Source organism: Nonomuraea sp. NPDC049684 (genome assembly GCF_044465345.1).
GTDB lineage: Bacteria > Actinomycetota > Actinomycetes > Streptosporangiales > Streptosporangiaceae > Nonomuraea.
Genome location: NZ_JBITLO010000014.1, coordinates 221,296 through 274,189, shown reverse-complemented (window position 1 = coordinate 274,189; position 52,894 = coordinate 221,296). Strand labels below are relative to the sequence as shown.

Annotated in this window: 61 protein-coding genes and 2 tRNA genes (2 of these 63 running past the window's edge); 42 read left to right on the top strand and 21 right to left on the bottom strand. The window is 72.7% G+C overall.

The features are described from left to right. Positions 1-395, bottom strand: the beginning of a protein-coding gene (locus ACIBST_RS36690; protein WP_397178160.1) for a helix-turn-helix transcriptional regulator. It extends 577 nt beyond the left edge of the window; the window shows 395 of its 972 coding nt (coding positions 1-395); its start codon is at positions 393-395; its stop codon lies off the left edge, out of view. A gap of 46 nt (positions 396-441) precedes the next feature. Here ACIBST_RS36690 and ACIBST_RS36685 point away from each other — a divergent pair, with 46 nt between their 5' ends. Beyond that, complete coding sequence (locus ACIBST_RS36685; RefSeq protein WP_397178159.1) at positions 442-897, top strand: hypothetical protein; 456 nt, start codon at positions 442-444, stop codon at positions 895-897. Positions 898-918: 21 nt separating this feature from the next. On the opposite strand, the gene ACIBST_RS36680 is transcribed toward ACIBST_RS36685, so the two are convergent. The 4 genes from ACIBST_RS36680 to ACIBST_RS36665 form a co-directional block, all read right to left on the bottom strand. After that, positions 919-1,188, bottom strand: coding sequence for a hypothetical protein (locus ACIBST_RS36680; protein ID WP_397178158.1), 270 nt, complete (start codon positions 1,186-1,188; stop codon positions 919-921). 84 nt (positions 1,189-1,272) lie between these two features. Beyond that, positions 1,273-1,761 (bottom strand): hypothetical protein, encoded by a 489-nt coding sequence (locus ACIBST_RS36675; RefSeq protein WP_397178157.1) that lies wholly within the window; start codon positions 1,759-1,761, stop codon positions 1,273-1,275. Between the two features lie 35 nt (positions 1,762-1,796). Further along, positions 1,797-3,593 carry a Na+/H+ antiporter NhaA gene (gene nhaA, locus ACIBST_RS36670; protein WP_397178156.1) on the bottom strand — a complete coding sequence of 599 codons (1,797 nt, stop codon included), beginning with the start codon at positions 3,591-3,593 and terminating at the stop codon, positions 1,797-1,799. Between the two features lie 87 nt (positions 3,594-3,680). Continuing rightward, a complete protein-coding gene (locus ACIBST_RS36665; protein ID WP_397178155.1) occupies positions 3,681-5,051 on the bottom strand; it encodes a Dyp-type peroxidase in 1,371 nt (456 codons plus the stop codon). Between the two features lie 140 nt (positions 5,052-5,191). Here ACIBST_RS36665 and ACIBST_RS36660 point away from each other — a divergent pair, with 140 nt between their 5' ends. Then, positions 5,192-5,791 carry a TetR/AcrR family transcriptional regulator gene (locus ACIBST_RS36660; protein ID WP_397178154.1) on the top strand — a complete coding sequence of 200 codons (600 nt, stop codon included), beginning with the start codon at positions 5,192-5,194 and terminating at the stop codon, positions 5,789-5,791. Between the two features lie 41 nt (positions 5,792-5,832). Further along, entirely contained in the window at positions 5,833-6,213 is a 381-nt protein-coding gene (locus ACIBST_RS36655; protein WP_397178153.1) for a hypothetical protein, read from the top strand. On the opposite strand, the gene ACIBST_RS36650 is transcribed toward ACIBST_RS36655, so the two are convergent. Continuing rightward, positions 6,189-6,683 carry a DUF523 domain-containing protein gene (locus ACIBST_RS36650; protein WP_397178152.1) on the bottom strand — a complete coding sequence of 165 codons (495 nt, stop codon included), beginning with the start codon at positions 6,681-6,683 and terminating at the stop codon, positions 6,189-6,191. The two genes, ACIBST_RS36655 and ACIBST_RS36650, sit on opposite strands and share 25 nt — an antisense overlap. 79 nt (positions 6,684-6,762) lie before the next feature. On the opposite strand from ACIBST_RS36650, the gene ACIBST_RS36645 reads away from it, so the two are divergent. The 5 genes from ACIBST_RS36645 (at position 6,763) to ACIBST_RS36625 (ending at position 10,329) form a co-directional block, all read left to right on the top strand. After that, positions 6,763-7,125, top strand: a complete 363-nt coding sequence (locus ACIBST_RS36645) for a hypothetical protein (RefSeq protein WP_397178151.1) — start codon at positions 6,763-6,765, stop codon at positions 7,123-7,125. Beyond that, complete coding sequence (locus tag ACIBST_RS36640; RefSeq protein WP_397178150.1) at positions 7,122-7,499, top strand: hypothetical protein; 378 nt, start codon at positions 7,122-7,124, stop codon at positions 7,497-7,499. Before ACIBST_RS36645 ends, ACIBST_RS36640 begins: the two co-directional genes overlap by 4 nt. A 31-nt stretch (positions 7,500-7,530) precedes the next feature. Further along, positions 7,531-8,148, top strand: a complete 618-nt coding sequence (locus tag ACIBST_RS36635; RefSeq protein ID WP_357984730.1) for an SRPBCC family protein — start codon at positions 7,531-7,533, stop codon at positions 8,146-8,148. A gap of 196 nt (positions 8,149-8,344) precedes the next feature. Next, positions 8,345-9,511, top strand: coding sequence for a CynX/NimT family MFS transporter (locus ACIBST_RS36630; protein ID WP_397178149.1), 1,167 nt, complete (start codon positions 8,345-8,347; stop codon positions 9,509-9,511). Then, the gene (locus ACIBST_RS36625) at positions 9,508-10,329 is read left to right on the top strand and encodes a metal-dependent hydrolase (protein WP_397178148.1); all 822 of its coding nucleotides are present in this window, start codon (positions 9,508-9,510) and stop codon (positions 10,327-10,329) included. The genes ACIBST_RS36630 and ACIBST_RS36625 overlap by 4 nt, the downstream gene beginning before the upstream one ends. On the opposite strand, the gene ACIBST_RS36620 is transcribed toward ACIBST_RS36625, so the two are convergent. Continuing rightward, positions 10,326-11,018, bottom strand: a complete 693-nt coding sequence (locus tag ACIBST_RS36620; RefSeq protein ID WP_397178189.1) for a dienelactone hydrolase family protein — start codon at positions 11,016-11,018, stop codon at positions 10,326-10,328. The two genes, ACIBST_RS36625 and ACIBST_RS36620, sit on opposite strands and share 4 nt — an antisense overlap. 41 nt (positions 11,019-11,059) lie before the next feature. Here ACIBST_RS36620 and ACIBST_RS36615 point away from each other — a divergent pair, with 41 nt between their 5' ends. The 8 genes from ACIBST_RS36615 to ACIBST_RS36580 all read left to right on the top strand — a co-directional run bounded on the left by ACIBST_RS36615 (position 11,060) and on the right by ACIBST_RS36580 (position 15,594). Next, entirely contained in the window at positions 11,060-11,422 is a 363-nt protein-coding gene (locus ACIBST_RS36615) for a MarR family winged helix-turn-helix transcriptional regulator (protein ID WP_397178147.1), read from the top strand. 4 nt (positions 11,423-11,426) lie between these two features. Beyond that, positions 11,427-11,642, top strand: coding sequence for a hypothetical protein (locus tag ACIBST_RS36610; protein ID WP_357984745.1), 216 nt, complete (start codon positions 11,427-11,429; stop codon positions 11,640-11,642). Between the two features lie 3 nt (positions 11,643-11,645). Beyond that, positions 11,646-12,176, top strand: coding sequence for a Clp protease N-terminal domain-containing protein (locus tag ACIBST_RS36605; protein ID WP_397178146.1), 531 nt, complete (start codon positions 11,646-11,648; stop codon positions 12,174-12,176). A gap of 142 nt (positions 12,177-12,318) precedes the next feature. Continuing rightward, positions 12,319-12,391, top strand: a tRNA-Ala gene (locus ACIBST_RS36600). 137 nt (positions 12,392-12,528) lie between these two features. Beyond that, entirely contained in the window at positions 12,529-13,326 is a 798-nt protein-coding gene (locus tag ACIBST_RS36595) for a hypothetical protein (protein ID WP_397178145.1), read from the top strand. Continuing rightward, entirely contained in the window at positions 13,323-14,441 is a 1,119-nt protein-coding gene (locus tag ACIBST_RS36590) for a sensor histidine kinase (protein WP_397178144.1), read from the top strand. Before ACIBST_RS36595 ends, ACIBST_RS36590 begins: the two co-directional genes overlap by 4 nt. Further along, positions 14,438-15,079 (top strand): response regulator, encoded by a 642-nt coding sequence (locus tag ACIBST_RS36585; protein WP_397178143.1) that lies wholly within the window; start codon positions 14,438-14,440, stop codon positions 15,077-15,079. The genes ACIBST_RS36590 and ACIBST_RS36585 overlap by 4 nt, the downstream gene beginning before the upstream one ends. A gap of 68 nt (positions 15,080-15,147) precedes the next feature. Further along, the gene (locus ACIBST_RS36580; protein ID WP_397178142.1) at positions 15,148-15,594 is read left to right on the top strand and encodes a MarR family winged helix-turn-helix transcriptional regulator; all 447 of its coding nucleotides are present in this window, start codon (positions 15,148-15,150) and stop codon (positions 15,592-15,594) included. Here ACIBST_RS36580 and ACIBST_RS36575 read toward each other — a convergent pair. The 3 genes from ACIBST_RS36575 to ACIBST_RS36565 all read right to left on the bottom strand — a co-directional run bounded on the left by ACIBST_RS36575 (position 15,591) and on the right by ACIBST_RS36565 (position 18,846). Next, positions 15,591-17,057 (bottom strand): pyridoxal-dependent decarboxylase, encoded by a 1,467-nt coding sequence (locus ACIBST_RS36575; RefSeq protein WP_397178141.1) that lies wholly within the window; start codon positions 17,055-17,057, stop codon positions 15,591-15,593. The two genes, ACIBST_RS36580 and ACIBST_RS36575, sit on opposite strands and share 4 nt — an antisense overlap. 88 nt (positions 17,058-17,145) lie before the next feature. Continuing rightward, positions 17,146-17,331 (bottom strand): DUF4236 domain-containing protein, encoded by a 186-nt coding sequence (locus tag ACIBST_RS36570; protein WP_352326433.1) that lies wholly within the window; start codon positions 17,329-17,331, stop codon positions 17,146-17,148. A gap of 36 nt (positions 17,332-17,367) precedes the next feature. After that, positions 17,368-18,846 carry a PLP-dependent aminotransferase family protein gene (locus ACIBST_RS36565; protein WP_397178140.1) on the bottom strand — a complete coding sequence of 493 codons (1,479 nt, stop codon included), beginning with the start codon at positions 18,844-18,846 and terminating at the stop codon, positions 17,368-17,370. A gap of 71 nt (positions 18,847-18,917) precedes the next feature. Between ACIBST_RS36565 and ACIBST_RS36560 the strand changes: the two genes are divergently transcribed. The 12 genes from ACIBST_RS36560 (at position 18,918) to araA (ending at position 33,680) form a co-directional block, all read left to right on the top strand. Continuing rightward, the gene (locus ACIBST_RS36560; protein ID WP_397178139.1) at positions 18,918-19,667 is read left to right on the top strand and encodes a metallophosphoesterase; all 750 of its coding nucleotides are present in this window, start codon (positions 18,918-18,920) and stop codon (positions 19,665-19,667) included. Between the two features lie 452 nt (positions 19,668-20,119). Further along, entirely contained in the window at positions 20,120-21,106 is a 987-nt protein-coding gene (locus ACIBST_RS36555; RefSeq protein ID WP_397178138.1) for an ABC transporter substrate-binding protein, read from the top strand. A gap of 52 nt (positions 21,107-21,158) precedes the next feature. Then, positions 21,159-22,667, top strand: a complete 1,509-nt coding sequence (locus ACIBST_RS36550) for a sugar ABC transporter ATP-binding protein (protein ID WP_397178137.1) — start codon at positions 21,159-21,161, stop codon at positions 22,665-22,667. Beyond that, positions 22,667-23,680 (top strand): ABC transporter permease, encoded by a 1,014-nt coding sequence (locus ACIBST_RS36545; RefSeq protein ID WP_397178136.1) that lies wholly within the window; start codon positions 22,667-22,669, stop codon positions 23,678-23,680. The genes ACIBST_RS36550 and ACIBST_RS36545 overlap by 1 nt, the downstream gene beginning before the upstream one ends. 5 nt (positions 23,681-23,685) lie before the next feature. Next, positions 23,686-24,660: a galactofuranose ABC transporter, permease protein YjfF gene (gene yjfF / locus ACIBST_RS36540; RefSeq protein WP_397178188.1), complete on the top strand. Its 975-nt coding sequence runs from the start codon at positions 23,686-23,688 to the stop codon at positions 24,658-24,660. A 207-nt stretch (positions 24,661-24,867) separates the two neighbouring features. Continuing rightward, entirely contained in the window at positions 24,868-25,986 is a 1,119-nt protein-coding gene (gene chvE, locus ACIBST_RS36535; protein WP_352326442.1) for a multiple monosaccharide ABC transporter substrate-binding protein, read from the top strand. Between the two features lie 61 nt (positions 25,987-26,047). Beyond that, positions 26,048-27,577 (top strand): multiple monosaccharide ABC transporter ATP-binding protein, encoded by a 1,530-nt coding sequence (gene mmsA / locus ACIBST_RS36530; protein ID WP_352326443.1) that lies wholly within the window; start codon positions 26,048-26,050, stop codon positions 27,575-27,577. A 5-nt stretch (positions 27,578-27,582) separates the two neighbouring features. Beyond that, on the top strand, positions 27,583-28,842 hold the full coding sequence (gene mmsB, locus ACIBST_RS36525; protein ID WP_397178135.1) for a multiple monosaccharide ABC transporter permease: 1,260 nt from the start codon (positions 27,583-27,585) through the stop codon (positions 28,840-28,842). A 71-nt stretch (positions 28,843-28,913) separates the two neighbouring features. Further along, complete coding sequence (locus ACIBST_RS36520; RefSeq protein ID WP_397178187.1) at positions 28,914-29,897, top strand: LacI family DNA-binding transcriptional regulator; 984 nt, start codon at positions 28,914-28,916, stop codon at positions 29,895-29,897. Positions 29,898-29,950: 53 nt separating this feature from the next. After that, on the top strand, positions 29,951-31,570 hold the full coding sequence (gene araB / locus ACIBST_RS36515) for a ribulokinase (protein ID WP_397178186.1): 1,620 nt from the start codon (positions 29,951-29,953) through the stop codon (positions 31,568-31,570). Positions 31,571-31,581: 11 nt separating this feature from the next. After that, complete coding sequence (locus ACIBST_RS36510) at positions 31,582-32,229, top strand: L-ribulose-5-phosphate 4-epimerase (protein WP_397178134.1); 648 nt, start codon at positions 31,582-31,584, stop codon at positions 32,227-32,229. After that, positions 32,226-33,680 carry an L-arabinose isomerase gene (araA, locus tag ACIBST_RS36505; RefSeq protein ID WP_397178133.1) on the top strand — a complete coding sequence of 485 codons (1,455 nt, stop codon included), beginning with the start codon at positions 32,226-32,228 and terminating at the stop codon, positions 33,678-33,680. Before ACIBST_RS36510 ends, araA begins: the two co-directional genes overlap by 4 nt. A gap of 7 nt (positions 33,681-33,687) precedes the next feature. On the opposite strand, the gene ACIBST_RS36500 is transcribed toward araA, so the two are convergent. Continuing rightward, positions 33,688-34,032 carry a PLDc N-terminal domain-containing protein gene (locus ACIBST_RS36500; protein WP_397178132.1) on the bottom strand — a complete coding sequence of 115 codons (345 nt, stop codon included), beginning with the start codon at positions 34,030-34,032 and terminating at the stop codon, positions 33,688-33,690. A 66-nt stretch (positions 34,033-34,098) separates the two neighbouring features. On the opposite strand from ACIBST_RS36500, the gene ACIBST_RS36495 reads away from it, so the two are divergent. From ACIBST_RS36495 to ACIBST_RS36485, 3 genes are all read left to right on the top strand, one after another. Then, a complete protein-coding gene (locus ACIBST_RS36495; protein WP_397178131.1) occupies positions 34,099-35,304 on the top strand; it encodes an FAD-binding protein in 1,206 nt (401 codons plus the stop codon). A gap of 91 nt (positions 35,305-35,395) precedes the next feature. Next, positions 35,396-36,187, top strand: a complete 792-nt coding sequence (locus tag ACIBST_RS36490) for an LLM class flavin-dependent oxidoreductase (RefSeq protein ID WP_397178130.1) — start codon at positions 35,396-35,398, stop codon at positions 36,185-36,187. Positions 36,188-36,223: 36 nt separating this feature from the next. Further along, complete coding sequence (locus tag ACIBST_RS36485) at positions 36,224-36,655, top strand: DUF3224 domain-containing protein (protein ID WP_397178129.1); 432 nt, start codon at positions 36,224-36,226, stop codon at positions 36,653-36,655. A gap of 4 nt (positions 36,656-36,659) precedes the next feature. On the opposite strand, the gene ACIBST_RS36480 is transcribed toward ACIBST_RS36485, so the two are convergent. Then, a tRNA-Ala gene (locus ACIBST_RS36480) sits at positions 36,660-36,732 on the bottom strand. A 94-nt stretch (positions 36,733-36,826) separates the two neighbouring features. Between ACIBST_RS36480 and ACIBST_RS36475 the strand changes: the two genes are divergently transcribed. Beyond that, positions 36,827-37,504, top strand: coding sequence for a tRNA-dependent cyclodipeptide synthase (locus ACIBST_RS36475; RefSeq protein WP_397178128.1), 678 nt, complete (start codon positions 36,827-36,829; stop codon positions 37,502-37,504). A gap of 13 nt (positions 37,505-37,517) precedes the next feature. Here the strand turns inward: ACIBST_RS36475 and ACIBST_RS36470 are convergent, their stop codons facing one another. Next, complete coding sequence (locus ACIBST_RS36470; RefSeq protein ID WP_397178127.1) at positions 37,518-39,008, bottom strand: von Willebrand factor type A domain-containing protein; 1,491 nt, start codon at positions 39,006-39,008, stop codon at positions 37,518-37,520. A gap of 227 nt (positions 39,009-39,235) precedes the next feature. Then, positions 39,236-40,255, bottom strand: coding sequence for a 3-oxoacyl-[acyl-carrier-protein] synthase III C-terminal domain-containing protein (locus tag ACIBST_RS36465; protein WP_352357910.1), 1,020 nt, complete (start codon positions 40,253-40,255; stop codon positions 39,236-39,238). A 196-nt stretch (positions 40,256-40,451) separates the two neighbouring features. Here ACIBST_RS36465 and ACIBST_RS36460 point away from each other — a divergent pair, with 196 nt between their 5' ends. Then, positions 40,452-41,399, top strand: coding sequence for a helix-turn-helix domain-containing protein (locus ACIBST_RS36460; RefSeq protein ID WP_397178185.1), 948 nt, complete (start codon positions 40,452-40,454; stop codon positions 41,397-41,399). Positions 41,400-41,446: 47 nt separating this feature from the next. Here the strand turns inward: ACIBST_RS36460 and ACIBST_RS36455 are convergent, their stop codons facing one another. Further along, positions 41,447-42,115: a TetR/AcrR family transcriptional regulator gene (locus tag ACIBST_RS36455; RefSeq protein WP_397178126.1), complete on the bottom strand. Its 669-nt coding sequence runs from the start codon at positions 42,113-42,115 to the stop codon at positions 41,447-41,449. A gap of 22 nt (positions 42,116-42,137) precedes the next feature. Between ACIBST_RS36455 and ACIBST_RS36450 the strand changes: the two genes are divergently transcribed. Then, positions 42,138-43,469, top strand: coding sequence for an MFS transporter (locus ACIBST_RS36450; protein ID WP_397178125.1), 1,332 nt, complete (start codon positions 42,138-42,140; stop codon positions 43,467-43,469). After that, positions 43,466-43,879: a hemerythrin domain-containing protein gene (locus tag ACIBST_RS36445; RefSeq protein ID WP_397178124.1), complete on the top strand. Its 414-nt coding sequence runs from the start codon at positions 43,466-43,468 to the stop codon at positions 43,877-43,879. The genes ACIBST_RS36450 and ACIBST_RS36445 overlap by 4 nt, the downstream gene beginning before the upstream one ends. A 36-nt stretch (positions 43,880-43,915) precedes the next feature. On the opposite strand, the gene ACIBST_RS36440 is transcribed toward ACIBST_RS36445, so the two are convergent. From ACIBST_RS36440 to ACIBST_RS36430, 3 genes are all read right to left on the bottom strand, one after another. Continuing rightward, entirely contained in the window at positions 43,916-44,779 is an 864-nt protein-coding gene (locus ACIBST_RS36440) for a pyridoxamine 5'-phosphate oxidase family protein (protein ID WP_397178123.1), read from the bottom strand. A 2-nt stretch (positions 44,780-44,781) separates the two neighbouring features. Next, on the bottom strand, positions 44,782-45,225 hold the full coding sequence (locus ACIBST_RS36435) for a VOC family protein (RefSeq protein ID WP_397178122.1): 444 nt from the start codon (positions 45,223-45,225) through the stop codon (positions 44,782-44,784). 89 nt (positions 45,226-45,314) lie between these two features. Continuing rightward, positions 45,315-45,890: a CGNR zinc finger domain-containing protein gene (locus tag ACIBST_RS36430; protein WP_397178121.1), complete on the bottom strand. Its 576-nt coding sequence runs from the start codon at positions 45,888-45,890 to the stop codon at positions 45,315-45,317. Positions 45,891-45,988: 98 nt separating this feature from the next. Between ACIBST_RS36430 and ACIBST_RS36425 the strand changes: the two genes are divergently transcribed. Further along, entirely contained in the window at positions 45,989-46,618 is a 630-nt protein-coding gene (locus ACIBST_RS36425; RefSeq protein ID WP_397178120.1) for a TetR/AcrR family transcriptional regulator, read from the top strand. After that, the gene (locus tag ACIBST_RS36420) at positions 46,615-48,111 is read left to right on the top strand and encodes an FAD-dependent monooxygenase (protein WP_397178119.1); all 1,497 of its coding nucleotides are present in this window, start codon (positions 46,615-46,617) and stop codon (positions 48,109-48,111) included. Before ACIBST_RS36425 ends, ACIBST_RS36420 begins: the two co-directional genes overlap by 4 nt. On the opposite strand, the gene ACIBST_RS36415 is transcribed toward ACIBST_RS36420, so the two are convergent. Then, positions 48,070-48,516: a TetR family transcriptional regulator C-terminal domain-containing protein gene (locus tag ACIBST_RS36415; protein ID WP_397178118.1), complete on the bottom strand. Its 447-nt coding sequence runs from the start codon at positions 48,514-48,516 to the stop codon at positions 48,070-48,072. The two genes, ACIBST_RS36420 and ACIBST_RS36415, sit on opposite strands and share 42 nt — an antisense overlap. Positions 48,517-48,525: 9 nt before the next feature. Here ACIBST_RS36415 and ACIBST_RS36410 point away from each other — a divergent pair, with 9 nt between their 5' ends. From ACIBST_RS36410 to ACIBST_RS36400, 3 genes are read left to right on the top strand one after another with little or no spacing between them, the layout of a single operon-like run. Then, positions 48,526-48,840 carry a hypothetical protein gene (locus ACIBST_RS36410; RefSeq protein ID WP_397178117.1) on the top strand — a complete coding sequence of 105 codons (315 nt, stop codon included), beginning with the start codon at positions 48,526-48,528 and terminating at the stop codon, positions 48,838-48,840. Next, positions 48,792-48,998 (top strand): hypothetical protein, encoded by a 207-nt coding sequence (locus tag ACIBST_RS36405; protein ID WP_397178116.1) that lies wholly within the window; start codon positions 48,792-48,794, stop codon positions 48,996-48,998. Before ACIBST_RS36410 ends, ACIBST_RS36405 begins: the two co-directional genes overlap by 49 nt. A gap of 38 nt (positions 48,999-49,036) precedes the next feature. Next, positions 49,037-49,801, top strand: coding sequence for a class II aldolase/adducin family protein (locus tag ACIBST_RS36400; RefSeq protein ID WP_387652680.1), 765 nt, complete (start codon positions 49,037-49,039; stop codon positions 49,799-49,801). A gap of 5 nt (positions 49,802-49,806) precedes the next feature. On the opposite strand, the gene ACIBST_RS36395 is transcribed toward ACIBST_RS36400, so the two are convergent. Further along, the gene (locus ACIBST_RS36395) at positions 49,807-50,757 is read right to left on the bottom strand and encodes a GlxA family transcriptional regulator (RefSeq protein WP_397178115.1); all 951 of its coding nucleotides are present in this window, start codon (positions 50,755-50,757) and stop codon (positions 49,807-49,809) included. A 71-nt stretch (positions 50,758-50,828) separates the two neighbouring features. On the opposite strand from ACIBST_RS36395, the gene ACIBST_RS36390 reads away from it, so the two are divergent. Together ACIBST_RS36390 and ACIBST_RS36385 are read left to right on the top strand one after the other, a co-directional pair. Beyond that, positions 50,829-52,097 carry an MFS transporter gene (locus ACIBST_RS36390; RefSeq protein WP_397178114.1) on the top strand — a complete coding sequence of 423 codons (1,269 nt, stop codon included), beginning with the start codon at positions 50,829-50,831 and terminating at the stop codon, positions 52,095-52,097. Beyond that, positions 52,097-52,765, top strand: a complete 669-nt coding sequence (locus tag ACIBST_RS36385) for a peptidyl-tRNA hydrolase (protein WP_397178113.1) — start codon at positions 52,097-52,099, stop codon at positions 52,763-52,765. Before ACIBST_RS36390 ends, ACIBST_RS36385 begins: the two co-directional genes overlap by 1 nt. On the opposite strand, the gene ACIBST_RS36380 is transcribed toward ACIBST_RS36385, so the two are convergent. After that, positions 52,755-52,894, bottom strand: partial view of a DUF3616 domain-containing protein gene (locus tag ACIBST_RS36380; protein ID WP_352357880.1) — the 3' end only. The gene runs 826 nt beyond the window's last position; the window shows 140 of its 966 coding nt (coding positions 827-966); its start codon lies beyond the right edge, outside the window — the gene reads right to left on this strand; it ends in the stop codon at positions 52,755-52,757. The two genes, ACIBST_RS36385 and ACIBST_RS36380, sit on opposite strands and share 11 nt — an antisense overlap.

The following is a 52,894-nucleotide window of genomic DNA, read 5'->3' as shown; positions in this document are numbered from 1 at the left end:
TACCAGGAGGGCGCGTCGAGATGGAAACGCTCCTGGATGCGGCCCGCGCGGTCGCGCAGCTCGACGGGCAGCGCGGCCATCAGCTTGAGCTGGGCGGCGGTCACCACCGCGCCCAGGCCCAGCTCGGCCGCCGGCCCCGGCAGCCCGGCCAGGAACAACGACTCGGCCTCGTCGGTGGTCAGCCCGGTCAGCCGGGTGCGGTAGCCGTCGAGGAGCTGGTAGCCGCCGTTGGGCCCGGCGTCGCCGTAGAGCGGGATGCCGGCGGCGTGCAGGGACTCCATGTCGCGGTAGATCGTGCGGACGGAGACCTCCAGGCGCTCGGCGAGGTCGTGGGCCGTCATGCGGCCGCGCGTCTGCAACAGCAGCAGGATCGAGACCAGGCGGGAGGCGCGCACGGACACTGACACTACATGTCAGTGACCCGGCCGTACGTTCGCCCGCATGAACGACTTCGACTTCCTCGCCGGCACCTGGGACGTGGTGAACCGCAAGCTACTCAAGCCGCTGGCCGGCAGCGACGAATGGGACGAGTTCCCCGGCCGCTCGGTCGCGACCCGGCACTTCGACGGCGCCGCCAGCTTCGACGAGATCGCCTTCCCCACCAAGGGCCGGCACGGGCTGACCGTGCGCGTCCACAACCCCGCGACGGGGCAGTGGTCGATCTACTGGGCCAGCAGCGCGACGGGCACGCTGGACACCCGGCCCATGGTGGGCGCGTTCACCGGGGACCGGGGCGAGTTCTACGGCGAGGAGACCCACGAGGGCCGGCCGGTGCGCTGCCGGTTCGTCTGGACCGTCGTCGGCGAGCACCGGGCCAGGTGGGAGCAGGCCTTCTCGGCGGACGACGGCCAGACCTGGGAGACCAACTGGACGATGGACTTCACCCGGGCGTCCTGAGCGAGCGGCTTCGCCCGGCCCTCAGGACGCCTGGCCGCGCACCCACAGGACGGTGGCCACGGCCAGCACCGCGACCAGCAGCAGGAGCCCGCCCACCAGGACCACCCACCGCCAGGCCGACTTCGGTGGCGGCGTGACCTCGTACAGGGGGACGTCGGGAAGCATGTCGGGGGTGTAGGGCAGGCTCTGCGTGTACGGCGCCTCCGGGGGACCCTGCGGGGGGTGTTCCGGGTGCGGGACGCGATGTCGGACGGTCTGGTTCGGGTCCGGCTCCTGTTGCTCTCGCTTCATGATCCCCTCAGACGCGGCTCTGGAGGTGGGTTTCATCGACATTGTCATACTTGCCGGTGAAACGCGGTCCAGACGTCGGAAGGCTCAGTAACCGCTCTGCTCGCCCCCGTACGGCGGCTGCGGCGGCTGCCAGCCGCCCTGAGGACCGGGCTGGGGGCCGCCCTGGGGACCGGGCTGAGGGCCGGGCTGCTGGTAGGGCTGCTGGTAGGGCTGCGCGGGCTGCTGCCAGCCGGGGCCCTGCGGCCGCTCCTGCCGGGGGGCGGCGCGGCGCGCGACGACGGCCCAGATCAGCAGCCCGATGCCGGCCAGGTGGAAGAGCGAGGAGATGAGGTAGGCGAACGGCAGGACGGCCATCATGCTGGAGCCGTACGACTCGATCAGCGTCTGGGTCAGGATGCTCAGCACGAGGTTGATCAGCGTGCCGATCAGCAGCAGGCCGCAGCCCGACATGCCGAGGGTGGCCGCGCGGCCCACGTGCCGTCTGTTCATCCCGATCAGGACGATGCCCACCACCAGCAGCAGGGCGGTGATGAGGGTGGGGAGCAGGTTCGTGAGCATGTTGAGGAAACTCATGGGCGACTCCAGCCAGAAGGGGGACTCGGGCGACGTTACGGGGATCCGCGCAGTTCTTCCACCGCACGGCTGATCGACTGCAGGTCGAGGCCGCCCTTGTGCCGGCGGCCGTTCAGGAACAGGGTGGGGGTGCCGCGCACGCCGCTCTCCTTGCCCGACGCCTCGTCGAGCGCGATGCGGGAGGCGTGCCCGGCCACGTCCGCCCAGGGGTCGACGTCGAGCTCGGCGGCGTAGTGTTCGAGGTCGGCGTCGGTGAGGAAACGCTGGTTGTCGTAGAGGATGTCGTGCATCTCCCAGAACCGGCCCCGGTCGGCGGCGGCCTCGGAGACGATGGCGGCCGAGGCGGCCCGGGGGTGCAGCGTCCGGATCGGATAGTGCCGGAAGACCAGCCGGACGTCGGGGTTCCGGCGCAGGATCTCGTCCAGGACGGGGTGGAGACGGCCGCAGTAGGGGCACTCGAAGTCGCCGTACTCGACGATGGTGACCTTCGCGGTCGCCGGGCCACGTACGTGGTCGTCGGGGCCGACCGGCACGGACAGCACGTCGGGCAGCTCCTCGCCGGGCTCGGCCTCGGGCGGCGCGCAGACACCGCCCCGGTCCCAGGCCAGCCGGAAGACCACCCAGCCCAGCGCGGCGGACAGCAACGACCCGGCCAGAATGCCGATCTTGGCCTGGCTCTGGATCGCCGGGTCGTCGAAGGCCAGGTCGACGATGAACAGCGCCACCGTGAACCCGATGCCGGACACCGCCGCGCCGCCCAGCAACTGCCCCCACACCAGGTTCCCCGGCAGGATGCCCCAGCCGAAGCGCAGCGGCAGCCACGTGCCGAGCGAGATCCCGGCGAACTTCCCGAGCAGCAGCCCCAGCGCGATGCCGAGGGAGATCGGCGAGGTCAGCGCCGCCCGCAGGGTCTCGCCGTCGAGCCGCACCCCGGCGTTGGCCAGGGCGAACACCGGCACGATCACGTAGCTGCTCCAGGGATGCAGGCGGAGCTGGAGCCGTTCGTTGACCGAGACGGCACGCTGCACGCGCCGCGTGGCCTCCCTGGCCGCCCGCGCGCTCGGCTCGCTGGTGAACTCCTGGACGGCCTCGCCCGCCAGCAGCAGCTTCTGGTCGCTCGGGGCGTAGACGAACACGAGGACGCCGAGCGCGATGCCCACGAGCGTCGGATGGATGCCGCTCTCCAGCGTCGCGACCCACAAGCCGAACCCGAGCGCGATGTAGGCCGGCGCCCGCCAGATCTTCAGCCAGCGCAGCAGCACGATGGCCGCCAGCAGCACGACCGCCACGACGAGCGCGGTGAGCTGGAGGCTGGCCGTGTAGAAGATCGCGATGATCATGATGGCCAGCACGTCGTCCACGATGGCCAGCGTCAGCAGGAACGCCCGCAGCGGGTCGGGACAGCGCGCCCCGACGACGGCCAGCACGCCCAGCACGAACGCGGTGTCGGTGGCGATCGGCACACCCCACCCGCCCGCGCCGGGACCGCCGAGGTTGAGCGCGAGGTAGACGGCGGCCGGCACGAGCATCCCGCCGAGCGCGGCCACGGCCGGGACGGCGATCAGCCGCCGGTCCCTGAGCTGCCCGAGCCGCACCTCGTAGGAGACCTCCAGGCCGATCAGGAAGAAGAACACGCTCATCAGGCCGTCGTTGACCCAGTGGCGCAGGTCGAGGGAGAACACCGCGTCGCCGAACGAGATGCCCATGGGCAGGTGCCAGAACGACTCGTAGGTCGCGGCCCACGGCGAGTTGGCCCAGACCATGGCCAGGGCGGTGGCCACGAGCAGCACGCTCGTGCTGCCCGCCTCGGTCTTGAAGAACGCCCGCAACATCGTCAGATCTCCCCCCGGAGATCCGATCTTAGAACCCGCCCCGGCGGCGGCCGGGCCCGGCGGGGGTGTTCCCGCCGGGCCAGGACGTCACAGGTTGCGGAGGTAGGCCAGGGACGGCGCGAAGAAGTACTCGCCGCCCTTCATCGTGATCGTCTGGGCGACCTGGGCCTGCGGGGCCGACGGCTCGGCCCGGCCCCACACCTTCGGCCAGCTCACCTTGACGTCGCGGGCTCCCTGCCCGATGAGCGGGTCGTGGCCGGTCGCCGGGTTCTGGAAGTCCTCGTTGTTCGCCCAGCTCTGCTGGGTGAACTCGAACTGGGCGAGCAGGCTGCTGTTGAACGCCATGAACAGCAGGCCGACCTCGCCGCTCGGGCGGGCGCCGGGCGGGGAGTCGTCCCAGGGGTCGTCGGCGCGGTCGCCGTAGGTCTGGCCCCGGCGGGCCATGAGGACCTCACGGCCGAACGAGCGCGGGTTCGTCTTCCTGATGTGCCCGCTGAAGGGGCACTTCGAGCCCGGGTCGTCGTCGAAGGTGAAGTCGTTGGCCACCGGGCCCCCGCCCGGCTTCTGCCTGAGCGTGACGGGGGTGCCGTCCTTGAAGCGGCCGACGAGCATGGCGCCCGCGCGGTCGCGGTCGGCGCCGAGCAGGCCGAGGGCGTCGGCCAGGTCCTGCTCGATCTCCTTGAACGCCCGGACGTTCTGCTCCAGCTTCCTGAAGACCAGGTAGCTGCCGAAATGCCGCTCCGGGTGCGGCGCGAAGGGGTCGGCGACCAGGATGTTGGAGAGCGGGAAGGCGGGGTCCCAGTGCTCCTTCGGCTCCTTGTCGACCTCGTCCCGCACGAACAGCGGCTGGCTGCGGCCGTCCACGTACCCGAAGTGCTCGATGCCGTCGCCGGCCGGGTTGCGCATGCCCTGGCCGGTCTCCTCGCCGAGCAGTCGCGCGCTCGCCGGCAGCTCGCCGAGGATCTCCTCGCGCAGTTCCTCGACCCGGTCCCGGCGGGCGTCGCCGATGAGGATGACGGCGTGGATCTCCCGCTGGTAGGCGGGCTCCCACTCCGTCACCGGCGGGTCGTCCAGCTCGGCGCCGCGCCGCTTCATGCCGTCGCGGAACGCCTTGTCGCCGAACCTGCGCACGTCCTCGACCGAATGGCCGAGGTCGCGGTAGCCGGCCTTGCTGATGCCGATGCCGACGTACGGCGTGCCGCGCCGGCCGTTCGCGCCGAACTCGCGCACCTCCTCAAGGTGCCGGCGCGCCGACTTCATCTTCGTGACGGCGATGTGCCGCAGGAACGCCTTTCCCGCGGCGACGTCGTTGAACCTGACGAACAGCACGGACAGGTGCTCGCGCACGTGCGCGCGGAGAATGTTGGGCTGGAGATTGTCCAGCATCTCCTTGGTGTCCGCGTCGAGCGTGGCCGAATCCCAGGCCAGGGGTTGTGCGTTGTTCAGGTCGACAGTCATTGTCGCCGAATCCTTTCCCCGTTTCGAAATGAATCGGGCCCCCTGCTTCTGTACGACTCCCGGGAATACGAGAAAGTTTCCGATGATCAGGTCAGTTCGATTTCCTGATCAAACCCCGCGGACCCGTACATAATGTCCGGATGAAGAACCGGGGCTGGGGACGTTCCAGCGGCACCCGCGACACGCTGCTGCGCGCGGCCCGCGAGGTCTTCCTGGCCAAGGGGTACGCCGAGGCCACCGTCGCCGACATCGTCGAGGCGTCGGGCATCAGCGTCGGCAGCCTTTACCACCATTTCGGCGGCAAGCCGGGCCTGTTCCTCGCCCTGTGGGAGCAGTTCATGCGCGAACAGGAGGAACGCACCTCCCGCGCGGCCAAGGCCACCGCCGGCGCCGGCGAGGAACGGTTCCTGGCCGGCGCCCGCGCCTACCTGGAGGGCTCGTGGGAGCAGCGCGACGTGGCCAGGCTGTTCCTGGAGAACGACGGCCCGGCCGAGTTCTCGACCCTGCGCAGGCAGCGCGGCTGGGAGTGGATCGGCGGCAACAAGCGGCTGCTCGGCCTGGCGGACACGCCGGAGAGCAACGTGCTGGTCGTGCTGCTGACCACGGTGATGGGCGAGGCCGGGCGCGAGGTGGCGGCCTGCGAGTCCGACGGGGACGCCCAGGTGACCATCGACGAGGTGATCAGGATCGTCCGCCGCATGCTGGCTACGACGGGCGGCGTACCGCGGCCTTCTCCCTGAGGACGATTTCGCCGCGCCCCCGCGATGCGAGCGTGTAGCCCATGGACGCACTGCGCAAAGCCCTCGGCGCGCTCTCCCTGATCTACGCGCTGATCTTCGCCGGGGCCGCGCTGCTGCACGCGGGCATCACGGTCGGCCCGCTGTCCCAGCCGGTCGTGCCGCCCGCGGTGGTCGTGGAGACGTTGTGCGCCCTGGGCCTGGTCGCCGGCGGCCACGGCGCGCTGACCCGCCGCCGGTGGGCCTGGGACGGCCTGGTCCACACCCACGCGGGGGCCTTGGGCGGCGTGCTGATCGGCATCCTGGCGCTGGCCCTGCACCCGTCGGCGGCCACGGCCCTGAGCACCTGGTTCCACGACACGATGGCGGTGCTGCTGGCCGCCGGGCTGGCCGGGGCCTTCTACGCCTCCAGATCGCGCAGGTGATCGGCGGCCTCGGGCAACTGGTCCTCGGTGAACACGCGGACGCCGTGCGCTTCGAGCAGGGCGGTGGTCACCCCCTGGCCGGGGACCCGCCGTCCGGCGAACGTGCCGTCGTGGATGGCCAGCGCGCCGCACGAGGGGCTGCCCTCCTTGAGCACGGCCAGCCGGACCCCGGCCGAGCGGGCGGCCTCAAGCGCGGCCCGCGCCCCCGCCACGAACTCGGCCGTCACGTCGGAGCCGTCGCTCGCCAGCACGCGGGCCGCGCCGGAGAGCACCGCCGCGCCGCCCGCGCCGCCCTCGATCTCGGCCGCCGGGCGCGGAACGGGCAGCCCGCCCGCCACCTCGGGGCAGAAGACCACCAGCCGGCCCTCCGCCCGCCAGTTCGCGAGCAGGGCGTCGGCGCTGGTCTTCGCGCCGCCGTCGTAGCGGACCCGGCGGCCCATCAGGCACGCGCTGACGAGGATTCTCTGCACGTCCCCGATCCTACGAGCGCGATCGGCACCAGCGGGACGGCGGCGGGGGCGACCTGCACGGGCGCTAACCTGTGTCCCGATGAACACCACCGTCGCCACGATCGTCATCGTCGGCTCACTGCTGCTCATGCTGGCCGCCCTGGTCGTCGCCGTCCGCGACCGGCCGATGGGCATGGTCCTGCTGGTCGGCTTCGCCGTGCTGGAGGTGGCGATCCTGGTGCAGGCCGGGTTCGTGATCGCGGCGGTGAGCGGCGGCGAGGGGCCGCCGGAGAAGGCCACGCTGTTCGGCTACATCGGCGGCCAGGTGCTCATCCCGCCCGCCGGGGTGTTCCTCGCGCTGGCCGAGCGCAGCCGGTGGGGCACGGCGATCCTGGTCGTGGCCGGGTTCGCGATCGCGGTGATGAACGCGCGGCTGCTGCAGATCTGGCAGGGCGTGGCGTGAGCGCCCCGATCGGCACCGGCCCCGGGCGCGCGCTGGTCGCCGTCTACGGGCTGTTCTCGCTGGCGGCCGGGGCGCGGGCGGCGGTGCAGATCGCCACCAGGTTCGGCGAGGCGCCGCTGGCCTACGCGCTGTCGGCGTTCGCCGCGCTGGTCTACCTCGTGCTCACCGTCGCCCTCGTGCGCGGCGCCCGCCGCCTCGCGCTCGGCGCGCTCGTCATCGAGCTGGCCGGCGTGCTGCTGATCGGCACCGCGAGCGTGGCCGACCCGGCGGCCTTCCCCGACGCCACGGTGTGGTCGTCGTACGGCAAGGGTTACCTGTTCATCCCGCTGGTGCTGCCCTTCGTGGGTCTCTACTGGCTGCTGCGCAGGCGTTAACGCCGGGCCTGCGCGGGCAGGGACAGACCCCATGAGCACGATCGAGCACTCAGTAGACGTCAACGTCCCGATCCGCGTGGCCTACAACCAGTGGACCCAGTTCGAGAGCTTCCCCGAGTTCATGGAGGGCGTGGAGTCCGTCAAGCAGATCTCCGACACGCTCACCGAGTGGGTGGTCGAGATCGCCGGGGTCCGCCGCGAGTTCCAGGCCGAGATCACCGAGCAGCACCCCGACGAGCGCGTCGCCTGGCGCGGCACGGACTCGCCGCACCACGCGGGCGTGGTCACCTTCCACCGCATCGACGCCGACACCACCAAGGTCACCCTCCAGATGGAGTACGACCCCGAGGGCGTCGTCGAGACCGTCGGCGACGCGCTGCAGATCGTCCGGCTGCGCATCAGGAACGACATGGAGCGGTTCAAGTCGTTCATCGAGTCGCGTGGCGGCGAGACGGGCGGCTGGCGCGGCGACGTCCCCGGCGCCCACCAGCACCAGCACGAGCACGGCTCCACCTACGGCGACAGCGGCGCGCCGGTCCCGCCCGGCACCGTCGGCGGCGGCGACTACCCGCCGAGCGGCACCCTGCCGCCCCCCGGCCCGGTGCCCCCGCGCAACCAGCCCCCGGAGGGCCCCAGCCCGGTCCTGTAGGACGTGCTTTCCCCTGAGAGTCTCAGCCCCCGCCCCGGGGGCTTTCTCATGTCCAGGAATAAAGGGACATTTCGGTCCTGTTAAGGTGGTGATTCGTCCCATGATTTGATGAGTGGAGGACCTGACCAGCATGAGCGTGCTCGCCCAAGAGGCCCGTGGCAGAACAGGCAGAACCGCCCCCCTGGCCTGGCTTCTCGTGCTGGGCATCGTTCTGGCGGCGCTGAACCTGCGCACGGCCGTCACCAGCGTCGGGCCGCTGCTCGACCAGCTCGCCGGGGCACTCGGCATGAGCAGCGTCGGCACCGGCCTGCTCACCACGCTGCCGGTGCTGGCCTTCGCCGGCGTCGGCGCGGTCACCCCGACCCTGGCCCGGCGGATCGGCGAGCACCGGCTGCTGCTGCTCGCGCTGGTCACCCTCGGCTCGGGCATGCTGGTCAGGTCGCTGGTCGGGTCGGCCCCGGTGTTCCTGCTGAGCAGCGCGGTCGCGCTGTCCGGCGGCGCCGTCGGCAACGTGCTCATCCCGACACTGATCAAGCGCCACTTCCCTGGGCGTACCGGGATCATGACCACCGTCTACACCACGGCCCTGGCGGCGGGCACCATGCTGGCCGCCGCCGCGACCGTGCCGATCGAGCGCGCGTCGGGGGACTGGCACATCGCGCTCGGCGTGTGGGCGGCCCTGGCCGCCGTGGCCGCCATTCCGTGGCTTGCGCTGCTGCGCAGTGAGCCGGAGCGGGACACGGGCAGCCGGGACGCGGGCATCTCGACCCTGCTCAGGAGCAGGCTCGCCTGGATGGTGGCGATCTACTTCGGCACCCAGTCGATGATCGCCTACATCATGTTCGGGTGGCTGGCCACGATCCTGACCGACGGGGGATACACCTCCTCGCAGGCCGGGCTCATGCTCGGCGTGTTCACCGCCCTGAACATCCCGGTCTCGATCCTCGTGCCGACGGTCGCCGCGCGCTTCCGCGACCAGCGGCCGGTCGTCGTGGGGCTGGTCGTGGCCTACACGATCGGCTTCCTCGGGCTGTGGTTCGCGCCCGCCTCGACCGCCATGGTCTGGGTGGTGTTCGTGGCGATCGGCATGGGGTCGTTCCCGCTGGCGCTGGTCATGCTGGGGCTGCGCACCCGTACGCCGGAGAGCACGGCCGCGCTGTCGGCCTTCGGGCAGAGCGCCGGATATCTCATCGCCGGCGCCGGCCCGCTGCTGGTCGGGGTGATCTACCAGATGACCGGCGGCTGGTCGCTGACGTACGTGCTGATCTTCGGTGTGATCGCCGTCCAGCTCCTCACCGGCCTGTACGCCGGCCGCGACCGCTATCTGGAGGACGAGCGCCGCCCTGCCACAATGACCAGGTGAGATCCACTGTCGTCACCTTCCCCAACGGCCGGGTCAGCGGCCGTTCCCCGATTGTCGGGGCCGTGCCGGTGGGGGACCGGCACGGCCTCGTCACCGCCGAGACGCCGTTCCATCCCCTCGACCACACCTGGCCCGACCAGCCCGCAGACCGGGGGACGATCGGCGAGCTGCCGGTCCTCGACTGCGTGACAGGGGCCCAGTCGAACGACGGTGAGATCTTCGTCGGCGAGTCCATCCCGGTCCGGCGGGGCGCAGAGGGCTGGGAGTGGCTGGTCGTCCACGTCACCGACACCCCGCTGCCCGTCGGCGCCGAGGTGGACCTGGAGGTGGACGCCGGATACCGGGCGGCGCTCTCGGCCGGCCACACCGCCTGCCACCTGGCCGCCCTGGCGCTCAACGCGGCGCTGGCGGACAGGTGGCGCAAGGAGGTGCGGCAGGACCGGCTCGGCCACCCCGACTTCGACCAGACGGCGATCACCTCCTCGCGCATCCTGCCGCACGGCAGCGTCGACGAATACCGCCTGGGCAAGTCGCTGCGCAAGAAGGGCTTCTCCGCCGACGACCTGGACCTGACCGAGCTGGCCCGGAAAGTGAACGAGCAGCTCGGGGCCTGGGTGGCGGCCCGGGCGCCGGTCCGGCTCGACGTGCCGGGGCCCGGTCTGACCGCGTTGCGCACCTGGCACTGCTCGCTGCCCGAGGGCGAGGCGTCGATCCCGTGCGGCGGCACGCACGTGCGCGACACGGCGGAGCTGGGCACGGTCGAGGTCGCGTTCACCCTGGAGGAAGCCGCCCTCACCATGCGCACCACCTGCGGCTAGCGGGCCCCTTCCGCCGGGGAGCCCGCGCTCAGGCCGGCCAGGAAGGCCAGCATCCGCCGCCACGCGTCCGCGCAGATCGCCTCGTGCTCGGCGTGGGCCTCGTCGAAGAAGCCGTGCGGGGCGCCCGGGTAGACGACGATCTCGTGCTCCACCCCGGCCCCGGTCAGCGCGGCCCCGAACTCCGCCACCTGGTCGGCCGGGATGCCCTCGTCGGCCCCGCCGAACAGGCCGAGGATCGGCGCGCCCAGCTCGGCGGCGTGCTGGGTGGGGCCGGGGCCGTACGGGCCGGCGATCCCCGGCGCGCCGTAGAACCCGATCACGCCGGCGAACCCGAACCTGGGCGCCGAGGCGAAGAACGCGTTCCGGCCGCCCATGCAGAAGCCGAGCGCCACCGCCGGACGTCCCAGGCGCTCGGTCGCGGCCTGGATGTCGGCCTGGATGTTCTCCCTGGTCAGCTTGGGGATGTGGGCCATGACCTGGAACGACTCGCCCCGGTCGTCGTCGGTGGCGGTCCTGCCGTAGTAGTCGAGGGCGAGCGCCGGATGGCCCTGCTCGGCCAGCCGTACGGCGAGCTGCTTGTAGAAGCCGTGCAGGCCGCGGACGTCGGGGAGGATCACGACGCCGGGCCCGCTCACCCGGTCGGGACGGGACTCGTAGGCGGCGAACGACGCGCCGTCGGCGGAGGTCAGGCGGAGCTCGGCGGAGCGGGTGCCGGTGATCGGCGCTCGCCGTGCTGTCCCGCCTCGACCGGGACGGGCCGCACACCTCGGCCCAGCTCGCGCACCTGGAACGGATCACCGCCCAGGCGATCGGCACCGTCCTGGGCGGCCTCCACCGGCGCGGCATGGTGGCCCGCGAGCCCGACCCGGCCGACCGGCGGCGGGTGATCACCGCCATCACCGGCTCCGGCCGCGCCGCGCTGGACAGCCGGGAACAGGTGATCACCGAACGCCTGGCCGCGGCCGTCGACTCCCTCACCCCCGACGAGCGCGAACGCCTCGCCGCCGCCCTGCCCGTCCTGGTCGACCTGGCCCCGGACGCCTCTGAGGCGTCAGCATGTGTTGACAAACGGCCGTCTGTCAGCACATGCTGACACCATGGACGTCACCGAACTGGCCGGCGCGGCCTCCGACCGCGACCCCGGAACGGGCCTCGCGGCGGTGGCCGCGCTCAGGGCCCTGCTGGAGGAGCTGGAGGCCGTCCACGTCAGCAACGCCCGCGCGGCCGGTTGGTCGTGGGAGCAGATCGCCGGCGCGCTCGGGGTCCGGCGGCAGTCCGCCCATCGCAAGCACGCCCGCAGAACGGGGAGGTAGCAGGTGCTCGACAGGTTGACGAAAGACGCCCGCCGGGCGGTGGTCCGGGCCGGGATCCTCGCGCTCGACGCCCACCGCGCCACGCTCGACGCCGACCTCCTGCTGCTGGGCGTGGCCGAGGTGCGGCCGTTCGCGCTGTCGTCGTTCACCGCCTCCGGCGCCGCCCTGCGCGCCCGCGTCGACCTGGGCGACGCGCGGGCGCTGCTGGCCACCCTCGGCATCGACCTCGACGAGGTCCACCGCCGCACCAGGGCCGGCGCGGACGCGCCCGGCCAGTGGGTGCTGCGCCGGTCCCGGCTGCGCCCGCTGCGCGTGACCCTCGACGGGCCGCTGGGCACGATCCCGCTGGCCATGCACGCCAGGAAGGTGATCGAGGTGGCGATGTGGAAGCCGGGGCCGGTCACCGGCGAACGGCTGCTGTGGGGCCTGCTCGCCGACGGCGCGAACGGCGCAGGCCGCCTGCTGCGCGAGGCCGGGGTCGACGTGGCCGCGCTGGTCAGGGAGGCGGGCATCCCGTCCCGCCGCGCCGCCTGACGCCTCGCCTTCCGGCGGTCTTCCGGCGCGGTCTTCCGGCGCGGCCGTTCGGCGCGGGCCGGAGGGTTCCTCCGGTCCGCCGGGGCGGGGTCCGGAGTGACGCGAGGGGTCCGGAAGTCCGATACACTTTTGGTGATCGCAAGGGGCTATGGCGCAGTTGGTAGCGCGCCTCCATGGCATGGAGGAGGTCTGGGGTTCGAATCCCCATAGCTCCACAGCAGAGAAGGTGGCGTCCGTGAGGGCGCCACCTTTTTTCGTGCCTGCGCCGGGCCGTGTCAATACCTCTCAGGTCACCTCTTGTCCGGACATGGGGGAGACGCGGGCGGCGGGCCGGAGCCGCGATCGTCGGGGCATGCGACTTCAACGACTGCAGATCTCGGCGCTTTCCGTCCTCGCGCTCGTCGTGGCGCTGGCGCTGGCGCCGCTTCCGGGGCTGCCGTACACCATGGGGTTCGCGCCGCACTGGGTGACCGTCCTGGCCGCCGGGCTGGGGGCGGTCTTCGTGGTGCGGCCGCATCCGGCGGGGCTGCTGCCCGTCCTGCTGCTGCTGTGGTCGGCGGGCGGGCTCGTGCTCGACGTCTTCCGCGCCTTCTTCGCGCTCACCGGGATCCCCGCCGGGGAGTTCGCGCAGGTCGACTGGCCCGGGATGGCGCTGCGCGGGCTCAGCCTGGCCGGCTGCGCGCTGCTGGGCGCGCTGCTGCTGCCGCGCGTCAGGGTGCCCGCCGGGCCCTGGCTCGGGTACGCCGCCTTCGCCCTCGGGTTCGTCTACCCCTTGGCCAAGCTCTACTGGTCGGCGGGCGGCGCCCTGCTGCGCCCCGCGGACTACGGCGAGGGCTTCCCGTACGGCGAGACGATCATGCTGGTGGTCGGCGCGGCAGGCTCGCTGGCCCTCGTGCAGCGGTGGGGACGGTCGCTGCCGCGGCGGCTGGTGCTGGCCGGCGGTTGGACGGGCGCCGCCATGTTGACCACTATGGGAGCCATGTCCGTTCTCGGCACGTTCTCCCAGCTCCTCGGTCTCACCCAGGGGCCCGTGCCGCTGTCCGACCCGGCCGCGGTGGCGGCGGTCGCGGTCGTGTACGGGAGCTGGCTGCTGTTCGGGCTGGCGGTCGCCGGAGCCACCCTCTCCTACCAGCGCGCGACGGCACGATGACGCCCCGCCGCGCCGACGTGGTCCTGGCCCTGGTCGCCGGGGTGACGCTGGTCCCGCTCTCGCTGACGGTGGCGGTCCTGTCGGCGCCCGGCGGGCGGGCGGTGCTGCTGGCGGCGGCCTGCCTGGCGGCGCACGCGGCCGTGGCGTACCGGCGGCGGACGTGGGCGTTCCTCGTGGTGGCCGCGGCGTTCGCCGTCCAGGCCGCGGTGACCGGGCTGTTCCTCGTGCTGCCGTCGTCGGCGCTGTTCCCGTTCGCGGTCTATTCCTGCGCCGCCCACGCCCGGCGGCACCCGCCGCTGGTGGTCGGCCTGGCGGGGGCGGGGGCGGCGGCGGCGCGGTTCGCGACCGACTCCAGCGTCGCGGCGGCCGGGCTCGGGCCGGACCCGTGGCTGCTGCTGGCGCTGCTGGCCGCGGTGGTGGTCGCGGCGTGGGGGCTCGGCCTGTACCGGCGGACCCAGCTCGCCCACCTCGACCTGCTGCGGGAGCGGGCCCGCGAGGCCGCGGCGCGGGCCACCGCCGAGGAACGGGCCAGGATCGCCAGGGAGATGCACGACGTGGTCGCCCACGCGCTGGCCGTCATCGTCGCCCAGGCCAGGGGCGGCCGGTTCGCGCCCGCGCGGGCGGCCGAGATCCTGGCCGCGATCGAGGAGACCGGACGCGCGGCTCTCACCGACATGCGGGCCGCCGTCGGCGTGCTGCGCGCCACGCCCGGGGACGGGCCGCCGCCCGGACTGACCGGCCTGCCGGACCTGGTCGCGCGGACCCGGGAGGCCGGGCTGCCCGTCGAGGAGATCGTGCGCGGCACGCCGCGTCCCCTCGGGCCGGGGGCCGATCTCGTCGCCTACCGCGTGGTGCAGGAGGCGCTGACGAACACGCTCAAGCACGCGGGCGCGGGCGCGCGCAGCACCCTCCGGCTGGAGTGGACGGACGACGCCCTGCGCATCACCGCCGGCGACGCGGGCGGCGCCGCCTCCGCCGGAACGCGCGGTGACGGGCCGGGGAACGGGCTGGCGGGCATGCGGGAGCGGGTGACCGCGCTCGGCGGGACCCTGGACGTCCGGACGGAGGAGGAAGGCGGGTTCGTCGTCGAGGCCCGCCTTCCGTACCCGGCATGACCATCGGCGTGTACGTCGTCGACGACCAGCGGCTGGTGCGTACCGGCACGGTGATGGTGATCGACGCCCAGGACGACATGCGCGTGGTGGGGGAGGCCGGCGACGGGGTGGAGGCGCTGGCCGGGCTGCGCGCGGTGACGGCGGACGTGGTGCTCATGGACGTCCGCATGCCGCGCATGGACGGCGTCGAGGCCACCCGGCGGCTGCTGGCGGCCCCCGGCGCGCCCAAGGTGATCGTCCTGACCACCTTCGACCTGGACGAGTACGCCTTCGCCGCGCTGCGGGCCGGCGCGTCGGGATTCCTGCTCAAGGACGCCCCCGCCGAGGAGCTGCTGGCCGCGGTGCGGACCGTCCACCGGGGGGACGCGGTGATCGCCCCCTCGACCACCCGCCGCCTGCTCGACCACGTCGCGCCGCACCTGCCGGACGCCGGGCCCGACCCGCTGACCGAACGGGAGCGGGAGGTGCTGCGGCACATCGCCCGGGGCGAGACGAACGCCGAGATCGCGGGCGCCCTGTTCCTGTCGGAGGGCACCGTCAAGACCCACGTCGGCCGCATCCTGGCCAAGCTCGGGCTGCGCGACCGGGTCCAGGCGGTCATCTGGGCCTACGAGCACGGCCTGCACCGCCGCCCCTGAACGGTCGCGCGCCGCCACGGTCAGCTCGAATCGTTCATGCTCTGAATGGCGTCGGTACCATCGTGCGCGTGGACGAAGTCAAGCCGGTGTCGGTGGCAGGCACGATGGCCTTCAGGATCGGGACGCTCGGGGCGATCGTGACCGAGCGGTTCACGGCCGCGCTCGTCCCGCTCGACCTCAAGCCCAAGCACGTCGGCCTGATGATCCTGCTGGAGGCGCGCGGCGCGGCCTCGCAGCTCGACGTGGCCAGGACCATGGGCGTCGCGCCGAGCCTGGTGGTGACGCTGGCCGACCACCTCGAACGGCTCGGCGCGATCTCCCGGGTGCGCGACCCCGGCGACCGGCGGCGTCAGCTCCTCGACCTCACCGGCGAGGGGCGCGCGCTGCTCGGCCGGTGCCTGGAGGTGACGCTGGAGCTCGACGCCGAGCTCACCGGCGGGCTCGGCCCGCGGGACCGGGCCGTGCTCGCCAGGGTCCTCGGCACGCTGGCCGCCCAGGCGGGGCTGCCGCTCTAGCCGGCGCGGGCGGCCGCCAGGGCGGCGTGTCCCTGGCGGATGTCGGCCCAGGCCCGCTCGACGTGACGGAGTTCGGTCGCCGGGCCGCCGACGGCCATGCGGAGCACGATCCGGCCGCCGATCCCGGTGTGCGTCAGGTAGAGGGAGCCGCCCGCGTTGAGGGTCTCCATCAGGCGCAGCGTGGCGGCGTCGGCGTCGGCGGACGGCAGGCCGGGCCAGCGGGGCCGGAAGCAGACCAGGCCGAGCGGGTGCGGCTCGTGCAGCTCGAAGGCGGGGTCGGCGGCGATCAGGGCGGCCAGGTGCTGGGCCAGGGAGACGCCCTTGCGGATGTGGGCGCGCAGGCCCTCGGCGCCGTACCAGCGGATCACCGACCACAGTTTCAGCGCTCTGAACCGGCGGCCCAGCGGGATCTGCCAGTCGCGGTAGTCGACCACCGAGCCGGCCGTGGTCGCGGCGTTGCGCAGGTACTCCGGCAGGATCGACAGCGCGCCGAGCAAGGGGGCGCGGTCGGCCGTCCACAGGACGGTGCAGTCGAAGTTGGTCAGCAGCCATTTGTGCGGGTTGGTGGAGTAGGTGTCGGCGTACTCCGCCACGCCGTCGTTGAGCCCGCGGAACTCGGGGCAGACGGCGGCGACCCCGGCGTAGGCGGCGTCCACGTGCAGCCACACGTCGTGCTCGCGGCACACCTCGCCGATCTCCGGCACCGGGTCGACGGCGGCCGAGGAGGTGGTGCCGACGGTGGCGCAGACCATCGCCGGAACCGCGCCGGCGGCCTTGTCGGCCGCGATCAGCTCGCGCAGCCGTCCCGGGTCCATGGCCAGCGTACGGGGGTCCACGTCCACCACCCGTACGCCGTCGGAGCCGAGGCCCGCGACGCGGGCGGCCTTCTCCAGCGAGGAGTGCGTCTGCGACGAGACGTAGATCGTGTACCGCTCGGCGACGCCCGTCCGCGTGGACCGGCCGCCGCTCGCCCGGTGCAGGGCGGCCAGCAGCGCGACCAGGCAGGCGCTCGACGCCGAGTCCTGGATCACGCCGCCGCCGCGCGCGTCGGTCCTGAAGTGCGCGGGCAGGCCGAGCAGGCTGGCCAGCCAGTCCACCACCACGGTCTCCAGCTCGGTGCACGCGGGGCTGGTGACCCACAACATGCCCTGCACGCCGAGGCCGCTGGAGAGCAGGTCGCCGAGGATGGCGGGGCCGCTGGCGTTGGAGGGGTAGTAGGCGAAGAAGGCGGGGTGCTGCCAGTGGGTGATGCCGGGCAGCAGGATGGTGTTCAGGTCGTCCAGGACGGCCTCGAACGGCTCGCCGTGCTCGGGCGGCTCGGCGGGCAACGCGCGGCGGACGTCCCCCGGCTCGGCCCGTGACCTCACCGGACGGGACTCGATGTCCGCCATGTAGTCCGCGATCCAGTCGACGACCTGCCTGCCGTGGCGGCGGAACTCCTCCGGGCTCATGTGGGCGTTCATGCCTACAGATCATCATCCGGGCGGCGTCCCGGGAAGACGGGAACGGGCCGGAGGCCGCGCGCCTCCGGCCCGTCGTTCCGTCGGGGGGTCAGCGACCGCTGAGTGTCTTGCGCCAGTGGAAGCCGCCGGGCAGATTGACCGACAGCGTACGGCGGCCGTCGGCGGTACGCGTCACCCTGAACAGCCGGTTGCCCCAGCTGTGTCCAACGCCGCCGCGGGACAGGTTCAGCCGGACCGGGCCCAGCTTGATCGTCTTGCGGTAGCTCCAGCTCATCGGACTCCTCCGTCGAGGTCGGTGAGAGCCCGTCAACTACCCGGGAACGCCGGAATTATCGGGGTTTTCGGCGTTGATCGCGCTTCTCTCGGCGGTTGCCCAGGTCAGGGCGTCGGCGAGGGCGTCGAGAGCGGCGGGGAAGGCGCGTTCGGAGGGGGCGGCGTACCCGATCAGCAGGCCGCCGGGGCCGGGGGTCTGGCGCAGCGGGCTCAGGCCGCGCAGGGCGATGCCGCGCCGTTCGCAGGCCGCGAGCACGGCGGACTCGGCCGGCCCGGACGGCGGGAGCAGCAGCAGGGCGCGCAGCCCGGCGGTCACGCCGGGCAGGCGCGCGCCGGGCAGCGGGGCGGCCGGTCCGGGGCCGAGCCGCGCCAGCAGCAGCTCGCGGCGGCGGCGGTAGCGCAGGCGCGCGGCGCGGACGTGCCGGTCGTAGTCGTGGACGTCGACCAGCCGGGCCAGGACGAGCTGGCCCAGCACCCCGGTGTGGGCGTCGGCGTGCAGCTTGGCCTCGGCGACCGGGCCCACCAGGGCGGGCGGCAGCGCCATCCAGCCCAGGCGCAGCGCAGGGGAGAGTGACTCGGACGTGGTGCCGCAGTAGACGACCTGGTCGGGGGCCATGCCCTGGAGGGCGCCCACGGGACGGCGGTCGTAGCGGAACTCGCCGTCGTAGTCGTCCTCGATGACCGGGCCGCCCCACGCGCGCAGCAGGCGGCGGCGCGCCGGGGCCAGGGGCACGCCGGTCGGGTACTGGTGCGCCGGGGTCAGCACGGCGGCGGCCACCCCGGACGTGAGGTCGCCGGTACGGGCGCCCTGCTCGTCCACCGCGAGGGGGACGATCGCGCGGCCGGCGCGGCGCAGGACCTCGCGGTAGAAGTCGTGCCCCGGGTCCTCCATGGCGAACGGGCCCTCGCCGAGCGCCTCCGCCAGCAGGTTGAGCGACTGGACGAAGCCCGTGGTGACGACGATCCGGTCGGGAGTGGTGCGCACGCCGCGGGTCCTGCCGAGGTAGCCGGCCAGCGCGGTGCGCAGTTCGATCCGGCCCCGGGGGTCGCAGGGGCCGAAGACGTCGGCGGGGGCCGCGGCGAGCACGTGGCGGGTGGCCCGCACCCAGGCCCGCGCGGGGAAGGCCGACACGTCCGGCTGGCCGGGCCGAAGATCGTGCACCGGCTGCGGTCCGGCGGCGGCAGGGGAGCCGATCGGCCGCGGCGGTCCGGCGGCGGCAGGGGAGCCGATCGGCGCGGGGGCGGGCGGAAGGGCGTCGGCGACCTCGGTGCCCGAACCCGGGCGGGTGGTGAGGTAGCCCTCCTCGGCGAGCTGGTCGTAGGCGGCGCTCACCGTGCCGCGCGCGAGGCCGAGCCCGGCCGCGAGCGCCCTGGTCGAGGGCAGGCGGGTGCCGGGCGGCAGCCGTCCGTCGCGGACGGCGGCGCGCAGAGCGTCCTCGACGGCCCGCCGCCGTCCGGGTGCGGGATCGAGCTCCAGATGCAGGTCCACTCCGGAACTGGCCCAATATTTCGCCACAAAACCGGATCTTACGGGTGGGCCGGTGGGCGGCTACCGTCGAGGGCGTACCTCGAAAGGAAGTTCTGCCCATGCTCGTGATCGCCCATCTCAGCGACATCCACGTCGGCGGCTCGGACCGGTCCGTCGAGCGCGCCGACGCCGTCATGCGCTATCTGGACGCTCTCCCGTACGACCTCGACGCGGTGCTCGTCACCGGAGACATCGCCGACCACGGTCTGCCCGAGGAGTACGAGCAGGCGCGCAAGCTGCTGACCTCCCGCCACCCGGTCCTCGTGTGCCCCGGCAACCACGACGTCCGGGAGGAGTTCCGGCGGGTGCTGCTGGGCGAGCCGGCCGCGTCCGGGCCGGTCAACCGGGTCCACCGCACCGGCGGGGCGGTCTACGTGCTGTGCGACTCCTCCATCCCGGGCCGGCCCGAGGGCCACCTGGACGACGAGACGCTGGCCTGGCTCGACGGCGTGCTCGGCGCGGAAGGCGGCCTGCCGGTGTTCGTGGCCTTCCACCACCCGCCCGCGACGCTGCACTCACCGGTCGACACGATCATGCTCCAGACCCCGGACCGCCTCGCCGGCCTGCTGGCCGGGCATCCGCACGTGACGGCTGTGCTGGTCGGCCACGCCCACACCGCGGCGGCCACCGCCTTCGCCGGACGCCCGCTGCTCACCGCCCCCGGCGTGGTCTCCACGCTGCGGCTGCCCTGGGAGGGCGCGACCACGCTGGCCGGCTGCGCCGACTACGAACTCCCGCCGGGGCTCGTCTTCCACGTGCTGGACGACGACGGCCGGATCACCACCCACCACCGCGTCGTGCCGGTCTGAGGGCGGACGGCGGCGGGCCGGGAGGCCGCGGGCTTCCCGGCGCCGGGACGGCTCGTTTCATGGGGGTGCTCCTCGGATCAGCGGACTGTTAGCGCTACCAGTCGAAGCGACCGCTAACAAAGGTGATCGGCGTCACGTTAGGGAGGTAATGCCCCTGGAGTCAAGGGGTGTCCGGCGTGACGTGACCGTGATGCGGAGGGCCCTTGACGGATGGGCTTGTTAACGTTCACAGTCGTGGCCAAGCCAGGAAAGGAGCGGTCGCGGGATCGGTCCGGGGCCGTCTCCCCTCGGTCGCGGCCGGGGAGGCGAGGTGGCGGCCCGCCTCCTGGCACCCCGCGGTCGCCGGTACGCGAGACGGCACGGCCCGACGGGACCGCGCAGGCCCCCGAGGCAGGAAGGCGCCGGCAGCCGACTTCGGTTGTTAGCGCTCACATGAGAAGGGAACCCCCCACGTGTTCAAGAGGATCTCGGCGTTGGTGCTCGCCGGGCTCACCGCGATGTCGGTGGCGAGCTGCGGCGGAGGCAGTGGCGGCAGCGGCGGCAGCGGCGGCAGCGGCGACGGCTCGATCACCATGGGCTTCGCCCAGGTCGGCGCGGAGAGCGGCTGGCGCACCGCGAACACCAAGTCCGTGCAGGACTCGGCCAAGAACGCGGGCGTGACGCTCAAGTTCTCCGACGCCCAGCAGAAGCAGGAGAACCAGATCAAGGCCATCCGCTCCTACATCCAGCAGAAGGTGGACGTCATCGCCTTCTCGCCGGTGGTGGAGTCCGGCTGGGACACGGTGCTCAAGGAGGCCAAGGACGCGAAGATCCCGGTCATCCTGACCGACCGCGCCGTCGACTCCAAGGACACCTCCCTGTACAAGACCTTCCTCGGCTCCGACTTCGTCGAGGAGGGCAAGAAGGCCGGTCAGTGGCTGGTGCAGGAGTACAAGGACGCCAAGGACCCGGTGAACATCGTCGAGCTCCAGGGCACCACCGGCTCGGCCCCCGCCAACGACCGCAAGGCCGGGTTCGCCCAGGTCATCGGCGCCGACCCGAAGTTCAAGGTCATCGCCTCGCAGACCGGCGACTTCACCAGGGCCAAGGGCAAGGAGGTCATGGAGGCCTTCCTGAAGTCCAACCCGGACATCGACGTGCTCTACGCCCACAACGACGACATGGGCCTGGGCGCGATCGAGGCCATCGAGGGCGCGGGCAAGGTGCCCGGCAAGGACATCAAGATCATCACGGTCGACGCGGTCAAGGACGGCATGCAGGCCCTGGCCGACGGGAAGATCAACTACATCGTCGAGTGCTCGCCGCTGCTCGGCCCGCAGCTCATGGACCTGGCCAAGAAGGTCGTCAAGGGCGAGCAGGTGCCGGCCCGCGTGGTGACCGAGGAGGCCACGTTCACGCAGGAGCAGGCCAAGCAGGTCCTGTCCAGCCGTCAGTACTGATCGGGCGGGCCGGGCCCGGTGGCCCGGCCCCTTCAGGCGGAAGGGGAGGCGCATGGCCGCACCCGTGCCGGTCCTGACGATGAACGGGATCGGCAAACAGTTTCCCGGGGTCAAGGCCCTGGACGGCGTGGACCTGCGGCTGCTGCCCGGCGAGGTGCACGCGCTCATGGGCGAGAACGGCGCCGGCAAGTCCACCCTGATCAAGGTGCTCACCGGCGTGCATCCCGCCGACTCGGGCACGATCGAGCTCGGCGGGCGGCCCGTCGCCTTCGCCGGCCCGGCCGAGGCGCAGCGGGGCGGCATCAGCACGGTCTACCAGGAGATCAACCTCTGCACGAACCTGTCGGTGGCCGAGAACATCTTCATCGGCCGCGAGCCGCGCAGGTTCGGGCGCATCGACTGGAAACGCGTGCGGGCCAGGGCCGGCGAGCTGCTGAGCGGGCTGGACCTGAGCATCGACGTCTCGGCGCCGCTGTCGGCGTACTCGCCGGCGGTGCAGCAGATGGTGGCCATCGCGCGGGCGGTCGACATCGAGGCCCGGGTGCTGATCCTGGACGAGCCCACCTCCAGCCTGGACGCCGACGAGGTGCGGCAGCTCTTCCGGGTGATGCGGCGGCTCAAGGAGGAGGGCATCGCCATCCTCTTCGTCTCCCACTTTCTCGACCAGATCTACGAAATTTCGGACCGTATGACGATCCTGCGCAACGGACGGCTCGTCGGCGAGTACCTGACCCGCGAGCTGCCCCAGCTCGACCTGGTCGCCAAGATGATCGGCCAGGAGCTGGCCGCGCTCGAACGCCTGCACGGCGAGGCCAGGGTCTTCGACCGCCCGCTGGTCGAGGCGCGCGGGCTGGGCCGGGCCGGGGCCGTCGAGCCGTTCTCGCTCACCATCCACGAGGGCGAGGTCGTGGGGCTGGCCGGGCTGCTCGGCTCGGGGCGTACCGAGGTCGCGCGGCTGCTGTTCGGCGCCGACCACGCGAGCGGCGGCGAGCTGTCCGTCGGCGGCGCGCCCGCCGCGCTGCGCACGCCCCGCGCGGCGATGAACCACAAGATCGCCTTCTGCTCGGAGAACCGCAAGGAGGACGGCCTGATCCCCGACCTCACCGTGCGCGAGAACATCATCCTGGCCCTCCAGGCCACCCGGGGCTGGACCAGGCCGGTGCCGCGCGAGCAGCAGGACGAGCTCGTCGCCCGGTACGTCAAGGCGCTGCGGATCAGCCCGCCCAACCCCGAGCACCTGGTGCGGAACCTGAGCGGCGGCAACCAGCAGAAGGTGCTGCTGGCGCGCTGGCTCATCCTGGAGCCCCGGCTGCTCATCCTCGACGAGCCCACCCGCGGCATCGACGTCGGGGCCAAGACCGAGATCCAGCGCCTGGTCGCCGAGCTGTCCGACGGCGGCATGGCGGTGCTGTTCATCTCCGCCGAGCTGGAGGAGGTGCTGCGGCTCAGCCACAAGGTCGAGGTGCTGCGCGACCGGCGGCTGGTGGCCGAGCTGCCCAACGACGAAGCCCTCACCACGGACGTGCTGATGGAGACGATCGCGAGCGGAGGGCGGCCCTGATGCGGCGGCTGTTGTGGCCCGTGGCGGTGCTCGCGCTGCTGCTGGCCCTGAACGTGTTCTTCACCCCCAGCTTCCTGTCCGTCCAGGTCAGGGACGGGCACCTGTACGGGAGCCTGATCGACATCCTGCGCTTCGGCGCGCCGCTGATCCTGGTCTCGCTGGGCATGACGCTGGTCATCGCGACCGGCGGCATCGACCTGTCGGTGGGCTCGGTGGTGGCCATCTCGGGCGCGCTGGCCTGCCTGCGGATCAGCGAGGACGCCGGCGTGCTCGCCGCCGTCGCGCTCGCGCTCGGGTTGTGCCTGCTGCTCGGCGCCTGGAACGGGTTCCTGGTCGCGCAGGCGGGCATCCAGCCGATCATCGCCACGCTGATCCTCATGGTGGCCGGGCGCGGCCTGGCCCAGCTCATCACCGACGGGCAGATCATCACGGTCAACAGCCCGTCGTACAAGCTGATCGGCGGCGGGTATCTGCTGGCGGTGCCGTTCGGGGTGCTGCTGGTGCCGGTCGTGCTGGCGGTCACCGCGTTCCTGACCCGGCGGCTGGCGCTGGGCCTGCTGATCGAGTCGGTCGGCGGGAACGCCGAGGCCAGCAGGCTCGCGGGCATCAGGTCGCGCGGGATCGTCGTCATGGTCTACGCCTTCGCCGCCCTGTGCGCGGGCATCGCCGGGATCCTGATCAGCTCGAACGTCTCCAGCGCCGACGGCAACAACGCCGGCCTGTGGATCGAGCTGGACGCGATCCTGGCCGTGGTGATCGGCGGCACCTCGCTGTCGGGCGGCCGGTTCTCGCTGGGCGGGACCGTGGCCGGCGCGCTCGTCATCCAGACGCTCACCACGACGATCTACTCCATCGGCGTGCCGCCCGAGACGACCCTGCTGTTCAAGGCGCTGGTCGTGACCGCGGTCTGCCTCGTGCAGTCGCCGTCGTTCCGCGCCAAGGCGCTGCGCCGGCGCGCCGGCAGCGCGCCGCCCAGCCCGGCCCCCGAGGAGAAAGTGCGGGTGACCCTGTGACGACCATGACCGTGGGCCGGGTCGCGTTGCCGGCCCGCCACCTGCCCGTGCTGGTGACGGCGTGCCTGTTCGTGGCGATGTTCGTCGTGGGCGGCGTGCGGTACGAGGGGTTCGCCAGCGGGCAGGTGGTGCTCAACGTCTTCATCGACAACGCGTTCCTGCTGGTGGTGGCGGTGGGGATGACGTTCGTGATCCTGGCCGGGGGCATCGACCTGTCGGTGGGGTCGGTGGTGGCGCTGTCCACGATGATCTCGGCGTCGCTGATGTCGGGGCCGGGGTGGCCGCCGTACGTGGTGGTGCCGCTGGTGCTGGCCGTCGGGTCCGGGCTCGGGCTGGTGATGGGGTACATCGTGCACGCCTTCGACATCCAGCCGTTCATCGTGACGCTGGCCGGGATGTTCCTGGCCCGGGGGCTGTGCTACACGATCGGCACGGACTCGATCCCGATCGAGGACCCGACGTTCACGGCGTTCGCGCAGACCAGGATCGACCTGTTCGCCGATCTGTGGATCTCGCCGAGCGTGCTCATCGCGGTGGCGGTCGTGCTGGTGGCGGCGTACGTGCTGCACTACACCCGGCTCGGCCGGGCGGTGTACGCGACGGGCGGCAGCGAGCAGTCGGCGCTGCTCATGGGCCTGCCGGTGGGCCGGACGAAGATCACGGTCTACACGGTGAGCGGCTTCTGCTCGGCGCTCGGCGGCGTGCTGCTGTCGTTCTACATGCTCTCGGGCTACGGCCTGCACGCCGTGGGCATGGAGCTGGACGCCATCGCCGCCGTGGTGATCGGCGGCACGCTGCTCACGGGCGGCAGCGGCTTCCTGCTGGGCACGGTGCTCGGCGTGCTGGTGCTCGGCCTGATCCAGACGATCATCAGCTTCGAGGGCACGCTCAGCTCCTGGTGGACCAAGATCTTCATCGGCCTGCTGCTCTTCGTCTTCATCGTGCTGCAACGGGTCTTCAGCGCACGCCCAAGGCGCTGACCTGCAAGGAGTCTGCCGTGAAAGTTACCTAAAGGTTTCCGTCAGGTTATCCTCAACCGTTGACATCGTCTTTGTTAGCGATAACAATCGGCGGGAACGAAGCGAGAACTTTGTTCTGATTCGGCACGTTCTGTGACTGAGTCCTCCGCATGATCGGCAGTTAACGCTCACATCCGCTGCCGCAACCCCCATTGCAAGGAGTGCCACATGAGGTTGGGACGTATCGGGGGCGTGGTGTCCGCCATCGCGCTCGCCGCGACCATGACGGCCTGCGGCTCCAGCCAGAAGACGGTCGACGCCGACGCCTCCACGTCGGCCGCCGCCGGCGGCGCGGGCGCCCTGATCGGCGTCACGATGCCCACCAAGTCGTCCGAGCGGTGGATCCACGACGGCGACAACGTCAAGCAGCAGCTCGAACAGCTGGGCTACAAGGTCGACCTCCAGTACGCGGAGAACGACATCCCGACGCAGGCCAACCAGATCGAGAACCAGATCACCAAGGGCGCCAAGCTCCTGATCATCGCCTCGATCGACGGCACCGCGATCACCTCGCAGCTCCAGCAGGCCGCCGACGCCAAGATCCCGGTCATCTCCTACGACCGCCTGATCCGCAACAGCCCCAACGTCGACTACTACGCCACCTTCGACAACTTCAAGGTCGGCGTGCAGCAGGCGACCTCGCTGCTCAAGGGCCTCGGCGTGGACGACGGCAAGAAGGGCCCGTTCAACGTCGAGCTGTTCGGCGGCTCGCCCGACGACAACAACGCCACGTTCTTCTGGAACGGCGCCATGTCGGTGCTCCAGCCGAAGATCGACGACGGCACCCTGCTGGTCAAGAGCGGCCAGAAGGACTTCAAGACCGCCGCCATCCTGCGCTGGGACCCGGCCACGGCCCAGAAGCGCATGGAGGACATCCTCACCAAGACCTACACCGGCGGCACCAAGGTGGACGGCGTGCTGTCCCCGTACGACGGCCTGTCCATCGGCATCCTGTCGGCGCTCAAGAGCTCCGGCTACGGCACCAGTGGCCAGCCCTACCCCGTCGTGACCGGCCAGGACGCCGAGCTCGCCTCGGTCAAGTCGATCATCGCCGGCGAGCAGTACTCCACCATCTTCAAGGACACCCGCAAGCTCGCCGAGCAGACGGTGAAGATGGCCGACGCGGTCCTCAAGGGCGGCAAGCCCGAGGTGAACAACACCAAGGACTACGACAACGGCAACAAGGTCGTCCCCTCCTACCTGCTCGACCCGGTGATCGTGGACAAGAGCAACTACAAGGAGATCATCGTCGGCGGCAACTACTACACCGAGGACCAGCTCAAGTAAGGGCCCGCCCCGGGGGACGGCGGTCCCCCGGGGGCACTTCCCACACCTGAGCGAGGGGCATATGACCGAGCACATCTTGCGGATGAGCGGGATCACCAAGACGTTCCCCGGTGTCAAGGCGCTGCAGGACGTCAACCTGGCCGTCCGGCGCGGCGAGATCCACGCCATCTGCGGCGAGAACGGCGCCGGCAAGTCGACGCTGATGAAGGTGCTGTCCGGGGTCTACCCGCACGGCGACTACGAGGGCGAGATCACCTTCGAGGGCGCGCGCTGCGAGTTCGCCGGCATCCGCGACAGCGAGCACGCCGGGATCGTCATCATCCACCAGGAGCTGGCGCTCAGCCCGCAGCTGTCGATCGCGGAGAACATCTTCCTCGGCAACGAGCGCGCCAGGCGCGGCTTCATCGACTGGAACCGCACCAACTACGAGGCCGCCGAGCTGATGCGCCGCGTCGGCCTCCAGGAGAACCCCACCACCACGGTCTCCGACCTCGGCGTCGGCAAGCAGCAGCTCGTCGAGATCGCCAAGGCGCTGTCGAAGGAGGTGAAGCTGCTCATCCTCGACGAGCCGACCGCCGCGCTCAACGACGACGACTCGGCCCACCTGCTCGACCTGCTGCGCGGCCTGCGGGACGAGGGCATCACCTGCGTGATCATCTCGCACAAGCTCAACGAGGTGACCGCGATCGCCGACTCCGTCACGATCATCCGCGACGGCCGCACGATCGAGACCCTGGACATGGCCACCGACCACGTCACCGAGGACCGGATCATCTCCGGCATGGTCGGCCGCGCGCTGGACAACCGCTTCCCGCCGCACGAGTCGACGATCGGCGAGGAGGTCCTGCGGATCGAGGACTGGACGGTCCACAGCCCGAGCCAGCCCGGCCGCAAGGTCGTGGACGGCGCCTCCCTCACCCTGCGCAGGGGCGAGATCGTCGGGCTGGCCGGCCTGATGGGCGCCGGGCGCACCGAGCTGGCGATGAGCCTGTTCGGCCGCACGTACGGCGTGCACATCTCCGGCAAGGTCTTCAAGGACGGCAAGCCGATCGAGATCCGCAACGTGCAGGACGCGATCCGCCACGGCCTGGCCTACGCCACCGAGGACCGCAAGCGGTACGGCCTCAACCTCATCGAGGACATCAAGCGCAACATCAGCGCGGCCGGCCTCAAGGGCCTGGCCAGGCGCGGCTGGGTGAACGAGAACGAGGAGTACAAGGTCGCCGAGGAGTTCCACCGGAGCATGAACATCAAGGCGCCCAGCGTCAACAGCGTCGTCGGCAAGCTGAGCGGCGGCAACCAGCAGAAGGTCGTGCTCTCCAAGTGGATCCTGACGCAGCCTGACGTGCTCATCCTCGACGAGCCCACCCGCGGCATCGACGTCGGCGCCAAGTACGAGATTTACACGATCATCAACCGCCTCGCCGACCAGGGCAAGGCCGTGCTGGTGATCTCCAGTGAGTTGCCTGAGCTGCTCGGCCTGTGCGACCGCATCTACACGCTCTCCGAAGGTCGCGTCACCGGCGAGGTCCCCCGCCGGGAGGCCACCCAGGAAAGCCTCATGCATCTCATGACCAAGGGACAGGAGTAGCTCCGATGAGCAGCATCACGCCCGCCGACGTGCAGGTCGGCGCGGGAGGCGACGGGGAGGCGCCGCGGCGGCCCGGCCGGGTGTCGCTCGGCGGCCTGTCGCTGAACCTGCGTTCGAGCGGCATCTACATCGCCTTCGCGCTGATCATCGTGCTGTTCTCGGTGCTCACCGACGGCGCGTTGCTCCAGCCGCAGAACATCTCCAACATCATCGTCCAGAACTCCTACGTCCTGATCCTGGCGATCGGGATGATCCTGGTCATCATCGCCGGGCACATCGACCTGTCGGTCGGCTCGGTGGTGGCGGTCACCGGGGCGCTGGCCGCCGTGCTCATGGTGAACATGGGCCTGCCCTGGCCGCTGGCCCTGCTGATCACGGTCGCCGCCGGCGCGCTGATCGGGGCCTGGCAGGGGTACTGGATCGCCTACTTCGGCATCCCGGCCTTCATCGTCACGCTGGCCGGCATGCTGCTGTTCCGCGCGCTCACCATGACCGTGCTCGGCAACCAGGGCATCGGCCCGTTCCCCGACCAGGTCCGTACGCTGGCCAACGGCTTCACCGACGGCTACCTCGGCAACGTGGGCCTCGGCCCGCTGGGCGGCGCCGACCTGTTCAGCCTGCTCATCGGCCTGGTCGCGATCGGCGGCATGGTCGCCGCGCAGTGGCGCACCCGCAACGCCCGCCGGGGCTACGGCCAGTCGGTCGAGCCGATGGCCGTGTTCGCGCTGAAGATGGCGGCCGGCGCCGCGCTGATCCTGTTCCTGGTCGTGCAGCTCGCCCGCTTCAAGAACCTGCCGTGGGTGCTGGTGCTGCTGGCCGCGCTGGTGCTGGCGTACTCGCTGATGGCCAACCGGACGGTCTTCGGCCGGCAGATCTACGCCATCGGCGGCAACCTCCAGGCGGCGGTCATGTCCGGCGTCAAGGTCAAGTCGGTGGTCTTCTGGATCTTCGTCAACATGGGCGTGCTGGCCTCCATCGCCGGCATCATCTTCGCCGGCCGGCTCAACCAGGCGGGCCCGACCGCGGGCAACAGCTTCGAGCTGGACGCCATCGCGGCCGCCTTCATCGGCGGCGCGGCCGTCCAGGGCGGCGTGGGCAAGGTCGTCGGCGCGATCACCGGCGGTCTGATCATGGCTGTGATCAACAACGGCATGTCGCTCATCGGCTCGCCCAGCGAGCGCGTGATGCTCGTCAAGGGCGCCGTGCTGCTGGCCGCCGTCGCGTTCGACGTGTGGACCAAGCGGCGCGCCGGCGCCTCCCGCTGACCGCCGCAGGCCCGGCAAGACCCGCGAAAGGAGAACCCGTGGTACCGAGCCCCAGGCCGCGTCCGCCGGTCATGGCCGACGTGGCCAAGGAGGCCGGCGTGTCGCACCAGACCGTCTCACGGGTGCTCAACGACCACCCGAACGTCCGGGCCGACACCCGCGCCCGGGTGGAGGAGGCGATCGTCCGGCTGGGCTACCGGCGCAACCTGGTCGCCCGCGCGCTGGTCACCAAGCGGTCGCGCACCCTCGGGGTGGTGAGCTTCGACACCACCCTGTACGGCCCGGCCAGCATGGTCTACGGCATCGAGCAGGCGGCCAGGACCGCGGGGTACTTCGTCAGCATCGTGAGCCTGAAGTCGATCGACGCGGCCAGCGTCCGCGACGCCCTCGACTACCTGGCCGAGCAGAGCGTGGACGGGGTGGTGGTGGTCGCGCCGCAGCGCTCGGCCGCCTCCGCCCTGGAGAGCCTGCCGGCCGGGGTGCCCGCGGTCGTGGTCGAGGGCGCGCACGGCGCCGACGTCTCCGCGGTCTGCATCGACCAGGTCGAGGGCGCCAGGCTCGCCACCCGGCACCTGCTCGACCTGGGCCACGAGACGGTCTGGCACGTGGCGGGGCCCTCCGACTGGCTGGAGACCGAGGGGCGCGTCGAGGGCTGGCGCTCGACGCTGGAGGCGGCCGGCCGCCCGGTGCCCGAGCCGCTGCCCGGCGACTGGAGCCCGCGCGCCGGGTACGCGGCCGGCCGGCGCCTGGCCGGGATGGACGGGGTCACCGCGGTGTTCGCCGCCAACGACCAGATGGCGCTGGGCGTGCTGCGCGCGCTCAGCGAGGCCGGGGTGCCCGTCCCCGGGCGGATCAGCGTCGTGGGCTTCGACGACATCCCCGAGTCCGAGTTCTTCTCCCCGCCGCTCACCACGGTCCGGCAGGACTTCGACGTGGTGGGCCGCCACTGCATCGAGGTGCTGCTGCGGCAGATCGACGCCGGGCCGGCGGCGTACGAGCGCATGGTGGTGCGTCCCAGCTTCGTCGTCAGGTCCAGCACCGCGCCGGCCCGGTAGCCGGCAGGCGAACAGACAACTCTCTGGAGTGCAATGTGAACGCTAACAAGTTCGTGGTCGGAGTGGACTTCGGCACGCTGTCGGGGCGCGCGGTCGTCGTCCGCGTGTCCGACGGCGCGGAGCTGGGCAGCGCCGTCCACGAGTACGCCGAGCGCGTCATCGAGCACGCGCTCCCCGGCACCGGCGTGCGGCTCGGCCCCGACTGGGCGCTGCAGTCGCCGCAGGACTGGCTGGACGTGCTGCGCGTGGCCGTGCCCGCGGCCCTGGCCGCCGCCGGGGTCGCCCCCGAGGACGTGATCGGCATCGGCACCGACTTCACCGCCTGCACCGTGCTGCCGGCCACGGCCGACGGCACGCCCCTCTGCTTCCAGACGCCCGAGCAGCCGCACGCCTGGCCGAAGCTGTGGAAGCACCACGCCGCCCAGCCGCACGCCGACCGCATCAACGAGCTGGCCGCGCGCCGGGGCGAGAGCTGGCTGCCGCGCTACGGCGGCAAGATCTCCTCCGAGTGGGAGTTCGCCAAGGCCCTCCAGGTCCTGGAGGAGGCCCCCGAGGTGTACGCCAGGGCCGAGCGCTGGATCGAGGCGGCCGACTGGATCGTCTGGCAGCTGTCCGGCGTCGAGAGCCGCAACATCTGCACCGCCGGCTACAAGGGCGTCTTCCAGGACGGCGGCTACCCCTCCGAGGACTTCCTCGCCGCCCTGAACCCCGGCTTCGCCGGCTTCACCGGCAAACTGGCCACCGGCGTGGTCGGCGACGACGTCAACGGCACCACCCTGGCCCCGCTCGGCGGCCTGGCCGGCGTCCTGACCGCGCGGGCGGCCGGATGGACGGGCCTGCCCGAGGGCATCGCCGTGGCCGTCGGCAACGTGGACGCCCACGTCACCGCCGCCGCCGCCGACGCCGTGCGCCCCGGCCAGATGGTGGCCATCATGGGCACCTCCACCTGCCACATCATGCCCAGCGACCGGCTGGCCGAGGTGCCGGGGATGTGCGGCGTCGTCCGGGACGGCATCGTGCCCGGCCTGTGGGGCTACGAGGCCGGCCAGTCCGCCGTCGGCGACATCTTCGCCTGGTACGTCGACTCCTTCGGCACCGACGGCCACGAGCGCCTGACCGAGCTGGCCGAGCGCCAGGCCGTCGGCGCGCACGGGCTGGTCGCCCTCGACTGGTTCGGCGGCAACCGCTCGGTGCTCGTGGACCACGACCTGTCCGGCGTGATCGTCGGCCAGACCCTCGCCACCAGGCCCGAGGACGTCTACCGCGCGCTCATCGAGTCCACCGCGTACGGCGCCCGCATGATCGTCGAGACGTTCGAGAAGTCCGGCGTGCCGGTCGAGGAGTTCGTGGTCGCCGGCGGGCTGCTGAAGAACCGCTTCCTCATGCAGGTCTACGCCGACGTGCTGCGCCGCCCGCTGTCGGTCATCGGCTCCGACCAGGGCCCCGCGCTCGGCTCGGCCGTGCACGCGGCGGTCGCCGCCGGGGCCTACCCGGGCATCGAGGAGGCCGCCGCGGCGATGGGCAAGCGCACGCGGGCGGCGTACGTGCCGGACGAGGCCCGCGCCGACGCCTACGACCGCCTGTACGCCCAGTACCGCGACCTGCACGACCACTTCGGGGACGGGCGCATGCTGCACACCCTCCGCGCGATCAGGAACGAGGCCGCCAAGTGAACCACGAGGCAATGAGGACGACCGTCGCCGGGCTGCACGCCGAGCTGGTCAACTACGGTCTGGTCGTCTGGACCGCGGGCAACGTCTCGGGCCGCGTCCCGGGCGAGGACCTGTTCGTCATCAAGCCGTCCGGGGTGTCCTACGACGAGCTGACCCCGGAGAACATGGTGGTCTGCGACCTCGACGGCAACCTCGTCGAGGGGGCCCACGCGCCCTCCAGCGACACCGCCGCGCACGCCTACGTCTACCGCGAGATGCCCGAGGTCGGCGGCGTCGTGCACACCCACTCGACCTACGCCTCGGCGTGGGCGGCCCGCGGCGAGCCCATCCCGTGCGTGCTGACGGCCATGGCCGACGAGTTCGGCGGCGAGATCCCGGTCGGCCCGTTCGCGCTGATCGGGGACGACTCCATCGGCCAGGGCGTCGTGCAGACGCTCAAGGGTCACCGCTCGCCGGCCGTCCTCATGCAGAACCACGGCGTCTTCACCATCGGCAAGGACCCCAAGGCCGCCGTCAAGGCCGCCGTGATGTGCGAGGACGTGGCCCGCACCGTCCACGTCTCCAGGCAGCTCGGCACGCCGCTGCCCATCGGCCCGGCCCACATCGACCGCCTGTACGACCGCTATCAGAACGTCTACGGACAGAGGAGCCCGCGTTGAACATCTGGTTTCTGACCGGCAGCCAGGGACTGTACGGCGAGGACACGCTGAGCCAGGTGGCCGAGCAGTCGCGGCGCATCGCCGAGCGGCTTCCGGTGCCCGTGCAGTGGCGGCCCGTGCTGACCGACGCCGCCGCGATCCGGCGCGTCATGCTGGAGGCCAACGCGGACGACGAGTGCGCCGGCGTCATCGCCTGGATGCACACCTTCTCCCCGGCCAAGATGTGGATCGCCGGCCTCGACGCGCTGCGCAAGCCGCTGCTGCACCTGCACACGCAGGCCGACGTCGAGCTGCCGTGGAGCTCCATCGACATGGACTTCATGAACCTCAACCAGGCCGCGCACGGCGACCGCGAGTTCGGGTTCGTGCAGACCCGGCTCGGCGTGCCGCGCAAGACCGTCGCCGGGCACGTCAGCGACCCGGCCGTCGGCGCGCGCATCGAGGCGTGGGCGCGCGCGGCCAGGGGCGTGGCCGAGGTGCGGGCGCTGCGGCTGGCCCGCTTCGGCGACAACATGCGCGACGTGGCCGTGACCGAGGGTGACAAGGTCGAGGCGCAGCTCCGGTTCGGCGTCTCGGTCAACACCTACGGCGTCAACGACCTGGTCGAGGCCGTCGACGCGGCCTCCGACGCCGACGTGTCGGCCCTGGTCAAGGAGTACGCCGAGCTGTACCGCGTGGCCCCGGAGCTGCTCGGCGAGCGCCACGAGTCGCTGCGGTACGCCGCCAGGATCGAGCTCGGCCTGCGCGGCTTCCTGGAGCGCGGCGGCTTCCGCGCCTTCACCACGAACTTCGAGGACCTCGGCGGCCTGCGCCAGCTCCCCGGCCTGGCCGTGCAGCGCCTGATGGCCGACGGCTACGGCTTCGGCGGCGAGGGCGACTGGAAGACCTCGGTCCTGCTGCGCACCCTCAAGGCCATGCGGCCGGGCGGCACGTCGTTCATGGAGGACTACACCTACGACCTGACGCCCGGCAACGAGCTGATCCTCGGCGCGCACATGCTGGAGGTCTGCCCGTCCATCGCCGCCGGGACGCCGTCGTGCGAGATCCACCCGCTGAGCATCGGCGGGCGGGAGGACCCGGTGCGGCTGGTGTTCGACGCCGCCCCCGGCCCCGGCATCGTCGTCGGCCTGGCCGACATGGGCGACCGGTTCCGCCTGGTGGCCAACGAGATCGACATCGTCGCGCCGCCGCAGCCGCTGCCGAAGCTGCCGGTGGCCCGCGCCGTCTGGTCGCCGCGGCCGAACCTGCGCACCTCGACCGAGTCGTGGCTGACCGCCGGGGCGCCGCACCACACCGTGCTGTCCACGGCCGTCGGGCGCGAGGAGCTGACCGACCTGGCCGACATGCTCGGCGTGGAGCTGCTGGTGATCGACAAGGACACCACGACGGCGCAGTTCACCAAGGAGCTCCGCTGGAACCAGGCGTACTACCGGCTGGCCCAGGGCTTCTGAGCGGCCTCTAGTCCTCCGGCGGCTTCTTCGGGGCGTTCCTGCGCTGCTCCTCGGCGCGTTCGCGGCAGCGGCGCAGGAACTCGGCGTCGTCGTCGGGGTTGGTGGCGGCGAAGCGTCCCGGGCGGTCGTACTCGGGGAACGCGCTCGGGCGCGCCGCCTGCGGGGCGCGTTCGGGACGGCCGGCCACGAGCCAGACGACCGAGCCGACCAGCGGGAACAGCAGGACCACCAGCACCCATACGATCTTGGGCAGGTTCCTGCAGACCGCGTCCGGCGTGGTGATCACGTCGAAGAGGCAGTAGAGCCACAGCACGAGGGTGGCCAGGCCCATGGCCTCGGACAGATACAGCACGGGGCCGAACGTAGTGACGGGCGGGGGAGACGGCAAGGGAAACCGGATGAATAGGGTGAAGCCGTGATGTTGACCAACTGGGCGGGCAACACCGCCTTCCGGGCGCGGGCCGTCCACCATCCCGCCTCGCTCGACGAGCTGCGCGGCCTGGTGGCCGAAAGCGACCGGGTGCGGGCCCTGGGCAGCGGTCATTCCTTCAACGACGTCGCCGACACCACCGGCGACCTCGTCGTGCTCGACCGCATGCCCGCCACGATCGAGATCGACAGCGCGGCGCGCACGGTCCGGGTCGCCGCCGGCACCACCTACGCGCGGCTGGCCGAGGCGGTGCACGCGGCCGGGTTCGCGCTGGAGAACATGGCCTCGCTGCCGCACATCTCGGTCGCCGGCTCGGTCGCGACCGGCACGCACGGCTCCGGCGACGCCAACCGCTGCCTGGCCGCCGCCGTGTCCGGGCTGGAGCTGGTCACCGCCGACGGCTCGCTGCTGTCGTTGTCCCGCGGGGACGACGGCTTCGCCGGCGCGGTCGTCTCGCTGGGCGCGCTCGGCGTCGTCCACACGCTGACGCTCGATCTCGTCCCGGCCTTCGAGCTGCGCCAGTACGTGCGCGAGGGCCTGACGCTCGACGCGCTCGACGGATTCGACGACATCATGGCGAGCGGCTACAGCGTCAGCCTGTTCACCGACTGGCGCGACACCCGGATCTGGCTCAAGCGCCGCGAGGAGTTCACCGCCGGCTCCTGGCACGGCACCCGTCCCGCCCCCGCGCCCCGCCACCCGCTGCCCGGCATGCCCGCCGACGCCTGCACCACGCAGCTCGGCGTGCCGGGCCCCTGGCACGAGCGGCTGCCGCACTTCCGGCCCGACGCGCCGCCGAGCGGCGCCGGCGACGAGCTCCAGTCGGAGTTCCTGCTGCCCCGCGGGCACGCGGTCGCGGCGCTGCGCGAGCTGTACGCCGTCGGCGACCGGCTCCGCCCGGCCCTGCAGATCTCGGAGGTGCGCACGATCGCCGCCGACGACCTGTGGCTCAGCCCCTTCCGCGACCGCGACAGCGTCGGCGTGCACTTCACCTGGATCAGGGACGTCGCCACCGTGCTCCCGGCGATCGACCTCGTCGAGCGGACGCTCGCCCCCTACGACCCGCGGCCCCACTGGGGCAAGCTGTTCACCCGCCGCCCAGGCTGCCCCGACGACTTCCGCGAGCTGGTCCGGCGGCTGGACCCGGCGGGCAAGTTCGCGGGCGACTTCGTCCGGCTACTGCTGGGGGAGTAGCGGCCCGCGCCGGGCGTGCGCCCGCCGTCGTAGCGGGCCACCGGTCCGGCGGACGATGTGCCGGCCGGGCCGTCGCGGCATCGTGGAGCGCATGACCGATCACCCGTTCAGATTCGGGGCCGTCGCCGGTTACGCCCCCACCGCGCAGGCCTGGACCGGGCTGGCCCGCAGGGTCGAGAGCCTGGGCTTCGCCACCCTGCTCGTCCCCGACACGCTCGGGACGCTGTCGCCGTTCGCCGCCGCGGCCGCGGCCGCCGCCGTCACCACGACGTTGCGCGTCGGCACGTACGTGGTCAGCGCCCCGTACCGCACGCCCGAGACCGTCGCCTGGGAGTCCGCCACCCTGCACACCCTCACCGGGGGACGCTTCGAGCTGGGGCTGGGCGCCGGCCGTCCGGGCGCCGAGCAGGACGCGGCGGCGCTCGGCGTCCCCTTCGGCACCCCGGCCGAGCGCGTGGCGCGCCTGGCCGCCACCATCGACGCGGTCAAGGACGTGCCGATCCTGGTCGCCGCGACGGGCGCCCGCGTGCTGGGGCTGGCCGCGCGCAAGGCCGACACGGTGGCGCTCGGCGTGCCGCCGCAGCACACCGAGGACCAGGTCGCCGCCAAGCTGGACGAGCTGTACGAGCTGGCCGGCGACCGCTTCCACGACCTGGAGCTCGGCATGAACCTGGTGGCCGCCGGCGCCGAGCCGCCCGCCTGGCTGGCCGGCCGCTTCGGCCCGCTCGGCCCCGAGGCCACCGGCCTGCTCACCGGCACCCCCGACGAGATGGCCGACGTCCTGCGGCGGCGCAGGGACCGGCTCGGGATCTCGTACGTGACGGTGAACGCCCAGTTCGTCGACGCCTTCGCGCCCGTCGTGGAACGCCTGGCCGGTACCTGACGGTAGCTGACAGGTAAGACCGGCACGATGCTTCCCATGACCGCAAAGGGAACTTTCGACACCGCCGGCTGGGACGCCAAGCCGCCCTTCGACGACCGCGACGGCGTCGCGCTCGGCCTCGTCAGCATGACCAAGACCTTCCACGGCGACCTGACCGGGACGAGCGTCGTCCATCTGATGGTGGCCTCGACCCCGGTGGAGGACTCGCGCGCGTACGTGGCGATGGAACGCATCGAGGGCGCCCTGGACGGCCGGAAGGGCGGCTTCGTCGTGGCGCACCAGGCCCTGAGCGACCGCGGAGGGCAGTCGCTCACCATCACGATCGTGCCCGACTCGGGCCACGGCGAGCTGACCGGCATCACGGGACGGATGAACATCACCATCGCCCCGGACGGCTCGCACTCCTACACCCTGGACTACGAGCTGCGGGAGAAAAAAATGACCCGGGCGGAACGCCCGGGTGGATGAGGGGTGGAGCTATGGGGATTCGAACCCCAGACCTCCTCCATGCCATGGAGGCGCGCTACCAACTGCGCCATAGCCCCTTGCTGCGGTCACAAGTGTACAGGGCTTCGGGACCCGCGACACACATGCGCGTAGCAGGCATACGCTCGGTCAAATCTTGCTACTCTCCGTGCCATGTCCAGCGTGCAGGCCGTCCCGTTGACCCCGCGGTGCGCGAAGATCCTCGCCGCTCGTGAGCATGCCGTCGTCGAGGTCAGCGCGTTCAACGGGTTCTTCACCCTGCGGGCCATCCGCAGCCTGCTGGAGTGGGCGACCCGCACGTTCACCGGCGTGCACGTGCTCGTGCCGGGCGTCGAGCTGGCCGGCACGCTGGTCGCGCGCGGGCTCCCGTCCGGGGCGGCGCTGATCAAGGCGCGGTCGGCGGCCAACAACACGCGCAACCGGGTGATCCGGGTGCTCGAAGGCATGGGCGCGGCCAACGCCACCGTCTTCGACTGGAACGAGCTGGCCGGCAACCGCGCCTACCGGCGCTCCCGGCGCGAGCTGGAACGGCTGGCCGCCAAGGACGCCGCGTTCCGCGCGCGGTGCGTGGCGGCCGTGCTGCCGAGCGTCGGCGGCCAGGAGCTGACCCCCGAGCAGGCCGCGAACGCGCTGCCCTTCCTGCTGGCCGGGCTGCCGCTGGTGCTGAACAGTCCGGCGATCCTGCGCACGGGCTCGTCGGTGTTCTGCCATCCCGAGCCCATGCCGCTGGTGGGGGAGCTCTACGCGGGCACGCTGCCCGTCTCGCGCTCGCCCCACCAGGGCTTCGTCGCCTCCCGGCCGGCCCCCGACCCGGCCCCCGACCCGGCCTGATCCCGGCGGGCGGTCAGCCGACCGAGCGAGCCTTGTCGATCAGGGTGACCAGCTCGGCGACCATCGGGTCCTCCGAGGTCCGCGCCAGGCGTCCGGCGTGCTCGCGCAGCGCGGGCAGGTCCAGGCCGAACGCCTTCCTGTCGCGCAGGTAGACCGCGAAGGCGGCGACCACCACGTCCACCTGCAGCCGGATGGGCGTGCCGGTCCAGATGGAGTCGTTCAGCTCGTCGGCCCGCAGCGACCCGCCGGCCTCGGAGGCCGCCCGGGTGTCGGGGTCCTGCCAGCGCACGGTCGCCTGGGCGAGCTGTCCCCGCGCGCCCGGCTTGAGGTGGAGGGCGTACAGGGCGGTGACCGAGTGGCCGGGGCCGATCTCGCCGCCGTCGCGGCTGTCGTCCCGGAACTCCTCGGCCGACATCGCGCGGTTCTCGTAGCCGATGAGCTGGTAGCTCTCCACGACCGAAGGGTTGAAGACGACCTGCGCCTTGGCGTCGCGGGCCCGTACCTCGATGGTGGCCGGGAGCTGGGTGGTGAAGACCTTCTCGGCCTCCTGCTCGGAGTCCACGTAGACGGCCATGCCGTCGCCGTTGTCGGCGAGCTGCTCCATGAGCTCGTCGCCGTAGTCGCGGCCGACGCCGACGGTGAGCAGCGTGACCTGCTTGCCCGCGTACTCCTTGACCTGCTCCACGATGGTCCGCCACTCGGTGTCGCCCTGGTTGGCCAGGCCGTCGGAGAGCAGGACGACCCGGTTCGTGGCGGCGGGCCGGAACGCCTGGGACGCCTCCCGGTACCCGGCCAGGACGCCGCTCTGCAGGTTCGTGCCGCCGGCGGTGGCCAGCTCGTCCACCGCGGCGTGGAGCTGGCTCCTGGCGGTGAGCGGCGTCATGGAGGCCAGCACGTCCGCCTCGTCGCTGAAGGCCACGAGTGACACCTGGTCGCCGGGGGCGAGCTGGTCGAGCAGCTTGTGCAGGGCCGACTTGACCAGGTCGAGGCGGCCGGTCTCGGCCATCGAGCCGGAGACGTCGACCACGAAGGTGAGGTTGGCCGGGCGGCGCGCGGCCGAGTCGGAGGCGCGGGTCTGCAGGCCCACGCGCAGCACGGCCTCGTCGCGGCCGGGCAGCCGGGCGCCGTCCACGTGCACGGCGAAGCCGTCGTCGGAGGGCTGCGGGTAGTCCTGCCCGAAGGCGTTGACCCACTCCTCGGGGCGGATCTCGCCGGGCGCGGGCCAGCGCCCTTCCTGAAGCGTACGGCGGGCGTAGCCGTACGAGGCGGTGTCCACGTCCAGGGCGAAGGTGGAGATCTGCGCCTTGGTCGTGTCCTGCTCGGATTCCTGGGTGCCGGCCGGGGACGCGCTCGGCGCGGGCTGACGCTGCGTGTCGGACAGGGGGGCCCGCGCGGCGCTGCCGCTGGACGATCCGCCGGAGCCGCCGCACGCGGCGAGTCCGAGCAGCGCGGCGAGCCCGACACTGATGGCCAGGGGACGAATGGCTAAGGGGCGACATCTCATCGCAACCACCTCCGCGTCCTATGACGGAGATCCGCGTGGCGGCGGCCGGGCCGGAGACGCAAGCGAGCGCAAACCGCGATCGTCACGTGATCAGTTGTGACAGATCCGGACGCATGACGTGGGCGGGGACGAACGGCGCGGACGGTCGCGCGGGCCCGGACGCCGCCGCCGTCGCCTCGTCGTTACCGGCCGTCGCCCGGTCCTTATCCGCCCTCACCCGGCGGAGGTCACCAGTGCAGCAGGAGCAGTTCGGCCGAGAAGCCGGGGCCCAGGGCCATCAGGACGGCGGGCCGCCCGGCGTGCCCGCGCGTCTCCTGGAGCACGTGGAGCACCGAGACCGACGACAGGTTCCCGTACGTCCGCAGCGACCGCCACGTCACGTCCAGGGCCCTGGGGTCGAGGTCGAGGCTCTGGACGATCTTGTCGATGACCTTGGGGCCGCCGGGGTGGCAGATCCACGTCGGCACCTGGTCGGGGGTCAGGCCGTAGTCGGCAAGGAAGGCCCTGATGTCGTCGGCCAGCACCTGGTCCACGAAGTGGGTGAGGTCGGCGTCGAGCACGATGTGGAAGCCGTGGTCGCCCACCTCCCATCCCATCAGGTGCTCGGTGTCGGGGTAGAGCCTGCTGCGGGTGGCGACGACCTCGGGGCCCCGGCCGCGCCCGGTGGCCACGACGGCCGCCGCGCCGTCCCCGAACAGGCCGCTGGCGATCATGTTGGCGATCGAGGAGTCGTCGCGCTGGATGGTCAGCGAGCACAGCTCCACGCAGACCAGCACGGCGGCGTGGTCCGGCCAGCCGCGCAGGTAGTCGTGCAGACGCGACAGGCCCGAGGCCCCGGCCGCGCAGCCGAGGCCGAACACGGGCACCCGCTTGACGTCGCCGCGCAGCCCGAGGCGCTGGGCGAGCTTGGCGTCCAGCGAGGGCGTGGCCAGGCCGGTGGTCGAGCAGAACAGCAGGTGGTCGATCTTCCCCGGCGGCACGTCGGCCTTTTCGAGGGCGCCCCGGACGGCCTGCTCGCCGAGGTCGAGGGCGATCTCGACGTACATGGCGTTGGCGCGGGCGAAGGAGTCGAGCTTGGTGTAGCCGTCCAGCGGGAGTGCGAGGTTGCGGCCCACGACGCCGGTGGCCGCGTGGAAGCGCCGCAGCAACTCCTCGTCGCAGTCCGTCAGACGGGAGAACGCTTCGGTGATCTCCGCCTGCTCGTAGCGGTGATCGGGGAAAACGGTCTCTACCCCCGAAATATGCATATATCACTCCTGCCGCAGGGAGCGGAGCGCTAACCTGCTTGTGCCGGATATGGGCGGTTAATATGCGGATGTGCCGCTTCCGACCTCCGGCCGACCGCCCTCCGCCTCCGCCTCCGCCCCCGCCGCCCCGCTCCCGGCCCCCGCCCGGCCACCGGTCCCGGCGTCGCTGCCGGTCGCCCTGCCGGTTCCTGCCCGGTTGCCCACGGTCGCCGTGCTGGCCTTCGACGGGATGGCGCCGTTCGAGCTGGGGTGCGTCGTGGAGTTCTTCGGGCTGCCCCGGCCCGAGCTGGACGTCCCCTGGTACGACCTCAAGGTGTGCGCCGAGACCGCCGAGCCGCTGCGCGTGGTCGGCGGGTTCACCATGCAGGCCGCGCACGGGCTCGACGTCCTGGCCGGGGCCGGGACGGTGATCGTGCCCGGCGTGGCCGACGTCCGGGGCGAGGTCTCGGGCGAGCTGGTCGAGGCGCTGCGCCTGGCCCACGGCCGGGGCGCCCGGATGGTGTCGATCTGCTCCGGCGCGTTCGCGCTGGCCGCCGCCGGTCTCCTGGACGGCCGCGAGGCCACCACCCACTGGCGGTACGCCGACCTGCTCCAGCGGCGCTTCCCCGCCGTCCGCGTCAACCCCTCGGTCCTGTACGTGGACGGCGGCGACGTGCTGACCAGCGCGGGCAGCGCCGCCGGCCTGGACCTGCTCGTCCACCTGGTACGCAACGACCACGGGCCGAACGTGGCCAACGCGGTCGCCCGCCGGCTGGTCGTCCCGCCGCACCGGGAGGGCGGTCAGGCCCAGTTCATCGAGGCCGCCGTCACGCCCGTGGCCGACGACGGCGGCGTGGCCAGGGCGATGGGATGGGCGCTCGACCACCTGGCCGAGCCGATCGGCGTGGCGGACCTGGCCGCGGTGGCGCACATGTCGCAACGCTCGTTCATCAGGCACTTCAAGCGGCAGACCGGGACCAGCCCGCTGCGGTGGGTGATCTCGCAGCGGGTGGCGGCGAGCCTGCCGATGCTGGAGTCGACGGCGGTGCCGGTGGAGGAGATCGGGGCGGCGGTCGGGTTCGAGAGCCCGGCGACGTTCCGCCACCACTTCACCCGCGCCATGCGCACCTCCCCCTCCGCCTACCGCCGCACCTTCGGCCCCTGACCCGCGCCTGGTCCCCTGCCCGCGCCTCCGGATCCGGGCCCTGACCTTCAGCGGCCGGCCTCTGGCGGGTGGCCGGGGCGGGGGAGCAGGCCGTCGACCAGGGCGCGCAGGCCCAGCTCGTAGGTGTCCTCGGCGGTGAGCTCGGCCCAGCGGCCGCCCAGTTCGGCCAGGCGGGGCAGGGCGGCCGGGTCGAGGCCGGCGAAGACCTGGTCGCGGTAGGTTGGCCCGCCCTCCTCGCGCCTGCGCCGGGCCGCCGCGCGGATGGCGATCTCGCCCGCCGTGTAGTGCCAGATGATCCGGTAGAGGTGGACGGCGCGCTCGGCCGTCAGGCCCGCGTCGAGGGCCGCGTCGATGATCTTCTCCGGGTACCACAGCGCGCCGACCGCGAGCAGGTCGTCGGCGCGTAGCACGTCCACCGCCCAGGGGCAGCCGGCGACCCCGTCGCGCATGGCCAGCGCCACCACGACCACGCGTTCGCGCGGCTCGGCGGGCAGCTCGGGGCGCGGCAGCCCGGCCGCGTAGTCGTCGAGCAGGAGCAGCAGCAGCTCCTCCTTGTCGCGGACGTGGTGGTAGAGCGCCATCGGCGTGCTGCCGACCTCCTTGGCCAGCCTGCGCATGGTCAGCCCGCCGACGCCGTCGGCCTCGATGACCCGGTGCGCCGCTGCCACGATGTCCGCCCGCGAGATCCGGGGCGGCCTTCCAGTGCGTGCGGGCATGCCGCCATGTTACTTTCTATACATGTACAAAAAGACATTCCCCTGGACGGCGGTGGTGGTCCTGGCGTTCGCCGTCGCCGTCGGGTCACTCCAGATGACCGTCGTCGTCCCGCTGCTCCCGCTGCTCCAGAGGCAGTTCGGCGCGTCATCCACGTCCGTCTCCTGGACGCTCACCGCCGGCCTGCTGTCCGGCGCGGTCGCGATCCCGCTGCTGTCCCGGCTCGGCGACATGTACGGCCGCCGCGTCGTCGCCCTGTCCGCGCTCGCCCTGCTGGTGGCCGGTGCGGCGGTCGCCGCGCTGTCCGGCACGCTAGGCGCGGCGGTCGCCGGACGGGTGCTCCAGGGCGTGTCCGCCGCGCTGCTCCCGCTGGCCATGGGGCTGGCCAGGCAGGCCGTCCCCGCACACCGGCTGGCCACGGCGATCGGCGTGCTGAGCGCCACCATCGGCGTGGGCAGCGGCGGCGGCATGATCCTGGCCGGGCTCGTCGGCGGCGACCACCGGGCCATGTTCTGGATCCTGGCGGCGCTGGGCGCGCTGAGCTTCGTCCTGGTGGCGGCCCTGGTGCGGGAGGCCGCGCCGGCCGGGCGCGCGGGGCGTCCGGACCTGGTGGGGGCCGCGCTCGTCGCCGGCTGGCTGGTCTGCCTGCTGCTCGCGATCAGCAAGGGCGGCGCCTGGGGCTGGACGTCGCCGCCGACGCTGGGGCTGCTCGCGGGGGCGGTCGTGCTCGCGGCGGCGTGGGTGGTCACGGCCCGGCGCACCGCCTCGCCGCTGATCGAGATCCCCATGCTGCTGCACCGGGGCACGGTCGGGGCCACGGTGGCCTCGTTCCTCATCGGGTTCGCGCTGTTCGGGGCGATCACCACGCTGTCGGCGGTCGCGCAGGGCCCTCTCGGGGCCTCGGTGCTGCAGGTGGGGCTGTACCTGCTGCCGACCACGGTGCTGATGCTCGCCGTCTCGATGCTGGCCGGGCCGCTGATGCGGCGCTTCCCGGCCGCGGGGCTGGTCTCCGGCGGCTCGGCGCTGGTCACCGCCGCCGCGGTGTGGCTGGTGGTCTTCCGCGACACGCCTGCCGACCTGTACGGGGCCGCCGCCGTCCTGGGCCTCGGCGTCGGCCTGGTGTACGCGGCGCTCGGCACGATGGCCGTCGAGCACGTCGAACCGGCCAAGACCGCGGCGGCCGGAGGCGTGAACGCGCTGGTCAGGGTCGTGGGCAGCAGCCTGGCCGGAGCCGTCGGCGCGGCGGTGTCGGCCGCCGGGGGAGCCGGCTGGAGCTTCGGCGTCGCCGCCGTGGCCGCCCTGCTGGCCGCCGTGTTCGCGGCCGTCCACCGGGCCGGGGCGGTGGCGTGGGCATGAGCGGGGAACAGCGCCTGATCGCGTGGGGTGACGAACTGGTGAAGCTGCACGACGGCTTCCGGCGGGAGCTGGCGCGCCTGCGGGCCGGCGGCGAGGGGGTCGACCTGCGTACGCACTGCCTGGCCTTCTGCGACGCCCTCCACGCCCACCACGAGGGCGAGGACGCGGTGCTGTTCCCGCACCTGGCCGCCGGGCGTCCCGAGCTGGCCGGCGTCCTGGCCCGGCTGGGCGCCGAGCACCGCGTGGTGGCCCGGCTGCTCGCCCGCGTCCGCGACCTGGCCGGCACAGACGCGAGCGCGGCCGACGAGCTCGACCGGCTGGCCGCCGAGCTGGAGGCCCACCTGGACTACGAGGAAGAGCAGCTCGTCCCGCTGCTGAACGGCATGACCTCGATGCCCGAGAACCTCTGAGCCCGCCGCCCGCCGCCCGCCGCCCGACGCCCGGCGTCAGCGGGTGACGGGCGGGTTGAAGCGGTGGTGTTCCGGCGGGGTCCAGCCCGCCCCCACCGTGCCGTCCACCTCCGTGTACGCGGTCAGCTCGAACCGCACCGGCCGCTGCTCGGCGGCCCAGTCCACCTCCGCCCGGCCGGTCAGGTGGAGGGTCCGGCCGGCGTCCCAGTCGACGAACAGCAGCCCGGCGGCCGGGTCGAGCTCCAGGTTGCCGAGCGTCATGTACATCGAGTTGCCGACGTAGTCCGGGAACTCCAGCGACCCGGGCCCGGTCACCCGGACGAACCCCGGGTTGCCGCCGCGGTGGGAGACGTCGGCCCCCAGGCCCGCGGCGCGGGTGGCGATGAAGAACGTGGCGGCCCGCTCGATCCACTCGACGTGGCCCGGCGCGAGCCGCGTCCCGCCGCCGGCGACCTCCGGGACGCCGGGCGCGGCGGTGGGCTCGCGGGCCTGGATGTACTTGGGGCAGTTGGCGTACACCTGCTCCGTCCAGATCACCAGGCCGTCGCCGGCCTGCACGGCGGTGCCGTTGACGCGCATCCTGCGCCGGGTGCGCGGCTCGATGGCCAGCAGCCCGATGTCGCGTTCCGCCGTGAACAGGCCCCGCAGCGGCGCCGCGGGCAGGGCGCGGACGGTGATCGTGCGGTCGTCGTCCGCGCCCGCGAACCCCGGCGGCCCGGTCAGCACGTCGGCCCACACCTGGCCGAGGTCGTCGGCCGCGCCCGCGACCAGCAGGTGCTGCGCGCGCAGGAACGCCGCGGCCACCTCGGGGATCTCCGGACGGGTGCGCGAGCTGCCGAACGCGCCCGGTGTCCGCACCCCGGCGCGGGCCTGGACGGCGATCTCCCACGGATGTCTCATCTTTAGAAGAACCCGCAGGTGGGAGCGCCGGCGGTGGGGGCGGGACGGTCGCCCGCGGCGCCGGGCGCGGAGATCTCCAGCCGGATGCCGTCGGGGTCCTCGAAGAACACGCCGCCGGAGGAGGCGCCCTCGCCGTGGGGGACCACGCCGTCGTGGTGCAGCTTCGCGCCGATCTCCCTGACGACCTGCTCGGCCCTGCGCACCGCGTCGAGGTCCTCGACCTGGAAGGCCAGGTGGTGCAGGCCGGGCAGGGCGGTGGGGAAGCGGCCGTCGCTCTGCTGCCAGAGCGTGACGACGAGCTTGCCGTCCTGGGCGAGGAGGGCGTAGCGGCGGCCGTCCTCGGAGGACTCGCCGGCGACGGTGAAGCCGAAGACGCGGCCGTAGAACTCCTTCGACCTGTCGAGGTCGGTGACGTTGAGCCCGACGTGCCCGGTCCGGAATGACATGCGACTCTCCCCAACTAACGGTTGCACGACTGATCGGCCGTTAGAAACACAATATAACGGCAAAAGTCGGCCGTTGGCGTTAGATAAGGCTATTTCTTGTGTTCCCGGTAGTGCCGCGCCGCCCGCGCGCGGTTGCCGCACGCCGGGGAGCACCACTCCTGGCGCGGGTGCTCCTTGACGAAATAGAGCACGCAGCGCGGGGCCCCGCAGGTGCGGAGCAGGACGCGGTCGGGGCCGCCCAGGAACTCCACGGCCGCGACGGCGAGCCGCCCCCGCAGGCGCGTGGACGGGTTCGCCCTGGTCGCGGGGGCCACGGTCAGCGCCGGCTCGCCCGTCCACGACAGTTGCGGGGCCGTGGGGGCGGCCAGGGCGGTCGCGTTGACCAGGGCCAGCGACTCGGCGAAACCCGGCAGGTCGGCCGCGTCCGCGGCGCTCGGCGGTTCCGGGGCGATCGCCCTGGCCAGCAGCGCACGGACGGCCTGGCGCAGCCGTACGGTCTGCTCGCGCAACTCCTCCGTGGCGGTGAAGCCGGGCGGCACGCCGAGGTCGGCCGTGTGCTCGTGGAGCCATTCGGTCATCGCGGCGGCGTCGCGCAGCCGGTCGACGGGCCCGGAGCGGTCGGCCCTGACCGTGCCGGCGAACTCCATGGTCAGCGTGGTGGACATGCCTCCAAGCTAACGCCTGTCACCGAGTGTTGCCGTTAGGCAAAAAATTGCTCGTTCAGAAAGATTGCGTGATCAGAAAAAGTGCGTAATCTGAAAGAGTGAGCGGACTGAGGGAACGGAAGAAACAGGCGACCCGCGAGGCGCTGATGGACGCGGCGCTCCGGCTGGCGTTGGAGCGCGGGCTGGAGAACGTCCGGGTGGAGGACGTCGCCGAGCGGGTCGGCGTGTCGCCGCGCACGTTCAACAACTACTTCTCCAGCAAGTACGAGGCCCTCGCCGCCCGCCACACCGACCGCGTCCGGCGGACGGTGGCCGTGCTGCGCGCCCGCCCGGCGGACGAGCCGCTGTGGGAGGCGCTGATCGCGGCCGTCGCCGAGCCCTGGGAGCAGGCCATGACCAGCCCCGGGCCGCCCGACGCCGACCGGCTGGCCCTCACCAGGCTGCTGGCCGAGGAGCCCGCGTTGCGCGCCGAGGCGCTGAAGGCCCAGTTCGCGGCCGACGGCGAGCTGGCCGCGGCCGTGGCCGAGCGCACGGGCGCCGATCCGGACCGAGACCTCTACCCGCACCTGGTGGCGGCCACGGTGACCACCGCCGTGCAGGTGGCCGTCGGCCACTGGCTGCGCTCCGACCCGCCCGTCCCGCTGGTGCCGGTGCTGCGCGAGGCGCTGCACTGCCTGGCCGCGGGGCTGCCCGCCCCCCACCCCCGAACCGAAGGAGAAGCCCCATGACCGCAGCGGACGCCGCGACCGCGGACGTCGTCATCGCCGGCGCCGGCCCCAACGGCCTGATGCTGGCCTGCGAGCTCGGCCTGGCCGGAGTCCGTCCCGTCGTGCTCGAACGCCTGCCCGCCCGCAGCGGCCGGCCCAAGGCCAACGGCATCGTCGGCCAGGTCGTGGGCCTGCTGCACCAGCGCGGGCTCGCCGCGGAGCCCGTGCCCGTGCCCGCGTTCGTCTTCGGGGCCATGCCGCTCGACCTGGCCGGGCTCGACGGCAACCCGCTGCGCGCGCTGCCCGTCCGGCAGCCGGTGCTGGAGGAGCTGTTCGAGCGGCGGGCCGGCGAGCTGGGCGTGGAGATCCGGCGCGGCCACGAGCTGACCGGCTTCGAGCAGGACGCCGACGGCGTCACGCTCGCGGTGACGGGCCCCGAAGGCCCCGGCGAGCTGCGTACGCGCTACCTGGTGGGCTGCGACGGCGCCCACAGCCTGGTCAGGAAGCGGGCCGGCATCGGCTTCCCTGGGGTGAGCGCGCCCGACGTCGTCAGCCGCACGGCCCATGTCACCGTGCCAGGAGCGGTCGTGCGGCCCGGCGCGGCCGAGATGGAGGTGCCCGGCCACGGCACGTTCGTGCTCTACACCTGGCACCGGACCGAGCGCGGCGCGTACGCGATGCTGCCCGCGGGGCCGGGCGTGCTCTCGGTCACCGCGATGGAGTGGGGCGGCGAGATCCCCGGCGGCGAGGTCCTGGGCGACGAGGCGCCGATGACGATCGGCGAGCTGCGCGCGAGCCTGGCCCGCGTGCTCGGGGCCGACCTGCCGCTCGCCCCGCCCACCGGCGAGGGCCCCCACCTGCTCCGGCGGCTGAACGGCCGCGAGACGCGGGTGGCCGACCGCTACCGGGCGGGCCGCGTGTTCGTGGCCGGCGACGCCGCCCACGTGCACTCGGCCATGGGCGCCCCCGGGCTCAACCTCGGCCTCCAGGACGCCGCCAACCTGGCCTGGAAGCTGGCCGCCGAGCTCCAGGGCTGGGCGCCCGAGGGGCTGCTCGACACCTACGACGCCGAGCGCAGGCCCGCCGCCGAGCGGGTGGCCGTGCACTCCAGCGCCCAGCTCGCCCTGGCCGCGCCGGGCCCCGACGTGACCGCCCTGCGCACGCTGTTCGCCGAGCTGCTGGGGGACGACGCCAACCGGCGGCGCGTCGCGGCGCTCATGGCGGGCTCCGACCTGCCCTACCCGACGCCCGGCAGCGGCCATCCCCTCGCCGGCCGGTTCCTGGCCGACCTGCCCGCGGAGCCCGCCTCCCGGGCCCGTCCGCTGCTGCTCGACCGCACCGGCGAGCTGCGCGTGCGCCACGAGCGGGTCGAGACGGTCACCGTGCCGTCGTGCCCGGCCGAGGCCGTGCTGGTGCGCCCCGACGGCTACGTGGCCTGGGCGGGCACGCCCGACGAGACGCTGACACAGGCCCTAGAGACCTGGTTCGGCAAGGGTGTCGAGGTGGCGGCGTAGACAGCGGCGCATCAGGGCGGGCGTCATCCGCTCGGGGTGCAGCACGCCCTCGACCGTGAGCCCGTCGATCAGCGCGCACAGCCGTTCGGTCTCCACCTCGGCGTCGGCGCGCAGGCGGCCGTGCGCGGCGATGCCCTCGATGATCCGGCCGACCAGGCGGCGCATGCCGTCGTACGCCTCGCGGGCCTGCGGCTGGAGCTCGGGGCGGGTGCGCGCGGCCGTCGCGAAGGCCAGCCAGACCGCCGCCTCCTCCAGCCGCGGCTCGTCCAGGGGCAGCAGCTCCGACAGCATCTGCTCCACCAGCTCGGCCCGCTCCTCGCCGTCCCGCGCGGCGAGCAGCGGGCCGACGCGTTCCTCCAGGCGCGCGCTGATCCGCTCGATCGAGGAGCGCATCGCGAAGGTCATCAGCTCGGTGTGCCCGGCGAAGTAGTGGCGGACCGAGCCGATGGCGAGCCCGCCGCGCTCGTCGCCTACGCCGTGGCCCGGCGCATGATCGGCCAGCCGCTCGTCGCCAAGGACGTGTACGCGCCGCCGGTCATCCTCATCGGCATCGGCCTCCACAGCCTGCTCGACCTGCGCCCCACCGCGCTCGACGTCACGTGGCTGGCGGTCACCGCCCTGATCGGCGTCGCCTTCGGCGCCCCGCGCGCGGCCACCACGCAGGTCTTCCCAAGGACGGCGTGCTCTGGCAGCGCTACACCTGGCGGACGCTGGTCGTGTGGGCCGTGACGTTCGCGATCAGCTTCGGCGTGGGCGCGCTGGCGGCGGCCGCCGGCATGCACGAGGAGGTGCGCTCGATCCCGCTGTCGATCGGCGTCGGCCTGCTCGGCGAGGCCCTGGTGATCGCGGCCAGGGCGCGGACGGCGGGCGTGCCGTTCAGGCGCTAGTCTGCGGTCAGAACAACATTCTGTACGCGAGGAGAGCCATGCCGGACAACCTCATCTTCCGCCTGCCGCCGACGTTCGAGACGATCGAGGAGGAGCGGCGGCACCGCAAGGAACGGCTCGCGGCGGCGCTGCGCATCTTCGGCAGGTTCGGGTTCGAGGAGGGCGTGGCCGGGCACATCACCGCCCGCGACCCCGAGCTGAGCGACCACTTCTGGGTCAACCCGTTCGGCATGTCGTTCAAGCACGTCAGGGTCAGCGACCTCATCCTGGTCAACCACGAGGGCCAGGTCGTCGAGGGGCGCCACCACGTCAACGAGGCCGCCTTCGCCATCCACTCCCAGGTCCACCAGGCCCGTCCCGACGTCGTCGCGGCCGCCCACAGCCACTCGATCCACGGCCGCGCCCTGTCGGCGCTCGGCCAGACCATCGAGCCCATCACCCAGGACGCCTGCGCCTTCTACCAGGACAACGCGCTGTTCGACGACTACACGGGCGTCGTGACCGACCTGGAGGAGGGCAAGCGCATAGCCGCGACCCTGGGCGGCAACAAGGCCCTCGTGCTGCGCAACCACGGCCTGCTGACGGTCGGCGACACGGTCGACGCGGCCGCCTGGTGGTTCATCACCATGGAACGCTCGGCTCAGGTGCAGCTCCTGGCCAAGGCCGCCGGGCAGGTCGTGCCCATCGAGCCGGACAACGCCGCGCTCACCCACCAGCAGATCGGCAACGACCTGGTCGGCTGGATCAACTACCAGCCGCTGCACGACCAGATCGTGCGCGAGCAGCCCGACCTGTTCGAGTAGGACTCTCAGGAGCTGCGGAAGGTGTGCCGGTAGGTCAGGGGCGCGACGCCGACGGCCGCGTGCAGGTGCTGCCGGAGCGAGACCGCCGTGCCGAAGCCGGAGCGCCTGGCCACCTCCTCCACGCCGAGGTCGGTCGTCTCCAGCAGCCGCCTGGCGTGGCGGACGCGGTGGCCGGACAGCCATTTGGCCGGGCTCATCCCGGTCTCCTCGCGAAAGCGCCTGGTGAAGGTGCGCACGCTCATCCTGGCGTGGGCGGCCAGCGCGTTGAGGTCGAGCGGGGCGTCGAGGTGGGCCAGCATCCAGTCGCGGGTCGCGGCGGTGCCGCCGGCGCCGTCGTGCGGCAGCGGGCGCTCGATGTACTGCGCCTGGCCGCCGTCCCGCCAGGGCGGCATCACGCAGCGGCGGGCGGCCCGGTTGGCCACCTCGGCGCCGTGGTCGCGCTTGATCACGTACAGGCACAGGTCGAGGCCCGCCGCCACGCCGGCCGAGGTGAGCACGTCGCCGTCGTCCACGAAGAGCACGTCGGGGTCCAGCTTGACCTGGGGGAACAGGGCGGCGAAGCGGGCCGCCTCGCGCCAGTGCGTGGTGGCCGGGCGGCCGTCCAGCAGGCCCGCCGCGGCCAGCACGAACGCGCCCGTGCAGATCGACATGACCCGCGGCCGGTCCTGAAGGGCCGCGCGCAGGGTGGCGGTGATCGTGCCGTCCTTCATCGCCCGGCCCGCGTGGATGCCGGGGACCAGCACCGTGTCGGCCGTGTCGAGCACGTCGAGGTCGTGGTCGGGCAGCACGGTGTAGCCGGCCGTGCAGCGGACCGGCTCGCGGTCGGGGGAGCAGGTCACGACCTCGTAGAGCCTCTCGCCGCCGGGCGTCTCGGCCGACTGGAAGACCTGGCCGGGGACGCCGAGGTCGAGCGGGGCGAAGTGGTTCAGCACGACGACCGCGACACGATGGGCCATGGCCCGATTCTTGCACATATTGGCTTTCGGGCCACTCACGCCTTCAAAACGCGATGAATCAGGATTGGCGCATGACGTTGAGCACCACCCCCGCCCCCACGCGGACCCGCCGGATCCACCGCGCCTGGTGGGTCGCGGCCGTGGCCTTCGTGGCCATCCTCGGCGCGGCCGGCTTCCGCGCCACCCCCGGCGTGCTGATCACCCCGCTGCACGACGAGTTCGGCTGGAGCACGGGCACGATCTCGCTGGCCGTGTCGATCAACCTGGTGCTCTACGGGCTGACCGCGCCCTTCGCCGCCGCGCTGATGGACCGCTTCGGCATGCGCCGCGTGGTGTCGCTGGCGCTGCTGCTGGTCGCGGTGGGCAGCGGGCTCACCGTGATCATGACGGCGAGCTGGCACCTGCTGCTGTTCTGGGGCGTGTTCATCGGGCTCGGCACCGGGTCGATGGCGCTGGTGTTCGCCGCCACGGTGACCGACCGGTGGTTCGTCCGGCACCGCGGGCTCGTCACCGGCATCCTGACCGCGGCGGGCGCGACGGGGCAGCTCATCTTCCTGCCCGTGCTGGCCTGGCTCGCCGAGGGGCCGGGCTGGCGGGCGGCCTCCCTGACGGTGGCCGGCGCCGCGCTCGCGGTGGTGCCGTTCGTCTGGTGGTTGCTGCGCGACCACCCCGAGGAGGTGGGCACGACGGCGCTCGGCGCCGAGGCGGGCGCCGTACGGACCGGGCCGGCCGCCGGGAACGCGGCGGCGCGGGCGCTGACGGTGCTGCGCTCGGCCGCGCGCACGCGGCCCTTCTGGTTCCTCGCCGGCGGCTTCGCGATCTGCGGCATGAGCACGAACGGCCTGGTCGGCACGCACTTCATCCCCGCCGCGCACGACCACGGCATGGCCGAGCCGGTCGCCGCCGGGCTGCTCGCGATCATCGGGATCTTCGACATCGCCGGGACGGTCGCCTCCGGCTGGCTCAGCGACAAGGTCAACCCCAAGCTGCTGCTCGGCGTCTACTACGGCCTGCGCGGCCTGTCGCTGATGCTGCTGCCCGGCCTGTTCGCGGCCACCACCGAGCCCAGCATGCTGATCTTCATCGTGTTCTACGGCCTGGACTGGGTGGCCACCGTGCCACCGACCGTCGCCCTGTGCCGTCAGGTCTACGGCAAGGACGGCGCGGTCGTGTTCGGCTGGGTGTTCGCCTCCCACCAGGTGGGCGCCGCCGTCGCCGCCGTGGGCGCCGGCCTGACCCGCGACCACCTCGGCGCCTACGACCTGGCCTGGTACGCCGCCGGCGCCCTCTGCCTCCTGGCCGCGGGAATGTCCCTGGCCATCCGGCATGCTAGACGGTGATGAACGAGACCGAACTGATGGTCCTCCCCCTCGTGGTCAGGATCGAGAGGGCCGCTCCCCCCGAGCGCACCGACGCGCTGGAGGCCGCCGCCATGGCCGTGCTGAGCCTGCTGGACGACCCGGGTGAGTGGGCCGCCGAGCTGCTCGCCTGGCAGTCCACCGGCAAGATCCGCAAGGTGGTGCGGCGGGCCAGGGGCGCCGAGTGGCGCAGGGCCGCCGCGCTGCCCGGCCGCACGGTCGACCACCGCACGGCGGAGGTGCGGGTGCACCCGCCCGTCCCGCTCGACGCCTGGCCCAGGGACCTGGCCCGGCTCCAGGTGGGCGGCACCGAGCTGAGCGACGCCGCCGAGCCCGGCGAGCCGCCCTCCGGCCCGCCGGTCCTGTGGGAGAACCCGAAGCTGACCATGTCGGCGGGCAAGGCCATGGCCCAGGCCGGGCACGCCGCGCAGCTCGCCTGGTGGGCCAGCGACGAGGCTGAGCGGGCCGCCTGGCGGGCGACCGGCCTGGCGGTCTCCGTGCGCGCCGCGCCCGCCGGGGACGACTTCGACGCCAAGGTGGCCGCCGGGCTCCCCGTGGTGCGCGACGCCGGGTTCACCGAGATCGAGCCGGGTTCGTGCACGTTCGTCGCCGAGGCGCCCTGGCTGCTGGGGCGGGTCGCTAGATCGTGAAGACGTCGGCCAGCACGCCGCCCGCCGGGGTGATCCGGGCGGGCGACGGGCTGTCGTAGACGACCATGAGCCGCCCGTCGGGCAGCACGGCCAGCCCCTCCGGATGGTCGTCCCCTACGCCGTAGGGCA

Coding starts and splice junctions, on each gene's coding strand:
- ACIBST_RS36675 (WP_397178157.1), bottom strand. CDS start 1,761: ATGAGTTTCCTCAACATGCTCACGAACCTGCTCCCCACCCTCATCACC.
- ACIBST_RS36475 (WP_397178128.1), top strand. CDS start 36,827: ATGTCCAGCGTGCAGGCCGTCCCGTTGACCCCGCGGTGCGCGAAGATC.
- ACIBST_RS36610 (WP_357984745.1), top strand. CDS start 11,427: ATGGACGTCACCGAACTGGCCGGCGCGGCCTCCGACCGCGACCCCGGA.
- ACIBST_RS36455 (WP_397178126.1), bottom strand. CDS start 42,115: ATGCCCGCACGCACTGGAAGGCCGCCCCGGATCTCGCGGGCGGACATC.
- ACIBST_RS36440 (WP_397178123.1), bottom strand. CDS start 44,779: ATGAGACATCCGTGGGAGATCGCCGTCCAGGCCCGCGCCGGGGTGCGG.
- ACIBST_RS36450 (WP_397178125.1), top strand. CDS start 42,138: ATGTACAAAAAGACATTCCCCTGGACGGCGGTGGTGGTCCTGGCGTTC.
- mmsB (WP_397178135.1), top strand. CDS start 27,583: ATGAGCAGCATCACGCCCGCCGACGTGCAGGTCGGCGCGGGAGGCGAC.
- ACIBST_RS36560 (WP_397178139.1), top strand. CDS start 18,918: ATGCTCGTGATCGCCCATCTCAGCGACATCCACGTCGGCGGCTCGGAC.
- ACIBST_RS36585 (WP_397178143.1), top strand. CDS start 14,438: ATGACCATCGGCGTGTACGTCGTCGACGACCAGCGGCTGGTGCGTACC.
- ACIBST_RS36485 (WP_397178129.1), top strand. CDS start 36,224: ATGACCGCAAAGGGAACTTTCGACACCGCCGGCTGGGACGCCAAGCCG.
- ACIBST_RS36685 (WP_397178159.1), top strand. CDS start 442: ATGAACGACTTCGACTTCCTCGCCGGCACCTGGGACGTGGTGAACCGC.
- ACIBST_RS36490 (WP_397178130.1), top strand. CDS start 35,396: ATGACCGATCACCCGTTCAGATTCGGGGCCGTCGCCGGTTACGCCCCC.
- mmsA (WP_352326443.1), top strand. CDS start 26,048: ATGACCGAGCACATCTTGCGGATGAGCGGGATCACCAAGACGTTCCCC.
- ACIBST_RS36520 (WP_397178187.1), top strand. CDS start 28,914: ATGGCCGACGTGGCCAAGGAGGCCGGCGTGTCGCACCAGACCGTCTCA.
- yjfF (WP_397178188.1), top strand. CDS start 23,686: ATGACCGTGGGCCGGGTCGCGTTGCCGGCCCGCCACCTGCCCGTGCTG.
- ACIBST_RS36645 (WP_397178151.1), top strand. CDS start 6,763: ATGAACACCACCGTCGCCACGATCGTCATCGTCGGCTCACTGCTGCTC.
- ACIBST_RS36400 (WP_387652680.1), top strand. CDS start 49,037: ATGCCGGACAACCTCATCTTCCGCCTGCCGCCGACGTTCGAGACGATC.
- ACIBST_RS36665 (WP_397178155.1), bottom strand. CDS start 5,051: ATGACTGTCGACCTGAACAACGCACAACCCCTGGCCTGGGATTCGGCC.
- ACIBST_RS36445 (WP_397178124.1), top strand. CDS start 43,466: ATGAGCGGGGAACAGCGCCTGATCGCGTGGGGTGACGAACTGGTGAAG.
- ACIBST_RS36575 (WP_397178141.1), bottom strand. CDS start 17,057: ATGAACGCCCACATGAGCCCGGAGGAGTTCCGCCGCCACGGCAGGCAG.
- ACIBST_RS36430 (WP_397178121.1), bottom strand. CDS start 45,890: ATGTCCACCACGCTGACCATGGAGTTCGCCGGCACGGTCAGGGCCGAC.
- ACIBST_RS36390 (WP_397178114.1), top strand. CDS start 50,829: ATGACGTTGAGCACCACCCCCGCCCCCACGCGGACCCGCCGGATCCAC.
- ACIBST_RS36545 (WP_397178136.1), top strand. CDS start 22,667: ATGCGGCGGCTGTTGTGGCCCGTGGCGGTGCTCGCGCTGCTGCTGGCC.
- ACIBST_RS36395 (WP_397178115.1), bottom strand. CDS start 50,757: ATGGCCCATCGTGTCGCGGTCGTCGTGCTGAACCACTTCGCCCCGCTC.
- ACIBST_RS36660 (WP_397178154.1), top strand. CDS start 5,192: ATGAAGAACCGGGGCTGGGGACGTTCCAGCGGCACCCGCGACACGCTG.
- ACIBST_RS36655 (WP_397178153.1), top strand. CDS start 5,833: ATGGACGCACTGCGCAAAGCCCTCGGCGCGCTCTCCCTGATCTACGCG.
- ACIBST_RS36470 (WP_397178127.1), bottom strand. CDS start 39,008: ATGAGATGTCGCCCCTTAGCCATTCGTCCCCTGGCCATCAGTGTCGGG.
- ACIBST_RS36590 (WP_397178144.1), top strand. CDS start 13,323: ATGACGCCCCGCCGCGCCGACGTGGTCCTGGCCCTGGTCGCCGGGGTG.
- ACIBST_RS36435 (WP_397178122.1), bottom strand. CDS start 45,225: ATGTCATTCCGGACCGGGCACGTCGGGCTCAACGTCACCGACCTCGAC.
- ACIBST_RS36570 (WP_352326433.1), bottom strand. CDS start 17,331: ATGAGCTGGAGCTACCGCAAGACGATCAAGCTGGGCCCGGTCCGGCTG.
- ACIBST_RS36550 (WP_397178137.1), top strand. CDS start 21,159: ATGGCCGCACCCGTGCCGGTCCTGACGATGAACGGGATCGGCAAACAG.
- ACIBST_RS36465 (WP_352357910.1), bottom strand. CDS start 40,255: ATGCATATTTCGGGGGTAGAGACCGTTTTCCCCGATCACCGCTACGAG.
- ACIBST_RS36385 (WP_397178113.1), top strand. CDS start 52,097: ATGAACGAGACCGAACTGATGGTCCTCCCCCTCGTGGTCAGGATCGAG.
- chvE (WP_352326442.1), top strand. CDS start 24,868: ATGAGGTTGGGACGTATCGGGGGCGTGGTGTCCGCCATCGCGCTCGCC.
- ACIBST_RS36420 (WP_397178119.1), top strand. CDS start 46,615: ATGACCGCAGCGGACGCCGCGACCGCGGACGTCGTCATCGCCGGCGCC.
- ACIBST_RS36415 (WP_397178118.1), bottom strand. CDS start 48,516: ATGACCTTCGCGATGCGCTCCTCGATCGAGCGGATCAGCGCGCGCCTG.
- ACIBST_RS36495 (WP_397178131.1), top strand. CDS start 34,099: ATGTTGACCAACTGGGCGGGCAACACCGCCTTCCGGGCGCGGGCCGTC.
- ACIBST_RS36680 (WP_397178158.1), bottom strand. CDS start 1,188: ATGAAGCGAGAGCAACAGGAGCCGGACCCGAACCAGACCGTCCGACAT.
- ACIBST_RS36510 (WP_397178134.1), top strand. CDS start 31,582: ATGAGGACGACCGTCGCCGGGCTGCACGCCGAGCTGGTCAACTACGGT.
- nhaA (WP_397178156.1), bottom strand. CDS start 3,593: ATGTTGCGGGCGTTCTTCAAGACCGAGGCGGGCAGCACGAGCGTGCTG.
- ACIBST_RS36595 (WP_397178145.1), top strand. CDS start 12,529: ATGCGACTTCAACGACTGCAGATCTCGGCGCTTTCCGTCCTCGCGCTC.
- ACIBST_RS36635 (WP_357984730.1), top strand. CDS start 7,531: ATGAGCACGATCGAGCACTCAGTAGACGTCAACGTCCCGATCCGCGTG.